Origin of the sequence: Streptomyces muensis (genome assembly GCF_021474425.1) — a bacterium.
GTDB lineage: Bacteria > Actinomycetota > Actinomycetes > Streptomycetales > Streptomycetaceae > Streptomyces > Streptomyces muensis.
This window is the reverse complement of record NZ_JAKEIP010000128.1, coordinates 1-40,641: the sequence shown is the minus strand read 5'-3', so window position 1 is coordinate 40,641 and position 40,641 is coordinate 1. Positions and strand designations below refer to the sequence as shown.

Genomic DNA, 40,641 nt, shown 5'->3' with positions numbered 1-40,641 from the left:
GAGCAGGGGCAGGGGCAGGCGCCCCGGCCGGGGCGCCGAACGCGGGCGGTGCGGTGGCCTGGGCGGGCGGTGCGAAGCCAGGGGCCGCACCGGCCTGGGGCTGCTGCGGCTGCGGCGCTGCGGCGGGCGTCTCCTCCTCGGCGACCTCGCCGCCGAAGTTCCTCAGCAGCGCCTCGAGGCCGCCGTCGAAGCCCTGGCCGACCGCGGCGAACCGCCAGACGTCCTTGAGGTAGAAGTCGCCCAGCATGACGGCACGTTCGGTGGAGAACTCCGAGCCGCTGAAGGCGTAGCGGGCCACCTCCTCGCCGCCCGCGACGATGCGGATGTACCCGGGGCCGACCTGCGACATCTGTCCGGCGCCGTCGATCGTCGCCGTGAAGGACAGCTTCTGGATCTGCGGAGGGATCTTGTCGAGCGTGACCCGGAAGGACTCCGTGTCACCGGCCTGGGTGCCGAGGAGCTGGATGGACTCCTCGGGGGACTTCGGCTGGTTGAAGAAGACGAAGTAACGGTCGTCCGAGAGCCGTTCGTCGGCGTCGAGACCGAAGCAGCTGATGTCGAAGCTCAGCCCCGGAGCGGCGATCTGTACCCCTACGTACAGATCCGTGCCCGCGGTGAGGTCACTGATCTTGGCCTTGTGGCCGCGTTGGAATTCCCTGGCCATGCGTAACGACCGTCCCCCATCCCGAATGTGAGTGCGTCGCGCCAGGCTAACTGCAAACTCGGACATCGAGCGAAGCCGGTACAGACCCGATACACACCCGGACAGAGGTGGGGCGCGTCATTCGCTGCGCGCGCCGGGCACATGGGGCAGCCGCTCGGCTGCGACCACGCCTTCGAGGTAGCCCTTCGCCCGCTCGGTGCGTGGATAAGCCTCCAGCAGCCGCCAGAAGCGGGGGCCGTGACCGGGCACGAGGAGATGCGCGAGTTCGTGCAGGAGGACGTAGTCGACGACGTACTCGGGCATGCCCTGCAACCGGTGTGAGAGACGGATGCTGCCCTCGGCCGGGGTGCACGAGCCCCAGCGTGTGTTCTGGTTGGTGACCCAGCGGACCGAGCTGGGCCGGGCGCGGCCGTCGAAGTACTGTTCCGACAGCCGCTCGGCGCGCTCGGCCAGTTCGGCGTCACCGAGGACCCGCTTGCTCTCCTGGGCGGCCAGCTTGTCGAGCATGACGTTCACCCAGCGCTGCTCCTCCGCCTCGGACATCCGGGCAGGGATGAGCACGACGGTGCGGTCGCCCTCGCGGTACGCCGAGACCGTCCGGCGGCGCCGGGCGCTCCTGCGGACCTCGATCGCGCTCGCTCCCGAGCCGCTCGACGGCGGGCTCGTCGTACGGCGCTGCGGCGTTCCGGCGCGGTGCAGTGGGTCGGCGGACACGCCCCGACGTTACCCGCTGCACATGGGGGAAGTCCCGACTCCGGGACGGTTCGATGCCGATCCCCCACCATGCGTTTGATTTGTACGACGAATATCCACCGCCTGTGGACAACTTTCGGCGCCGGGCGCCGCGTCGGGGCATGCTGGCAGTCACCGGCGGAGCTGCGACCGAGCTCCACCGGCACACGGGGACGTTCCACGAGGGCTACGGGGGCCTGTTCATGCAAGCGACGGTTTCGGCGATTTCGACGGTTTCTGAGGCTGCGGAAGACGCGGCGGTACCGGTGGCTCCACTGCTGAAGCCCGCGCTCCGGCGCGGTTGGCGGGATCTCAACACCGTGCAGTTCGGGATGACTCCGGCACACGCGCTGACGGTGGGTCCGATGGACACGGCGACGGGCAGCTTCCTCGATCTGCTCAACGGCACCCGCGGGCTGGAGCTGTTGCGCGAAGAGGGCCGCCGCATGGATCTGCCGGACGGTCATGTCGAGGGGCTGGTGCGGCGGCTGGCGGGGGCCGGGCTCCTCGACGACGCGAAGGGCGGCGGCCCGGCGGCCGACGCACTGCGACGCAAGGCAGAGGTCCTGGACCGGCTGCGCCCCGATCTGGCCTCCCTGTCCCTGACCACGTCCGAGCCGGGCGAGGCGATCGGCCGGCTCGCCGCCCGCCGCTCACTGCGGGTGCAGGTGAGGGGAGCCGGCCGGGTGGGTTCGATGGTGGCCTCACTGTTGTCGGGCGCCGGGGTCGGCGAGGTCGACGTACGGGACGTCGGCCGGGTCGAGCCGGGGGACGTGGCGCCGGGCGGACTGCCCGCGGAGGCGGTCGGCGAACGCAGGGACCAGGCGGCGCGGCGGGCCGCCCGCCGCTGCGCACCGGACCGTCCACCGCGCCGTGGCTCCCCGTCACCTCGCGAGGCGGACGACACGGGCCACTCGCTGGTGATCATCGCGCCGAGGGACGACGTCGCGGTGCACGCCCCCTCTCCGTCCACCGCCGAACCCCTGATCTCTTCCGGTACGCCCCATCTGTACGCCGGTGTCGTGGAGGCGACCGGCGTGGTCGGCCCGTTCGTCCTGCCCGGCGAGACCGGCTGCGCCGGCTGTCTCCACGAGGGGCGGACCGACCGGGACCCGGTCTGGCCCCGCCTGGTCGCGCAGTGGCGCTCGGGCCTGGGCAGGGCACGCCAGGTGCGGCCCTGCGATCTCACGCTGGCCACCACGGTCGCCGGACTGGCCGCCGCCCACGCCCTCGCGTTCCTGGACGGCCGGGTTCCGTCGAGCACGGGTGCACGCTGGGAGGTGTCCCTGCCCGGTCTCAGCTGGCACGCCCGACCGGTGTGGGCACACCCCGCGTGTCCTTGCGGCGCCACGGAGAAAGGTGAGCGAGAACACCCCTCCGAGGACGCGGGGTCACACGAGACAATGGCGGAGCAAGGGCCGTCGAAGGAGTTGCCCCGTAAGGCAGACGCGAAGCGGCCGGCTGGGACCTGGAGGGCGCATGTCTGATCTTCCCCGCAAGGCGGTCACCCGTACCGCCAAGCTCGCCGCGCTTCCGCTCGGCTTCGCCGGACGGGCGACCTGGGGACTCGGCAAGCGGATCGTCGGCGAGTCCGCGGAGATCGTCGGCCGCGAGCTGCAGCAACGCACCGCGGAGCAGCTGTTCAAGGTGCTCGGCGAGCTCAAGGGCGGCGCGATGAAGTTCGGCCAGGCCCTGTCCGTCTTCGAGTCGGCCCTGCCCGAGGAGATCGCCGGTCCTTACCGCGCGGCGCTCACCAAGTTGCAGGAGGCGGCGCCCCCGATGCCGACGCGCACCGTGCACGCGGTGCTGGCGGAGCGGCTCGGCGAGGACTGGCACGACCTGTTCCTGGAGTTCGAGGACAAGCCCGCCGCGGCGGCCTCGATCGGCCAGGTGCACCGGGGGGTGTGGCACGACGGCCGTGAGGTGGCGGTCAAGGTCCAGTACCCGGGAGCCGGCGAGGCACTGCTGTCCGACCTGAACCAATTGAGTCGTTTCGCCCGGCTGCTGGGCCCGTTGGTTCCCGGCATGGACGTCAAGCCGCTGATCACGGAGCTCAAGGACCGGGTCTCCGAGGAACTGGACTACGCCCTGGAGGCGCAGGCCCAGCAGGCGCACGCGGAGGAGTTCGCCGACGACCCGGACGTGGTCGTGCCGGCCGTGGTCCAGCAGTGCGACCAGGTCCTGGTCACGGAGTGGATCGACGGCATCCCGCTGTCGGAGGTGATCTCGGACGGCACCGAGGAGCAGCGCAACCGCGCCGGTCAGCTCCTGGCCCGCTTCCTCTTCTCCGGCCCCGCCCGCACCGGTCTTCTGCACGCCGACCCGCACCCGGGCAACTTCCGTCTTCTGCCGGGCGGCCCCGAAGGTGCCGACGACTGGCGGCTGGGCGTCCTGGACTTCGGCACGGTCGACCGCCTTCCGGGCGGCCTGCCGACGCCGATCGGTGAGTCGCTGCGTATGACCCTGGACGGCGAGGCCGACGCCGTCTACGAGCTTCTCTGTGCCGAGGGCTTCGTCAAGGAGTCCATCGACCTGGAACCCGACGCCGTCCTCGACTACCTGCTGCCGATCATCGAACCGGCCCTGGTCGATGAGTTCACCTTCACCCGCGGCTGGATGCGCAGCCAGGCCGCCCGTGTGGCCGACCCCCGTTCCCCTGCCTATCAGCTGGGCAAACAGCTCAATCTGCCTCCGGCGTACCTCCTGATCCATCGGGTGACGTTGAGCACGATCGGGGTGCTGTGCCAGCTGGGCGCGACGGTGCGGCTGCGCGAGGAACTGGAGGAGTGGCTGCCGGGGTTCGTTCCGCAGGAGATCACGGACGAGGAGGAGTCGGCGGCCGAGGCCTGAGCCGGCGGCCAAGGCGTGAGCGGGTCTACCACCAGGCCGAGTCGAGTCGCCCCTCGATCGCTCTGAGGTTCTCCCGGGAGCAGGTGTCGCAGATGTAGTGGCGGGTGCCGTTCTCCACGGAGCAGGTCCAGGTGGGCTGCGGGGCGTTGGCCCGGGCGCCGCAGCGGGCGCATACGAGCTGCTGGGACTCCGTTGCGGAGCCGCCGTTGTCACTGCCTCCGGAAGGACTCGTCACTCGGCGACGATACCGCCGTCCCCCGCTGATCAGCTGGCACAACGCACCGCGGGGGCCGGTCCGTTCGCACGGACCGGCCCCCGCGGGGAGCTACCGCCTCCCGGGTCGGGAGGCCACCACCTGGTGGTGTGGTCGGTTACTGCATGACCGCCATGGCGAGCGCGCGGCGGGCGCGCAGCGAGGCACGCTCGGCCCTGCGCTGCATGCGGCGAGCGGTCGCCAGGCGCATGGCCCGGCGTTCCTGCTCGGCCTCGTGCTGGCGCTCGTGCATATGCGCACGTGCCAGGGCTTCTTGGATGAGTTGCATCTCTCGGTTCCTGTTCTGACGCGAGTCGTTCGCGCCCTTCGTGGTGAAGTCTTCAGGCGCGGAGCCTGCGAGTTCGTGGGTGGACGGCTTCATCGGGGCCTGCTTCTGGGGGTCGTGCGTGAGGGGGCGGTCGATCGTTCCTGCGGTGTTCATGCCGTGACCGGGTTCTTGCGCGGGCGACCACGCGGCCGCTTCCGGGCGACGACGACACCCTGGACGAACAGCTCGCCACCCCAGACGCCCCAGGGCTCACGCCGCTCCTTGGCGCCGGCGAGGCAGGCCTCCATCAGCGGGCAGGTGCGGCAGAGGGACTTGGCGTACTCGACGTCCGCCGGCGACTCGGCGAAGAAGACCTCCGGGTCGTAGGAACGGCAGGGGACGGGTACGCCGAGGTTCTCGATGGCGTCGTCGAGCGCGGTGAGCGCAGTGAGCGGGGTCAAGGTGGAGTCCTCCGTGAGGCCGGGCTTGGGGATCACGTCTGAAGGCGGTACGGACGGGGCGTGCGCTTCGAGTTGCACGGTTCGTCTTCCTCGTCTGGTCGTTCCGGCCCTGTTGGGCCGGGTGGCGGCTGGTACCGGGTCTTTCTTGGCCCGAGGCCCCTTCGCTCCGTCATCCCCGTTGGAGGACAAACAGAAGGGCCGCGGATCCCGGATGGGGTTCCGCGGCCCTGAAGGCGCCGGCCTGATCGGCGATCAGGCTGGATCACTCCAGGGTTCTGGCCCACGGAAGGCCCACATCTGGTGGTGCTGCGTCGTCTGCTTCCGGAATCCGGCACCGGTCGCCGTGAAGGCATAGGCCTGCGCCTTTGCCTCTACTGCCGCTTCCAGTGCCTTGGTCGGTCGCTCATTGCTCACGCGGACAGGGAGACCCGCGAGAGACAGGGCGGAGGCCGGGCGCTCGGCACGAATGCCGGACACACCGGTGCCCCGGTTGGAGACGCCGAGCATGCACAGGGAGGCGACGACCGAGCGATCGGTCATTTTCACGATGCTGATGGAGCTGGTGTTGATGCTGATCACTGGACTCGCCTCCTCTCGGCGTCTAAGGGGACTGGGGTGAGCCAGTCCGACGGGTATGCAAGTAGAACACGGAATTGGGGCCTCCGAGAAGGCCTCCGTTCCCGTGGCTAAGAACCTATGGGGATTGCTGGGGCATGCGCAAACTATTTTTTCGACGAGTTGGTGTCATTCCCCGTCGGCGCCGTCCCCAACCTCCTGACCTGCGCAGATGGCCAGCACATCGGCCCCGTAGCGGTCGAGCTTGCGCTTGAGGACGCCGGGGATGCGCGACAGCTCAACCGGACTGACCGGCTCCGCCTCGGCGATGGCCATCAGGGTCCTGTCCGTGAAGACGCAGAAGTCCGGCTGTCCGCTGAGCCGCGCCTGAATCCCACGCCACTCACGGAGTCGTTCGTAGAGGCCCTCGTCCATGTCGGAGGGACAGCCCTCGCAGCGCATCAGCTTCATCTCGCCGGCGTCGGTGAGGGTGCGCCCGCAGACGCGGCAGCGCGCCGGGGTGCGCTGGGTGCGTCTCGGAGCGGCGTCCGGTCTGCTCGTGAAGCCGCGCACGACGCCTCCGGAGCCGACTGCGGCGGTGCGTCCGGCGGTGGCGGCCGAGCCGGGGCGCAGTCCGTCCAGGAAGCGGCTGGGGCGGCGGTTCGGACGGCCGCCGGGCGCGCGGGTGAGCGCCCAGGAGACATGGAGGTACCGCCTGGCGCGCGTGACGCCGACATAGAGGAGGCGGCGTTCCTCCTCGATCTGCTCATCGGTCTTTGCGTAGGTGATCGGCATCATGCCCTCGGCGACCCCGACCAGGAAGACGACGTCCCACTCCAGGCCCTTGGCCGAGTGCAGGGAGGCGAGGGTGACGCCCTGGACGGTCGGGGCGTGCTGGGCGTTCGCCCGCTCGTCGAGTTCGGCGACGAGGTCGGCGAGGGTGGCGTCGGGTCTGGCGGTGGCGAAGTCCTGGGCGAGGTTCACCAGGGCGGCCAGTGACTCCCAGCGCTCTCTGACGGCGCCGGAGCCGGCCGGGGGCTGGGTCGTCCAGCCCTCCCCCGACAGCACGGCGCGCACCTGCGAGGGGAGGTCGGGGGCGTCGTCGAGAAGTGAGTCGTTGCCGCCGAACCGGGCCGCGCCGCGCAGGGCGATACCGGCCTTGCGCACCTCGGGGCGGTCGAAGAACCGCTCGGCGCCGCGCAGCTGGTAGGGCACGCCCGCGTCGGCCAGGGCCTGCTCATAGGTCTCGGACTGGGCGTTCGTACGGAACAGGATGGCGATCTCGGCGGCCGGGACGCCGGAGTCCATCAGTTCGCGGATACGGCGGGCGGCGCCTTCGGCCTCGGCGGGTTCGTCGGTGTACTCGGTGTAGACGGGTTCGGGCCCCGCCTCACGCTGTGAGACCAGTTCCAGGCGGTGGTCGGCGGCGCGGCCCCGGGCCTGGGCGAGCAGGCCGTTGGCGAGGTGAACGACCTGGGGTGTGGAGCGGTAGTCGCGGACCAGCTTGACGACGGTGGCACCGGGGTGGCGGGTGCGGAAATCGAGCAGATGGTCGGGAGTTGCTCCTGTGAAGGAGTAGATCGTCTGGCTGGCGTCGCCGACCACGCACAGGTTGTCGCGGTCGCCGAGCCACAGCTCCAGCAGGCGCTGCTGGAGCGGGCTGACGTCCTGGTACTCGTCGACCACGAAGTGCTGGTACTGGGAGCGGACCTGGTCGGCGATGTCGTGCCGGTCCTGGAGGATGGCGACCGTGAGCAGCAGGACGTCCTCGAAGTCGATGACGGAGCGGTCCCGCTTGAGGTCCTCGTAGACGTTGTAGATCTGGGCGATCTCGGCGGGGTCGCGGGGGGCGTCGCGGCCCGCCTTGGCGATGGCGGGTGGATAGTCGGCGGGGACGGTCTGGGTGACCTTGGACCACTCGATCTCGGCGGTGACGTCCCGCAGCTCGCCCCGGTCGAGGCGGATGCGGCAGGCGGCGGCCGCGTCCGCGACGAGCTGGATCTTGCGGTCGACCAGCCGGGGCATGGAGCCGCCGACCGCTTTCGGCCAGAAGTACTGGAGCTGCCGCAGGGCCGCCGAGTGGAAGGTGCGGGCCTGGACCCCGGCGGCACCGAGCTGCCGTAGCCGCCCGCGCATCTCTCCGGCGGCACGGTTGGTGAAGGTGACGGCGAGCACGCTGGAGGGCTGGAGGATGCCGGCGCGCACGCCGTAGGCGATGCGGTGCGTGATCGCCCGGGTCTTGCCCGTGCCGGCGCCCGCGAGCACGCACACCGGACCCTGCAGGGCGGTGGCCACCTCGCGCTGCTCGGGGTCGAGCCCTTCGAGCACCGCGTCGGCAGAATCCGGCACCTGCGGGAAAAGGGAGGAGTGCGTTGCTGCTGTCACACCGCCATGCTGCCAGGTCGCCGGAGACGGCTGTGCCGGTTGTCCACAGGCAGGCATCGATAGTCGTACTAATGCGGCAGGCGTCACGCGCCGGGCATACCCCGGGTGGGAATGGCGCCCCGGTCGCGTACGTTCCCCCTCTGAACGACCTGTTTCCCCGAGCCATCAGAGGAGCGCGCGAGACATGCAGGGCACTGTGACGATGTACAGCACCACGTGGTGCGGCTACTGCCAGCGGCTGAAGAAGCAGCTGGACCGTGAGGGCATCGCGTACACCGAGATCAACATCGAGCAGGACCCCGAGTCCGCGGCGTTCGTCGAGAAGGCGAATGGCGGAAATCAGACGGTCCCGACCGTGCTCTTCGCGGACGGTTCGACGCTGACGAACCCGTCGCTGGCTCAGGTGAAGCAGAAGATCAGCGTGTGAGACACGCAAAGAGGAAGGGTGGCCGTCCCGAGCCGGGACGGCCACCCTTCCTCTTTGCTGTCTGTGCCCTCTACGCCGCCTAGACGCTGCGCGTCGGCAGCGGCTTGCCGTACCAGAGCTCGATCAGGCGGGCCGCGATCGAGATGCCGTACGGCGGCATGACCTCGCCGGAGTCGAAGGCCGCGCGCAGTTCCTCCCGGGAGAACCAGCGGGCCTCGTGGATCTCGTCCCCGTCGACCTGGACCTCGGTGGAGGTGGCGCGGGCCATGAAGCCCAGCATGAGGCTGGACGGGAAGGGCCACGGCTGGCTGGCGACGTACTCGACCTGCCCGACGGTGACACCGGCCTCCTCGAAGACCTCGCGGCGCACCGCCTGCTCGATGGACTCACCGGGCTCGACGAAACCGGCGAGCGTCGAGAAGCGGCCCTCGGGCCAGTGGACCTGGCGGCCCAGGAGGATGCGGTCGTCCTCGTCGGTGACGGCCATGATCACGGCGGGGTCGGTGCGCGGGTAGTGCTCGCCGCCGCAGGCGGGGCAACGGCGGATGTGGCCGGCCGCGGCGATCACCGTGCGCTCGCCGCAGCGGGAGCAGAAGCGGTGGGTGCGCTGCCAGTTCTCCAGGCCGACGGCGTGCACCATCAGACCGGCGTCGCGCGGCGACAGCAGCAGGCCCGCCTCGCGCAGCCCGGCCGCGCGCGCGGACTGGTCGATGCGGCCGGGCAGCGCGTCCTTCTGTAGCGCGAAGTAGCTGACGCCCTCCTCGTCGATGCCGAGGAAGTAGCGGTGCGCCTCGGTGAGAGGGGCCTCGAAGGAGGGGGTCATGACGAGTTCGGTGCGCCCGTCCGCCGTCTCGTCGATGAGGACCTGGCCACCGGAAACCACGAAGCAGCGGGTCGTGGGATGGCTCCATGCCGCCGCGAGCCAGGCCTCGTCGAGCCGGTGGTGGGCGGCGCGGTCGATGCCGCTCGGGGCGGTGAGCGAGATGGGTCGGTCGGCGGTGTGGTCGGTCGAGGTGGTCACGGGTGCTTCCAACTCCCCCAGTGGAACGGTGTGCTTCGGCGGGCGTATCGGCGGGACGTGGGACGGGCGGCGACCGGGTGCGGCTGGGCTCTGTGGTCCGGGGCGGCCTTCTCAGTGTGCCCCGCCCGCGATGCCCCTTGGGACGGCCCGGACCGCCCGGACGGATCAGGGCTCATGGCGCCAGTTCGCGGCCAGGTCGCCAAAGAGGTGGGCGGTGGTCTCGACGCCTTTGAGGAGCAGGGCGAGCTCGACCTTCTCGTTCGGGGCGTGCCAGCCGTCGGAGGGGACGGAGATGCCGAGGAAGAGCACGGGTGCGCCGAGGACGTCCTGGAGGTCGGCGGCGGGGCCCGAGCCGCCCACACGGGTGAAGCGGACGGGCTTGTCGAAGGCGCGCCCCATGGCCCGTACGACGGACTGGAGGGCCGGGTGGTCCAGCGGAGTCAGGCACGGGCGCGTGGCCGGCGCGAAGGTGATCTCCTGCCGGATTCCGGCGGGCACCTGCTCGGCGGCCCAGGCTCGGACGGCCTTCTCGATGTGGTGGGGGTCCTGGCCGGCGACCAGCCGGAAGGAGAGCTTGACCATCGCGGAGGACGGGATGATCGTCTTGCTGCCGGGGCCCTGGTAACCGCCGCCGATGCCGTTGACCTCGGCGGTGGGGCGGGCCCAGACGCGCTCCAGGGTGGTGTGTCCGGCCTCGCCGTGAGTGGCGTACGACTTGGCCGTACGCAGCCACTCCTCCTCGTCGAAGGGCAGTTCGGCGAAGAGCGCGCGCTCGCGGTCGGTCAGTTCGACGATGCCGTCGTAGAAGCCGGGGATCGTCACGCGCGCGTCCTCGTCGTGCAGGGCGGCGACGAGGCGGGCGGCGGCCGTGGCGGGGTTGGGGACGGCGCCGCCGAAGGCCCCGGAGTGGATGTCCTGGTCGGGGCCGTGGAGGCGGATCTCGCACTCGGCGAGGCCGCGCATGCCGGTGCACACGGAGGGGGTGTCCTCGTCCCACATGCTGGTGTCGGAGACGATCACGGTGTCGGCGGCGAGCCGGTCCGCGTGCTCCTCGACGAGCGCGCGGAAGTGGGGGGAACCGGACTCCTCCTCGCCCTCGATCAGCAGCTTCAGGTTGACGGCCGGGGTGGTGCGGCCGGTGGCGGCGAGGTGGGCGCGGACGCCGAGTGTGTGGAAGAACACCTGGCCCTTGTCGTCGGCCGCCCCGCGCGCGTAGAGACGCCCTTCGCGGACGACGGGCTCGAAGGGCTCGCTGTCCCAGCCGTCCTCGCGGGCGGCAGGCTGCACGTCGTGGTGGCCGTAGACGAGGACCATGGGCGCCTCGGGGTCGTCGGAGGGCCACTCGGCGAAGACGGCGGGCGCGCCCGGCGTGGGCCAGATCTCGGTGGTCGGGAAGCCGTTCTCCTTGAGCTTGGCGGCGAGCCAGTCGGCGCTGCGGCGTACATCGGGGGCGTGGTCGGGCTGGGCCGACACGGAGGGGATGCGCAACCACTCGGCGAGGTCGTCGAGGAAGGCGGCGCGATGCTGCTCGATGTACGTGCGGACGGCGCTGTCCGGGGTCTGGCTCATGGTCACGAGCCTATCGGCCCGCACCGACATCCTCGGTGGGCGGTTCCTCACACCCCGCCTCCGCGACCGGCTCCCCGGTCAGCAGCCGCTCCAGTGCGGCCCGGCCCGGCAGGTCGTCCGGGCGCACGACCTCGCCGCTGCGGACGTACAGGAACACGGCGTCGACCGACCCCAGGGGCACTCCCTGCTGCTCGGCCCAGGCGAGCCGGTACAGGGCGAGCTGGAGCGGGTCGGCGGTACGGCTCCGGTTGGTCTTCCAGTCGACGATCTCGTACGTCGTCGCCCCGTCGGCGTCGACGTCCTTGTACACGGCGTCGATACGGCCCCGTACGACGCGGCCGGCGATCACGAGCTGGAAGGGGGCCTCGACCCGGTACGGCGTGCGGTGCGCGTACTCCGTGCGCTCGAAGGCGTCCTTGAGGGCTTCCAGGTCGCGCTCGTCGGCGATCTCGGCCTCGCTTCCGGGCAGGTCCTCCGGTTCCAGCATGGGCAGCGTCAGCTCTTCGAAGCGGGCTTCTACCCAGGCGTGGAATCGGGTGCCTCGACGTGCGGCGGGTTGTGGGGGGCGCGGCATGGGGCGCGCGAGTTCCTGTGCGAACCCGTCCGGGTCGGCGGCCAGCCGCAGCAGCTGGGACGCGGTCAGCGCCGCGGGCAGGGGTACGTCCGTGACGCTCGCGCGGGCGCGCAGGAGTTCCCCGGTGAGTGCGTCGAGGTCGCGGTCCCAGGAGGCTATGGTGCGGGCTTCCTCCGGGGACGTCGCCTGGTGCGGGACAGTCGGGGCCGTCTGGACGGCTGTCGGACGGTCCGTGGTCCAGGAGTCCCAGTCGTCGGCGCCGTCCTCGGGGAGCTCGTCGGGGAACTCGTCAATGAACTCGCCGGTGAACTCGTCGTCGAACGCTTCGTCGTCCGGTGGCGCGGGCCAGTCCGGATCCTCGTAGGTGTCCGGGTCGTGCGTCGCGGCGGCATGGCCGTCCTCGCGGGAGCCGATGTTCTCCAGGTGGGCCAGGACCGTCTCGGCGGCCGCGCGGCGCCGGGTCAGGGCGGCGTCGTCGAGGGGCAGGGGCCACACCTGGTCGGCGGTCTCCCGGTGCAGGGCCGGGTTCTCCTCGTCCTCGGCCGGTTCGTCGGCCCACGCCTCGATCTCGCCGTGACCGGCAGCGCAGTGGTCGTACAGGGCCTGGAGGAAGTCGGAGGGGCCGCGGGGCTTCTTCTGGCTGGGGCCCCACCAGTGGCCGGAGCCGAGGAGGAGGGAGCGGGGGCGGGTGAAGGTGACGTAGCCGAGGCGGAGTTCCTCGGTGTGCTGGTGCTCCTTCATGGCTTCGTGGAAGGCCTTCAGGCCGCGGGAGTCCCAGGAGGGAACGTCGGGGAGCGTGTCGGCGTCGCCGCGCAGTTCGTGCGGCAGCACCTTGCCCTGCGCGGTCCACTTCTCGCGGCCCTGGGTGCTGGGAAAGGTGCCGGTGACCAGGCCGGGGACGGCGACGACGTCCCACTCCAGGCCCTTGGACTTGTGCGCGGTGAGCACCTTGACGGTGTTCTCGCCGCCGGGCAGGGCGTTGTCCAGGCCCTTCTCGTACTGGGCGGCGGTGCGCAGGAAGCCGAGGAAGGCGAGCAGGGTCGCCTCGTGGTCGCCGGCCGCGAACGAGGCGGCGATGTCGAGGAAGTTGGACAGGGTCTCGCGGCGGCGGGCGGCCAGCGCGTGCGGGGAGGCGGACAGTTCCACTTCCAGGCCGGTGACGGCGAGGACGCGGTGCAGGACGTCCATCAGCGGGTCGGACAGGGAGCGGCGCAGGTCGCGCAGTTCGGTGGCCAGGCGCGCGAACCGCACGCGCGCGTCCGGCGAGAACGGCAGTCTGTCGTCGTCACCGTCGCCGTCCAGCGGCGTCTCCAGGAAGGTGTCGAGGGCGTCCGCGAGGGAGATCACCTCGGCGGGGTCGACCCCCTCGACCGCCTCGGCGAGCCGACGGTCCGGGTCGTCGTCGCCGTCCACGCGCGCGTGGGACACCAGCATCCGTGCGCGGCGCCCCAGGAGGGCGAGGTCGCGCGGGCCGATCCGCCAGCGTGGGCCGGTGAGCAGGCGGACCAGGGAGGCGTTGGCGCCGGGGTCCTGGAGGACCTCGCAGACGGCGACCAGGTCGGCGACCTCGGGCAGGTGGAGCAGCCCGGACAGGCCGACCACCTCGACGGGGACGTCCCGGGCGACGAGCGCGCCCTGGATCTCGGCGAAGTCCGTCGCCGTACGGCACAGGACGGCGATCTCGCCGGGCTCCTTTCCGGTGCGGACGAGGTGCGCGACGGAGTCGGCGAGCCAGTCGATCTCCTCGGCGTGGGTGGGCAGCAGCGCGCAGCGGACCATGCCGTCCCGCTCGGCTCCCGGGGCGGGGCGGAGGGCCTCCACGCCCGCGTGCAGGGCGCGCAGGGGCTCCGCGAGACCGTTCGCGAGGTCGAGGAGTCGGCCGCCGCTGCGGCGGTTCTCACTGAGCGCCTGGCGGGTCGCGGAGCGGCCGTCGGCGTGGGCGAAGTGCTCGGGGAAGTCGTCCAGGTTGGCGACGGAGGCGCCGCGCCAGCCGTAGATCGCCTGGCAGGGGTCGCCGACGGCGGTCACCGGGTGGCCGGTGCCGTCACCGAACATGCCTGCCAGGAGGACGCGTTGGGCGACGGACGTGTCCTGGTACTCGTCCAGGAGGACCACGCGGAACTCGTCGCGCAGGACGCGTCCCACCTCGGGGATGCCTGCGAGCTGTGCCGACAGGGCGATCTGGTCGCCGAAGTCGAGCAGATCGCGCTCCCTCTTGGCGGCGCGGTAGCGAACGACGAGTTCGGCGAGTTCCCGGCGCGCGGCGGCCGCCTCGGGGACCTTGCGCAGATCGGCGTTGGTGAGCTTGGCGCCCTGGAGGCCGAGCAGCAGCTCGGCGTCGTACGCGCGCAGGGCCTCGGGCGTGACGAGGTGCTCGGCGAGTTCCGAGTCGAGGGCGAGGAGGTCGCTGACCAGGTCGGCGAAGGACCGGGTGAGGGCCGGGTACGGGCCCGGTGCCTCGCGCAGCACGCGCGCGGCGAGCTGGTAGCGGGTGGCGTCGGCGAGCAGTCGGGAGGTCGGTTCGAGGCCGATGCGCAGGCCGTGGTCGGTCAGCAGACGGCCCGCGAAGGCGTGGTACGTCGAGATCACCGGCTCGCCCGGCGGGTTGTCCGGGTCGATGACGTCGGGATCGGTGACACCGGCCCTGACGAGCGCCTTGCGGACGCGCTCGGCGAGTTCACCGGCGGCCTTGTTGGTGAAGGTCAGGCCCAGGACCTGTTCGGGGGCGACCTGGCCGGTGCCGACCAGCCACACCACGCGCGCCGCCATCACCGTCGTCTTGCCCGACCCGGCTCCGGCCACGATCACCTGCGGGGCGGGCGGCGCGATGATGCAGGCCGTCTGCTCCGGGGTGAACGGGATGCCGAGGAGCTCCTTGAGCTGATCGGGATCGGTGATACGGGCGGGCACATCGCAGAGGCTAGCCGCGGGCACTGACAGTGAGTGCCGGATCGGCCCTCGGGTACGGGAGATGCGCAGGTCAGCACGGGAGGTGGGATCGGTCACCCCGGTCACTGACGATGCGTCACTCGACCACGTGCCGCCCCTCGGGCCGCGCGCTGCAGGACGCCCGGAAAGCGCAGTGTGTGCAGTGCTGGCCGGTGGTGGGGGTGAACCGTTCGTCGAGGACCTTGCCCGCGGCCGTGGCGAGCAGGTCGCCGACCCATTCCCCCTCGCCGCCGTCCAAGGGCTCCTGCCCCTGCACCTTGGGCAGTGTCTCGCCGCCGTCCCGCTTGGCGGCGCCCTGGCGCAGCTGGACCAGTTCGGCGCCGCCCGGTTCGGGACGTACGCCGTCGAAGGCCTCGTCGACGGCGCCCTCGTGGACGGCGAGCTGATAGACGGCGAGCTGCGGGTGGCGGGCCACCTCGGCCGCGCTGGGCGCCTGCTTGCCGGTCTTGAAGTCGACGACGTAGGCGCGTCCTTCGCCGTCGGCCTCGACGCGGTCCATCTGGCCGCGGATGCGCACCTCGAAGTCGCCCGCTTCAAGAGTGACGTCGAAGTCGTGTTCGCTGGCCACCGGGGTGCGCCCCGCGCGGTCCATCACGTGCCACTTCAGGAAGCGTTCGAGCGCCACGCGCGCGTTGTCCTTCTCCTGTGCCGACTTCCACGGCGCGTCGAAGGCCAGCGCGTTCCACACGGAGTCGAGGCGCTCCATGAGGACGGCGAGGTCGGCCGGGGTGTGCCCGGAAGCGACCTCGTCGGCGAGGACGTGCACCACGTTGCCGAAGCCCTGGGCGACGGTCGCGGGCGCGTCGGCCTTCACCTCGCGGCCCAGGAACCATTGCAGGGAGCAGGTGTTGGCGAGCTGGTCGAGGGCGCTTCCGGAGAGCACCACGGGCTGGTCGCGGTCGCGCAGCGGCACCTTGGACTCGGTCGGCTCGAACATGCCCCACCAGCGGTAGGGGTGCGCGGCGGGCACCAGCGGGCGGCCGTCCTCGTCGGCGAGCGCGGCGAGCCGGGCCAGCCGGCGGGCGGCGGCCTCCCTGAGCGTGTGCGACGCGCGCGGGTCGACCGTCGTCGCCCGGAGCTCGGCGACGAGCGCGGCGACGGCCAGGGGGCGGCGCGGGCGGCCGGTGACGTCCCTCGGTTCGACGCCGAGCTCGGTCAGGAAGCGGGAAGGCTGGTCGCCGTCGTCCGCCGGGGCCTTCACCGCCGTGACGACGAGACGTTCACGCGCGCGCGTGGCGGCGACGTAGAACAGGCGACGCTCCTCGGCCAGCAGGGCTCCTGGGGTGAGCGGTTCGGCGAGTCCGTCGCGGCCGATGCGGTCGGCCTCCAGAAGGGAGCCGCGGCGGCGCAGATCCGGCCACAGGCCTTCCTGAACGCCCGCGACGACGACCAGACGCCACTCCAGGCCCTTGGAGCGGTGCGCGGTCATCAGGCGCACGGCGTCGGGGCGCACGGCACGCCGCGTGAGGGTGTCCGCGGCGATGTCCTCGGCCTCGATCTCCGCCAGGAAGTTCAGGGTGCCCCGGCCGCCGGTGCGCTCCTCCGCGCGGGTCGCCGTCGCGAACAGGGCGCATACGGCGTCGAGGTCACGGTCGGCGTTGCGTCCGGCGGCGCCGCCGCGTCGGGCGGCCCGCTCCAGGCGGCCGGGCCAGGGTGTGCCCTCCCACAGGTCCCACAGCGCCTCCTCGGCCGTACCGCCGCCCGCGAGGCGCTCACGGGCCTTGCGGAGCAGCGCGCCGAGGCGTTGGGCGCCACGCGCGTACGTGGGGTCGTGCACCGCCAGCCGCTCCGGCTCGGCCAGCGCTCGCGCGAGCAGCTCGTCCGAGGGCGGCGGCAAGGGGTTGCCGGCGGACCGCTCCTCGTCGCGCAGGGCCCGTCCGAGACGGCGCAGGTCGGCGGCGTCCATGCCGGCGAGGGGGGAGGCGAGCAGGGTGAGGGCGGTCTCGGTGTCGAGCCAGGACCGCTCCGGCTCCTCGGTCGAGGTCCCGGCCTCGGGACGTACCGCTGCCTCCGCCGTGGCCACGGCCCGCAACGCCGTCAGCAGCGGCGCCACCGCCGGCTCGTGCCGCAGGGGCAGGTCGTCGCCGTCGATGTCCAGCGGCACACCCGCGGCGGTGAGCGCCCGGCGCACCGTCGGGATCGTGCGCGACCCGGCGCGCACCAGGACGGCCATCTCGCCCCAGGGCACGCCGTCCTCCAGGTGCGCCCTGCGCAGGATGTCGGCGATGTTGTCCAGCTCGGTGCCGGCTGTCGGGTAGGTGAAGACCTCGACGCGGCCGCCGTCGCGGACCGGGGCGAGCTCGCGGTGGGCGCGCACCTTCTCCGCCGGGAGCCGGGTGAGCGGCATGCGCTGGGTCAGCAGCCGGGTCGCGGCCAGCGGTGCGGCGCCGGAGCGGCGGGAGGTGCGCAGGACCTCGACGGGTGCGGGGCGGCCGTCCGCGCGCGGGAAGGCGTGCGGGAACTCCAGGATGCCGTTCACGTCGGCGCCCCGGAACGCGTAGATCGACTGGTCGGGGTCGCCGAAGGCGACGAGGGTGCGCCCGCCCCCGGCGAGGGCGTGCAGCAGCCGTACCTGGGCCGGGTCGGTGTCCTGGTACTCGTCGACGAACACGGCGTCGTACCGCGCGGCGAGCCGCTGGGCGGCCTCGGGGCGGCGGGCGAGGAGCACCGCGCGGTGGACGAGTTCGGCGTAGTCGAGGACGCCCTGCATGTCGAGCACGTCGAGGTACTCGGCGAGGAAGGAGGCCGCGGCACGCCAGTCGGGGCGGCCGATGCGGCGGGCGAAGGCGTCGAGCGCGTCCGGGCCGAGGCCGAGTTCACGGCTGCGGGCGAGGACCGCGCGGACCTCGTCGGCGAAGCCCCGGGTGGTCAGACAGGCGCGCAGTTCGTCCGGCCAGCGCACATGGGCGAGTCCGAGTCGCTCCAGGTCCGGCTGTCCCGCGAGCAGCTCCCGTACGGTCACGTCCTGCTCGGGGCCGGACAGCAGCCGCATCGGCTCCACGAACAGGTCACTGTCCTGGTGGGCGCGGACCAGGGCGTAGCAGAACGAGTGGAACGTGGTCGCCCGGGGCGCGCGGGCCGCTCCCATGCGCAGTGCCATGCGGTCGCGCAGCTCCACGGCCGCCTTGCGGCTGAACGTCAGCACCAGGATGCGCTCGGGGTCCCCGCCACGGGCGACGCGGGCCGCCACCGACTCGACGAGCGTGGTGGTCTTGCCGGTGCCCGGGCCTGCGAGAACGAGCAGCGGGCCGGCCTTGTGGTCAACCACGGCGCGCTGTGCCGCGTCCAGACGAGGGGGAGCCGTTCGTACGACGGGAGTACGCACCAGCCGGTAAGCGCCACGGGTCCCCTGTCGCACCTGGGAGTGCGACAGGCGCCTGGTGGAGGAAGAGGAGCTCACGTGGTTCGCCGGTCCTGGTGGGTGTGCTGGTGGGACGCCCCTCGCGCGTGGAGGGCGGTGGCCGCGGGGTGAGGGGGACACGCGCAGCCGACGCTACGCCGAGCGGTGGTGCGGAAGCAGGGCTTCCGATTCATCCCTCGGTTCACTCGCGACACGTACGTCCCTCACCTCACGAACGTACGTCATGCCACGGACGTGCCCCCTTTCGCTCATACGGATCACGGGTCACACAGCGGGTCCTCCGATGGCGGAAGCTGTCAGGTGTGACCCTGTGCGCGTTCGCCGCCGTCCCAGCGCGCCCGCCTCATGTCGAGGCGCGGCAGGTGGCCCTCGGCGGCCCTGCTCGCCTCCTTCAGCGGCGTGCCCTCCGCGCGGTAGTGCTCCAGCACCCTCAGCTCGTGCCCGGGCAGCATGACCCCGTCCGCGCGGACCACCCGCCACCACGGAACGGCGCCCCCGTAGAGGGACATCACGCGGCCGACCTGGCGGGGCCCGCCCTCCTCCAGCCACTCCGCGACATCCCCGTACGTCATGACGCGGCCCGGCGGAATCAGCTCGGCGACCTCCAGGACCCGCTCGGCGTACTCCGGCAGCGCGTCCGCGTGGTCCGGGCGGCCGTCGTTCGGGAGACTCTCCTCACTCATCCGGCCCATCCTGCCCCACCCCACCGACAATGTGACGCGCTGGCCACTGTGCGTGTGCCTCGCCCTGCGGCGACGCTTCGGGCAGACTGTGCGCCCCCGCATTTGCACCCTGATGCCCCCGTGTGTCGGTGGAGCATGCCACCATCGTGCGGGCGGTGACTGGTGATACGAGATCAAGAAGAGACGATGAAGCAGCAGGGTGTGCACCCGGAGGACGCGGAGAGCACCTCTGACGCTTCGTCGCGCCCGGGCACCGCGAACGCCGGCAAGAAGGACACCGGCGACGGCGGCGACAAGGGCAGCGGCAGCGACCCCGGCGAGAAGGACGAGGCCGCGTACGACCTGGACGAGGCGCACGCCGACGAGGTCGAGGGCGACGAACCGCTGCTCCCCGCGCGCGTGCACCGTCCCTCCGACCTGATGCGGCTCCTCGTGGGCGTGCTCGGCATCGTGCTGCTGCTCGCTGTCGCCGCGTTCGCGCACGGCACCACCTCGGGCCTCGAACAGGACATCAACAAGGGCACCGGGCAGGCGCCCGACGTGTTCAGCAAGATGGCCGGGCTCGTCTCCAGCATCGCGATCCTCCTGGTGCCCGTCGCCTTCGCGATCGAGCGGCTCATCAAGCGGGACGGGCTGCGGATCGCCGACGGTGTCCTCGCGGCCGTCCTCGCGCACGGGGTGACGCTCGCCACGGACCTGTGGGTCGCGCGGGCCGCCCCTGAGTCCATCCGGGACGCCCTCACCCAGCCCTCACCCGGCGACGTCGGCTCCCTCACCGACCCGGTGCACGGGTATCTCGCGCCGGTGATCGCGTACATGACGGCCGTGGGCATGTCCCGCAGACCGCGCTGGCGTGCGGTGCTCTGGGCGGTCTTGGTCCTCTACGCCTTCTCCATGCTGGTCACCGGCTACACCACGCCGTTCTCGATCCTCCTGACGCTGCTGATCGGCTGGACCGTCGCCTACGGCACGCTGTACGCGGTCGGCTCGCCCAATGTCCGGCCCACCGGACGGACCCTCATGGCGGGCCTCAGGCACGTCGGCTTCCGCCCGGTGAGCGCGGCCCGCGAGGAGATCTCCGACACCCAGGAGACCGGCGACCGCGGCCGGCGCTACTTCGTCACCCTGGAGGACGGTCCGCCGCTGGACGTGACCGTGGTCGACCGGGAGCAGCAGGCGCAGGGCTTCTTCTATCGCGCGTGGCGCAATCTGACGCTGCGCGGCTTCGCCACCCGAAGCAGCCTCCAGTCGCTGCGCCAGGCGCTGGAGCAGGAGGCGCTGCTCGCCTACGCGGCCATCGCGGCCGGCGCGAACGCGCCGAAGCTGATCGCCACCTCCGAGCTCGGCCCGGACGCCGTGATGCTGGTCTACGAGCACACCGGCGGGCACACCCTGGACTCGCTGTCGGACGAGGAGATCACCGACGATCTGCTGCGCGACACCTGGCTCCAGGTCAAGGCGTTGCAGTCCCGGCGCATCGCGCACCGCAGGCTGGTGGGTGACGCGATTCTGGTGGATCGTTCCGGCAAAGTGATCATCACAGATCTGCGAATCGGTGAGATCGCGGCGAACAGCCTGCTGCTGCGCATGGACATCTCCCAGCTGCTGGTGACCCTCGGCCTGCGCGTGGGCGCCGAGCGCGCGGTGGCCTCGGCGGTGAGCGTGCTCGGCCCGGACGCGGTGGCCGACTGCCTGCCGATGCTCCAGCCCATCGCTCTGAGCCGCTCCACGCGCGCGACGCTGCGCAGACTGGCCCGGGAGAGGGCCCAGCGCGAGCGTGACGCCGTACTGGAGGCGTCCAAGCACGCGAGGCACGCCCGCAGCGAGGAAGCCCCGAGCGAGGCCACGCCGGCCCTCGACAAGCCGGACAAGAAGACCGTACGGGCGCAGGCGCGGGCCGAGAAGCGGGCCATCGACGAGGCTCTGGACGAGGCGCGCGAGGAGGATCTGCTCACCCAGATCCGCCACGAGGTGCTGCTGATCAGGCCGCAGGCACCGGTCGAACCGGCCCGCCTGGAACGGGTGCGGCCGCGCACACTGATCAGTTTCATCGCCGGTGCCATCGGCGCGTACTTCCTGCTGACACAGCTCACGCACATCGAGTTCGGCCCGCTCATCTCCAACGCTCAGTGGGGCTGGGTGGCCGCCGCCGTGCTGTTCTCGGCGGCCAGCTACTTCGCGGCGGCGATGGCGCTGCTGGGCTTCGTGCCCGAGCGTGTGCCGTTCCGGAGGACGGTCGCGGCCCAGGTCGCCGGGTCGTTCGTGAAGATCGTCGCGCCTGCGGCGGTCGGCGGCGTCGCTCTGAACACCCGCTTCCTCCAGCGCGCGGGAGTGCGGCCGGGGCTCGCGGTGGCGAGCGTCGGCGCGTCGCAGCTGTTCGGGCTCGGCTGCCACATCCTGATGCTGCTGTCCTTCGGCTATCTGACCGGCACCGAGAAGACGCCGTCGCTGTCGCCGTCCCGGACGGTCATCGCGGGTCTGCTAACGGTGGCGGTGCTGGTCCTCGTGGTGACCTCGGTGCCGTTCCTGCGGAAGTTCGTCGTCACGCGCGTGAGGTCGCTGTTCGCGGGAGTCGTCCCGCGCATGCTCGACGTGCTGCAGCGGCCGCAGAAGCTGGTCACCGGCATCGGCGGCATGCTGCTGCTGACCGCCTGCTTCGTGATGTGCCTGGACGCCTCGATCCGCGCGTTCGGCAGCGAGGGCACCTCGCTCAGCATCGCCAGCGTGGCCGTCGTCTTCCTGGCGGGCAACGCCCTCGGCTCCGCAGCACCGACCCCGGGCGGCGTGGGCGCCGTTGAGGCGACCCTGACGGTCGGTCTGATCGCCGTGGGCCTGCCCAGCGAGGTCGCCGCGCCCGCCGTGCTGCTGTTCCGGCTGCTGACACTGTGGCTGCCCGTGCTGCCGGGCTGGCTGGCCTTCAACCACCTGACCCGCAAGGGCGCGCTGTAGCGCGAGGCGGCGCGCACAGGGCAGCGGAGGGTTGCTACGTACGACCCCGGCCCGGCGAGCCCGGCGTCGTACGTTGGGAAGGGCACGGAACAGGTCGGGGCGCCGCCGTACCTCGTACGGCTCGCGCCCCGAGCGCCCCACCACGTACGACCGCAGGATGGGACCATGCCGAACCCGCCCAGGATGCGTGCCGCTGCCCTGACCGCCGCAGCCCTGCTGCTGTCCTCCTTGCTGGCGGGATGCAGCGAGGACGAGTCCGGGGACGAGGATCTGACGGCCCAGGAGCTGAGCTGGAAGGACTGTCCGGCACCCTCCCAGGCGCAGGGCGGCGCGGGCAGCCCGTCGCCTCTGCCGGACGGCGGGTCATGGCAGTGTGCCACGATGAAAGCGCCTCGCGACTGGGACGACCCCGAGGGCGACACGATCGGCATCGAGCTGATCCGGGTGCGCACCAGCGGCGACGAGAACCGGCGGATCGGCTCGCTGATCTTCAACTTCGGCGGTCCGGGGGCCTCGGGCGTCACCACGCTGCCCTCCTTCGGCGACACGTACGAGAAGCTGCGCACCCGCTACGACCTGGTGAGCTTCGACCCGCGCGGGGTCGGCCGGAGCCAGCCCGTGCTGTGTGAGAACGACCAGCAGCTCGACGCCTACTTCCAGCAGGACACCACGCCGGACGACCCCGCCGAGCGGACCGAACTGCTGGACAACACCACGGAGTTCAACGAGGCGTGCGAGGAGAACTCCGAAGGGATGCTGCCGCATGTGCGCACCACCGACGCGGCCCGCGACATGGACCTGATGCGGCAGGTCCTCGGCGACGACAAGCTGCACTACTTCGGCATCTCCTACGGCACCGAACTCGGCGGCGTCTACGCCCACCTGTTCCCGAAGAACGTGGGCCGCGCGGTCTTCGACGCGGTGGTCGACCCGACGCAGAACTCCGAGCAGGGCACATTCGGGCAGGTCAAGGGCTTTCAGCTCGCGCTCGACAACTTCGCCGAGGACTGCGTCTCCAAAACCGAGGACTGCCCGATCGGCGACACCGCCCAGGACGTCAAGGACCGCATCGGCAAGCTGCTGAAGGACCTGGACAGCAAGCCGATCCAGGGCGTCTTCCCGCGCGATCTGACGCAGAGCGCGGCGACCAACGGCATCGCGCAGGCGCTGTACTCCAAGGATCTCTGGCAGTACCTCACCGAGGGTCTGGAGCAGGCGTACGACGGCGACGGCAGGATTCTGATGCTGCTGTCCGACTCACTGAACGGGCGCAGCGAGAACGGCGAGTACAGCAACATCACCGCCGCCAACATCTCGATCAACTGCGCCGACGACAAGCCGCGGTACACCCCGGAATACGTCGAGCGGAAACTGCCCGAGTTCCGGGCCGCCTCGCCCCTGTTCGGCGATGCCTTCGCCTGGTCCCTGCTCAGCTGCACCGACTGGGCCGTGCCGGGTGCCGCCGAGCATCCCGACGTCAGCGCGCCCGGCGCGGCGCCGATCGTCGTGGTGGGGAACACGGGCGACCCGGCCACTCCGTACGAGGGCGCGCGGCGGATGGTGCAGGCGCTGGGCGAGGGGGTGGGCGTGGAGCTGACGTACAAGGGTCAGGGGCACGGCGCCTACAACAGCAAGAACAAGTGCGTGCAGGACGCGGTGAACGGATATCTGCTGGACGGGAAGGTACCGACGGCCGGGACGGTCTGCTCCTGAGACCGGCGCAGCGCCAACGAAAGAGCAGGTCAGAGAGTTATCCACAGGTCCCGACGGTCTTTTCGTGATCCGCCTACTATGGCCGGACCGCCATCCGCGGCACGGTGCGGACGGCTTGCGAGGGGGGAAGTGAGATGGCGCGTTTCGTACGGTGGACGGCCCTGACGGCGGCGGCCGCCCTGTTGGCGACGGGGTGCAGCGGCGGCTCGTCGGACGGCGCGGATGCCGAGGGGGAGACGAGCGGCACGGGTTCGTCGGCCTCCTCCGCCGGCTCGACGAGCACACTGCCGTCGTCACTGACCTCGCAGAAACTCGACTGGGGCCGCTGCGAGGCCACCGATGACTCCCCCGCGCCCGGCGACGAGTGGCAGTGCGCGACGCTCAAGTCGCCACTGGACTGGGCCGAACCGGAGGGCAGGACGATCGACCTCGCGTTGATCCGCGCCAAGGCCACCGGCGACGACCGCATCGGCTCCCTGCTGTTCAACTTCGGCGGCCCCGGCAGCCCAGGGACGTCCGTCCTGCCGTGGTACGTCAACAGTGGGTCCGAACTGGGCAAGCGGTACGACCTGGTGAGCTGGGACCCGCGCGGGGTGGGCGCCAGTGACGGCGTCCGCTGCCGCGACGACAAGGAGATGCAGGCCTCCGAGTCGGTGGACATCACACCGGACACCCCGGCCGAGGAGACGGCGTACTTCCGGGACGCCGCCGCCTTCGGCAAGGGCTGCCAGAAGTCCGAGGGGGCCCTGATGGCCCATGTGTCGACCACCGACACCGCCCGCGACATGAATCTGATGCGGCAGGTCCTCGGCGACGACAAGCTGCACTACTTCGGCATCTCCTACGGCACCGAACTCGGCGGCGTCTACGCCCACCTGTTCCCCAAGGACGTCGAGCGGATGATCCTCGACGCGGTCGCCGACCCGAGCGCCGACTCCGCAGGACACGCCGAGAACCAGGCCAGGGGCTTCCAGCGCGCGCTGAACAACTACCTCCGCTCCACCGGCCAAGACGCTGAGCAGGGCACGAAGAAGATCGTGAACCTGCTGAAGCGGATCGACGCGAGCCCACTGCCGACGTCGTCCGAGCGAAAGCTCACGGAGACGCTCGCGCTCACCGCCCTCATCCAGCCGCTGTACAGCGAGTCCCGGTGGCCGACCCTGACCAGCGCCCTGGAGGCGGCCGAGCAGGGCGACGGCTCGGAACTCCTGGCGCTCGCCGACGACTACAACGAGCGCGACGCGTCGGGCCGCTACGGCACGGGGTACCACTCACAACGGGTCATATCGTGCCTGGACGACAAGCAGCGGCCGACGGCCGAGGAGACGAGGAAGCTGCTGCCGAGGTTCGAGAAGGTCTCGCCCGTGTTCGGCCCGATGCTGGGCTGGGACGTCGGGGGCTGGTGTCACGACTGGCCGGTGGCCGGGCAGTACGACACCCCGGAGGTGAGCGCGCCGGGCGCGCCGCCGATCCTGCTGGTCGGCACCACCGGCGACCCGGCGACGCCCTACGAGGGCACCCGGAGGATGGCGGACGAACTGGGCAAGGGCGTCGGTGTGGTGCTCACCTGGAAGGGCGAGGGCCATGGCGCGTACGGGAAGGGGAGCGACTGCGTCGACTCCGCGGTGAACGCGTATCTGCTGGAGGGGAACGTGCCCGAGGACGGCAAGGTCTGCTCATGACGACGGCGGGGGCTTCGAGCACTCGTGGTGCTCGAAGCCCCCGCCGTGGAAGCCAGGGCCAGGGCCCCTTCGGGTCAGTACACCGGCTTGTGGGGCTCGATCTGGTTGACCCAGCCGATCACGCCGCCGCCGACGTGCACGGCGTCGGCGAAGCCCGCCGACTTCAGGACCGCGAGGACTTCCGCACTGCGGACACCCGTCTTGCAGTGCAAGACGATCTTCTTGTCCTGCGGAAGGCCTTCCAGGGCGGTGCCCATGAGGAACTCGTTCTTCGGGATCAGCCGGGCGCCGGGGATCGAGACGATCTCGTACTCGTTGATCTCGCGGACGTCGATGATCTCGATGTTCTCGCCGTCGTCGATCCACTCCTTGAGCTGCTTGGGAGTGATCGTGGAGCCGGCGGCCGCCTCCTGGGCCTCCTCGGAGACGACGCCGCAGAAGGCCTCGTAGTCGATGAGCTCGGTGACGGTCGGGTTCTCGCCGCAGACCGCGCAGTTCGGGTCCTTGCGGACCTTGACCTGGCGGTACTGCATCTCCAGCGCGTCGTAGATCATCAGGCGGCCGACCAGCGGCTCACCGGTGCCGGTGAGGACCTTGATGGCCTCGGTGACCTGGATGGAGCCGATGGACGCGCACAGCACGCCCAGGACGCCGCCCTCGGCGCAGGAGGGCACCATGCCCGGCGGCGGGGGCTCCGGGTAGAGGCAGCGGTAGCAGGGGCCGTGCTCGGACCAGAAGACGGAGGCCTGACCGTCGAAGCGGTAGATAGAGCCCCACACGTACGGCTTGTTCAGCAGCACACAGGCGTCGTTGACCAGGTAGCGGGTCGCGAAGTTGTCCGTGCCGTCGACGATCAGGTCGTACTGGCTGAAGATGTCCATCACGTTGTCGGCCTCGAGCCGCTCCTCGTGAAGGATCACGTTCACGTACGGGTTGATGCCGAGGACGGAGTCGCGTGCGGACTCGGCCTTGGAGCGGCCGATGTCGGCCTGGCTGTGGATGATCTGGCGCTGGAGGTTCGACTCGTCGACCTCGTCGAACTCCACGATGCCGAGCGTGCCGACGCCCGCCGCGGCCAGGTACATCAGCGCCGGCGAGCCCAGGCCGCCGGCGCCCACACACAGCACCTTGGCGTTCTTCAGCCGCTTCTGCCCGTCCATCCCCACATCGGGGATGATCAGGTGGCGGGAGTACCTGCGAACCTCGTCTATGGTGAGCTCGGGGGCCGGCTCGACCAGGGGTGGCAGCGACACGGGGACTCCGTTGGTCGGTCGATCACTACAGTTGTTCTCTCGGTAACAGTGCCATGGCCTTTTTCATTCCGAGACACCTGTTCCGATCCGCGAGACGATTTCGTCCCAGTAGCCGGGCATGGCCTCCCACGGGTCGGCGCGGCCACCGCGGTCCGTGCGGTCGGTGAACCAGACGGTCGCGGCGCCCTGCCAGCGGGCGATGCGCAGTGCCTCGTCGAGGTGGCCGAGGGGCACTCCGTGGACGAAGTGGCAGAAGCGGTCGGGCGGGTAGTCGGCCGTCCACTCGGCCACCTGCGACCAGCGGTAGTCACTCCACGAGCCGCGGAAGGTGACGAGTTGGTCGGCGCACTCGGCGTAGCCCGGGTGGGGGTGGGTGCCGTGCCCGAGGACGATGTGGGCCTTGTCACGCAGCGCGCGCAGCGTGGTGATCGTGCGGCGGATCTCGGGCAGAGCGGCGCGCTCGGTCGGACAGCGGTCCAGGAAGAAGCCGTCGACCCGGTACCAGTCCAGGTAGCGCTGGGCCTCGGAGATCACCTCACCGAAGGAGCGGGCGCCGCGTGCCGCGTCGAGGCGGGCGGCGCCCAGGTGGGCCGCGTCCAGGTGGCCGAGGACGCGGACGCCCGCGTTGTGGAGCATGCCGGCGGCTTGCAGACAGTGCGGGTCGGGGCGGGCTCCGGGGCCGTCGGCGACGTTGAGGACGACCCAGTGCACGGGGGTGCCGGGCCGGGTGAGTTCGCCCCACTCGGCCGGGGCGAGGAGGGGGTGTGCGTAGCCGGGGACGCCGAGGCCGGGGCGGAGGTCCGTGCTCGCCGTGATCGGCGTGGTGCCGGTCAGATACGGCATGCCGCCTCCATCCAGATGTCGCCCAGAGACTCCTCCAGGTTGATCCGGGGGCGCCAGCCGAGCCGGTCGCGTGCGGTGCGCACGTCGGCCTGCTGCCAGCTGCCGCAGCCGTCCGGATACGGGTACACCACTGGGGCGGGTTGGCCCGCGTGCGCGGAGTGGACCGCATGGGTCACGTGCATCGCGTGGTCCGAGTCGGCACGGGGGTGGCCGATGGAGGGCCGCAACGGGCCGGGCGGGCCGTCGAGTTCGTGGAGGGCACCGCCGTATCCGGCCACACGGGCGAGGACGGCGGCGGCGTCGCGGAGCCGGACGGCGCGGCCCGAGCCGATGTTGATGACGCCCTGCGCGGCGGACAGGGAGGCGGCGTGCACGGCGCGAGCGACGTCACGGACGTCGACGAAGTCGCGTTGGGCGCCGAGGCCGGTGAGCTTGAGCTCGCCGTCGCCCGACTGCATGGCGCGGCGCATGGCCTCGGCGAGCCGGCCCAGCGGGGAGCCGGCGGGGGTGCCGGGGCCCGCGGGTGAGAAGACCCGGAGGACCACGGCGTCCAGGCCGGAGCCCAGGACCAGTTCGGTGGCGGCGAGTTTGCTGACGCCGTACGGGCCGCCGGGGCGGGGGACGGCGTCCTCGGCCGTGGAGGAGCCGGGCTGGCTCGGGCCGTACTCGGCGCCGCAGCCGATCTGCACGAGGCGGGCGCCGCAGCCGCTGCGCCGCAGGGCCTCGCAGACGGTGGCGACGGCGACGGTGTTGTGGCGGGTGAGTTCGCGGGCGCCGCCTCTGGTGGCACCGGCGCAGTTGATGACGACGCCGGGGTGGACCGCGTCGAGGAAGCGGGTGAGGGCACCGGGGCTGCCGGACGCGAGGTCGAAGCGGACGTCGGCGTCGTCACCGCGGCCGAGGGCGGTGAGTTGGACGGCGGGGTCGGCGAGGAGACGGTCGGCCACGAAGCGTCCGAGGTAGCCGTTGGCTCCGATCAGCAGGACTCTCATCGGGCGGCTCCCGGGGCCGAGGGGTGGTCGGGTCGGGAGGTGATCATTTGGGGTTCTCCTTCAGGGGATCTCAGGCGGAGGGGCTTGAGTGTGGTGATGCCTCCGGTGGTGGGGCGGTGGACGCCGTGGTGCGCGCGGCGGTAGGTGCCGCTCGGTGGGGGTCACGACTGGTCCCGCGTCGCGTGCGCCGAGGCCCTGGTGAGGGTGCGGGTCGCGTGCAGCAGGAGGGTCAGGGCGGCCGTGCCGCAGGCGGCGGTGGGGATGGCGGCCGGGCCCCAGGTGCCGATGAGGGTCTCGACGGGGGTCGCCAGCCAGGCGCAGCCGGGGAGGCGGGCCGCGAAGAGCGCGGCCAGGGCCGTTGCCTCGGCTGAGGCGGCGGCGGTGAGGACGAGCGCGGGGGCGTGGGTGAAGCCGTGTGTGGTGAGGAGGCGGGCGAGGAAGAGGAGGCCGCCGAGGGCGAGGGTCTGCGGGTAGGCGGAGGGCTCGTCCAGGGCGGTGGTGGTCAGGGTCAGCAGGGCCGTCAGCGCGCCGAGATAGAGGGCGAAGGCGCCCAGGAGCAGGGGTTTCGCGGAGGTGGCGAACTCCTGAAGGGCCCGGCTGGACGAGAGCTTGCGGCGGGCTCGGACGGCGAGGAGGTGGGCGCACCAGGCCGCGGGGACGCAGGAGAGGGTGAGGGCCAGGACGGGGGCGGTGGCGAACGGCCAGGGGGCGTCGGCGGCCCCGTCGGGAGGGGCGTCGGGCCCGCCGGCGGCGGCTGCCTGGAGGAGCCCGTCGCCGAGCAGGGCGTAGGCCACGAGCCAGGTGATCCGGGTGGCACAGGGGTGTCCGCGGTCCCTGCCGGCGAGGGGGCCTCGGGACAGGGCCGCGCGCAGGGCGAGGGCCACGGCGAGGGCTCCTGCGACGGCCGCGATCAGACGGGACCGTCCTTGGGTGAGGTGCAGGGCGAACACGGCCGCCGTGCAGAGGGCTCCGGGCAGGAGGGTGAGGAGGATCCAGTCGGCCCGAGCGCGGGGAGTGTCGGGGGGCCGAGGGCTGTGCGGTGCGTCGGAGTCGCGGGGCACTCGGGCGTACATCTCCTCCGCGAGGGAGAAGACGTCCCGGTGCAGGAAGCGTGCAGCGGTGCGGTCGGTGATGCCGTGGGCCTCCAGGCCGGCGGCGATCTCCAGGGGGTCCACCGCTCGTTCGCAGAGGGCACGATGACGATGCATCAGCGCTTTCACCGGGTCCGCGCCGGTGCGGCGGGCGGGGGCGGGGCGAGGGCCGGTGGTGCGGCGGTCGGAGGTCGGTGCGTCGACAGTGGCGGGCCGCGAGTCGGCGACACCTTCCGGGACGCTCCCCGCTGCCGCCTCCAGGACGCCCGCCTCCGCCATTCCCGAGACGCCCGCCTCCTGCGTTCCCAGGACGTCACCCTCCGCCGCTTCCAGGACGTCCCCGGCCGCCGCTTTCGGGACAGCCCCCTCCGTCGAGAGCCACTCCTCCGATCGCTCGTCCCAGGCCCCCGGACTGATCGGGGCCCCGGGGCGGTCGAGTCCGCCCAGGCCGCTGCTCATCGCGCTCCCTCCGTCGCGGGCAGCGCGGTGGCACGTACGGGGGCTCCCGGCGGTCGGGCCGGGCCGCCGCGGGCCACCAGGCGTGAGGTGCGCTCGGTCCAGCGGCCGGGGACGTGTGCTTCGGCGGGGACGGCGAAGGGCAGGGGGTCTCCGGCCTCGTCGAGAACGAGGCGGCGGACCGGCGTGCGCGAGACGATCTCCAGGTAAATGCCGTGAAATGCTGCGACGTTCTGCTCGACGGTGAACAGTTCGAGCGCACGCGCGCGTGCGGCCGCGCCCAGCCGTTCACGGCGCTCGGGGTCGCGCAGCAGCGCGACACAGGCCTCGGCGAGCGCCCGTGGGTTGCGCGGCGGCACGACGAGACCGGTGCCGCCGATGACCTCCACCACCGCGCCGACGTCGGTGGACACGGTCGCCCGCCCGCTGAACATGGCCTCGACCAGGCCGATCGGGAAACCCTCGACGACGCTGGACAGGACGGCCACGGCGCCCGAGGCGTAAGCGTCGGCGAGCGTCGGGATCTCCGGACCGCCGATCTCCTCGAAGGAGACGGGGTTGTGGCCGACCGTGTGCGGGCCCTCGGCCTCGTCGGGGAAGAGCTGCGCGGCGAGCGCCCTGCAGTGCCCGAGGTAGGCCTCACCCTCGGCGCCCGAGGGGGCGCCGACGATCCGCAGGCGGGTCTTCGGTTCCTCCTTGCGCACCTCGGCGAAGGCGTGCAGCAGCGACACGATGTCCTTGGCCGGTTCGATGCGGCCGACCCAGACCAGCGAGTCCGGCTCCGCGCACTCCGGGGCCTCGCCGACCTCCGCGAATCGGGAGGCGTCCATGCCGGGGTAGACCGTGCGCAGCTTCGCGCGGTCGGCGCCGCAGCGCTCCTGCCAGCGACGGGCGTGGCCGTTGCCGGGGGTGATGAGGGCGGCCCGGGAGTAGGCCTCGGCTGCGAGCCTGCCGTGCAGGGCGGCGAGCAGGGAGCGGACGGCGGGCGAGGAATCGGGGGCGGCCAGGTAGTGGGTGCGCAGGCGGACGCCGTACTCGGTCAGCAGCAGGGGTACGCCGCTGAAGTGGTGGGCGAGCAGGCCGGGCAGGGCCGCGGCGCCACCCGATGTGGCGTGGCAGAGGTCGACCGAGCCCAGGCCGTCGTCCTCGTACCAGTCGAGCGAGAGGGGGCGCAGGGCGTGTTCCAGGTGCGCGGCGACGGCCAGCAGATCGGGTACGCGCGCCTCGCGCGCCGTGCGCAGGGCACCCCGCGCCCGGCAGGCGCGCTCGAGTGCGCGTACGGCGGCCTCGGAGCGGAGCGCTCCCACCAGCCCGCCCTCGTCGCGGGCGAGTTCGGCGAGCCCGTACAGCGCGTTGCCGAAACGGTCCGCCTCAGTGGCCGACGCGTGCTCGGCAGCTCCGGAAACCCCGGACAGGTCGGTCGCGCCCCCCGCGCAGAGCGTGCCCACCAACTCGCCGTAGCACTCGGCGAACCTGCGGCGCGCGCGGCGGCCGTACACCACCCCGTCGTCCTCGGCCGCCCACAGCGGTGCCGTACGCACCCGGCTGACCTGCGGCGGCAGCGGGACCCAGCCCTCGTCCTCTTGGCGCTCGCTGCGGCTGAGCGCGTAGACGTCGAACTCGTGCTGTCCGAGCCCGCGCACGAGCCGGTCGCACCAGAGCCTGGCGTCACCGCTCACATACGGATAGCCGCCCTCCGCAATCAGTCCGATGCGCACGAGCACACCCCGATCTCCCTAAGGGGAGCCGCCGTTCCCCCGGCGGCTCACAGCGGGACGAACGTATGCGGACAAGGCGGTGGCGCGACGGACGGTTGTCCATCGCGCCACCAAAAGGGGTGAACGGTCGTAACTTTCCCGTGCAGGTCGCGTTCCGTCGCGCTAGGAGATCAAACGCGCACGGATCGTCACACCTGGACGGCTCGGACGGTCACGAGTCCCATCAACTCCCGGGGAAGGCCCAGGGATTGGGTCGACAGTGGATCCCGCCGTGGTCGAGGAACTTGGTCTGCTGCTGCATGACCGGGGCGAGCTCGCCGTCCTTGTCGCAGGTCACATGGGGGTTGCCGAGCCGGTGGCCGACCTCGTGGTTGATCAGCATCTGCCGGTACTCATGGATCCGGTCGCCGTACGTCTCGGAACCCTGTGCCCATCTGTACGCGTTGATCATGACGCGCTCGGTGGCGGCGGAGTCGCACGAGACGTTGTCGACGGTGGTGTCCAGACCGGACTTGGCGCACCAGTCGGCCGTCGTACCGGGGCTGGCCAGCGTGATCACGAAGTCGGGCTTGCCGGAGTAGATGCGCTCGAAGGTGTAGGCGCCGTTGTGGGCCCAGCTCCGGTCGTCGTTGAGCGTCTTCTGCACGGCCTCGGCGAAGAGCACGCCGTCGAGTCCGAGCCCCTCCTCCACGTCCACGCGGTAGCTGAACTTCTGCCCCCTGCCGGGCGCCTTGTCGACACCCGGGATCGCCTCGAACTTCCCCGAGCCCTTGAGCTTGGCGCTCAGTGCGTACGTCCTGCCCATCTTCTGTGCGTACGTCAGCGGCGCCGCGCTCGGCGAGCCGGACGGTGTCGGCCGCCCGTCCCCGCGCGAGGCCGCGTCACGGTCGTCCCGCGCCTGGTCCGCGGCGGACTGCGACTGTACGTCGCCGTCGTCCCGCCCCTTGGCGACCTGACCGGCGACCACGACGGCCAGCACGGTGACGACGGCGGCGGCCGCGATGCCGGAGAAGGTCCGGCCCTTGCCGCCCCTTGCCGCCACGGGCTCGCCGGTCGGCGGAGCGTCGTCGTCCGCGTCCGTCTCGGCGTCGTCCGCGATGCCGTCGCCGGCGCCGGACCGGGTGTCCCAGTCCGTCACGGAGGCGTACGGGCCGGCCTCGTGCGCGGTCTCGGACGTACGGGGCGCGAAGACGTCGACGTCCCCGTCGAAGGCCTCCAGGTACTCCTGCCGGGGCCCTTCGGACGGCGATGCCCGCCGGGGCCGCGGCAGCGGAACGCCGGTCGCGGGCGGCGCGCCGGCGCCCCCGGGAGCGCCGTACGCGACCCCGGTACGCCCCCTCAACTCACCCCAGCCGCCCCCGGGTTCACGCTGCTCGGGATGCCCGCCACGGGCCCGGGGGGTGCCGTGCGCGGGCGTACCGTCGGGCAGCCTCGGGACACCCTGGGCGGGGGTGCCGTCGGGGAACCTCGGAAAACCATGCGCGGGCGTGCCGTCGGGCAACCGCGGGACGCCCTGCGCGGGCGTGCCGTCGGGGAACCTCGGAAAACCATGCGCGGGCGTGCCGTCGGGCAGCCGTGGAACCCCCCGCGCCGGCGTGCCCTCGGGAAAGCCCCGCCCGCCGTACACCGGCGCCCCGCCGCCGGGCATCCGCTGCCGAGGAGGCGGTGGTCCCGGCACCCGGCGACCACCGGGCCCGCCCGGCTGCGGCCAACCGCTCTGCCCCGCGCTCGTGCCCGGACCGACACCCGGACCTGGGCCCGAGCCCGGCGCGGACGGCCCGCTCCGGCCCGCGCCCGTCTCCGGCGGAACCCCACGGGAGTCCCGGGCGTCCTGCTGTCGTGCCGTCGTCTCCGCGGTGTCGCGCTTCGACTTGGCCGCGGGCCCGCGGCGGCTGTGGCGTCCCACGTCGCGCCTCAGCTCCCCGCGCTCTCGGTCACGGCCTCGTCCTGGCCCGTGGCGGCTCCATTGCCCCGGGTTTCGCCCCGAGCGGGCCCCGTGGCCGTAGGCTCTCGCGCCGCCTCCCCGGAGTCCGCAGCCTCCGCGGACTCCGCCAGGAGTTCACGGAACGCCCGGGCGACCACCTCCGGGTACTCCATCATCGCCACGTGCCCGGCCTCCGGCAGGCTCAGCAGGCGGGAGTCGCGGAAGCTGCGCGCGGCCTTGCGGCACATGCGGTAGCCCACGAGCTGGTCGCGGCCGCCGTAGATGAGCAGTGTCGGCGCCAGCACCCGCTCGGCCTGGCGCCACAGCGCGTGCTGGCCGCCCAGGGTGTAGGAGTTGACCAGCCCGCGCGCGGAACGTGTCATCGCGTCCCAGAAGTACGGCAGCTGCAGCCGCCGTTCCATCTCCTGGACGGCGTTGGTGAATCCTTCCGGCGACACGCGCCCGGGATCGCCGTAGCAAAGGTGCATCACGCCGCGGACCCGCTGCTCCGCCGTCCACTGCCGGGTGAGCCGGCTGAACAGCGCCGTCACCCCGGGCACCGCGAGCAGGGCCGTGGGGACGGCGCTGCGCTGGACGCGGATCTCGGGCAGGGCGGGCGACACGAGCGTGAGCGTACGGACCAGATCGGGACGTACGGCGGCGACGCGCGTGGTGACGGCGCCGCCGAGCGAGTTGCCGAAGAGGTGTACGGGGCCTCGGTCGGAGGCGTCGAGATAGCGGATCACCGCGCGTGCGTGCGCGGTGATGGAGTAGTCGCCGTCGTCCGGTGGCGGCGAGTCGCCGAAGCCCGGCAGGTCGACCGCCTCGCAGTCGACGTCGCCGTCGAGCAGCTGCATCAGCGCCGACCAGTTCTGCGAGGAGCCGCCGAGCCCATGGACGTACAGCGCGGGCGGCAGCCCCTCGCGCGCGGGCGGTCTCGACCGCACCGTCAGCGTGATCCCGGGCAGCCCGACCGAGCGCAGCCGCTCCCCTTCGGCGACCCTGACGGTCGCCACCTTGGGGAGCACATTGGCGGCCGGCGCTGACGGGAGCTCGGTCGAAGACATGCGGCAATGTTACGAGACGATCACGCAGTGGTTCATGTGTTCGCCGTCACAAGTCGACACGTACATGGCAGCTTCCTCGCCGGGAAACCGGGCACCCGCACCACACCCGCGGAAGTCCACGAAAGCCACCCCGAGCACGCCCGAATCGCCCACAGATCCCCCGTGGATCGCATAGCGTCCGGAACCGGTGTCTCCTAGGCTCGTACGCAGGGCACCCGGATGTGGACCCCTGCTTCACCCAGGGACGTCGTGCCCCACGGGGACGTTCTAGGAAGGGAGCCCGCCATGGCCGTCGATCCCACCGACCCCGAGACCTTCGCGGACGAGGACACCGACGAGGACGAGGAGTTCGATGTCGAGGCGCCCGCCGCCGATGCCGCCGAGCAGCAGGCCGACGTCCGGCCCGACCGCGACGACCGGCTGACCGGCGCGAACCAGGACCGGGCCAACGAGGCCGATCTGATCGAACAGGCGCGCGTGGTCTCCATCGACGAGGACGACTACCGGTGACGCGGAGCGGTGCCTGGGGGCGCTGAGTGCCGACGCAGGTACATCCGGGCACGGAAGAGAGTGCCGTGGAGAGTGCCGTTGAGCAGGAGAGAGGCCACTTCTTGCCCGTTCCGACCGGTTTTCAAACCTTCTGCGCGACTTTCGCCACCGTCCGGTCCGTGAAATTCTGCGCTCGCACCGCGCACACCAGGGTTACCGAAAAGTACGATGGCGACGCGGCGCACACCGCATGTGGACGACATTGGGAGGCGGCGTGACAGCCATCGAGCAGACAGAGGCGGCACGCCCGCGGGGCACTCGCCTGCCGCGCCGTGCCCGACGGAACCAGCTTCTGGGCGCTGCCCAGGAGGTTTTCGTCGCGCAGGGATACCACGCTGCCGCGATGGACGACATCGCCGAGCGCGCCGGCGTCAGCAAGCCGGTGCTCTACCAGCACTTCCCGGGCAAGCTCGACCTCTATCTCGCCCTGCTGGACCAGCACTGCGAGTCGCTGATCCAGGCGGTACGCAACGCGCTCGCGTCGACGACCGACAACAAGCAGCGCGTCCGGGCGACGATGGACGCGTACTTCGCGTACGTCGAGGACGACGGCGGTGCCTTCCGGCTGGTCTTCGAGTCGGACCTGACCAACGAGCCGGCCGTGCGCGAGCGCGTCGACAAGGTCACGAACGAGTGCGCCGAGGCGATCTGTGACGTCATCGCCGAGGACACCGGCCTCTCCCGCGCGGAGTCGATGCTGCTCGCCTCCGGCCTCGGCGGCCTCGCCCAGGTCGTGGCCCGCTCCTGGCTGCACAGCGACCGCAGCGTGCCGCGCGACCAGGCGGTGCAGCTGCTGACGTCGCTGGCCTGGCGCGGCATCGCGGGCTTCCCGCTGCACGGCACCGAGCACCACTGAGACCGCCGCTGAGACGACGGCACGCACGCGTGCCGGGCGTTTGTTCCCGTCCGCTGTTCGCTCCTGGCGTTCTTGGGCGGAGCGTGAACGTCCCCTCACCGGGCTAATGTGTGCTGGGTACGGCGCGGAAGGTCGCGCACTTCACTGACCGTCGGAGGGACATAGCCGTGGAGGTCAAGATCGGCGTGCAGCACGCGCCCCGCGAGATCGTTCTGGAGAGCGGTCAGAGTGCCGAGGACGTGGAGCGGGCGGTGTCCGAGGCGCTCGCCGGCAAGTCGCAGCTGCTGAGCCTCGTGGACGAGCACGGCCGCAAGGTCCTGGTCCCGGCCGACCGCCTCGCGTACGTGGAGCTCGGTGAGCCGGCTCCGCGCAAGGTGGGCTTCGGCGCGCTGTAACAGGGCGTCGGCGAAGAAGCGGTACGGGAGGGCCCGGTGACCACGGTCGCCGGGCCCTTCCGCGTGCTCCCGCGCTCTCCGGTGTTCCTCCACGGACGGAGCACAGGTCTCTCACAGAGGAGGATTGCATTCCGCAGGTCAGGGGTATGACGGGCTACGACCGTTTCGAGCAGGTCGGCCATGTGGGAGGGACCCCAGCATGCTCTTGGAAGCGCTCAGCTCCGCGATCCTCGGCCTGGCCCTGGCATGGGCTGCCGCCCACCGCCTGCCGCACCGCCTGCCCACCCGCTCGCTGGTCCTGCCGACCGGTGTCGCCGGCGCCCTCTTCGGCGCCTTCATCACCCACACCGCACTGGACTTCGGCAACCTCTTCGTCATCCTCATCGGCTCGGCGATCGTCTCCGCCGCCTCCCTCTCCCTGCTGGTCCGCCCGGCGGGAAGACTGAGCGGCCACTCGGCGACCGCGTAGACCCCGAGAGCGACCGGCCGTCGGAACCATGACGGTCGCTCTTCAACGCCGACCGGGATCTTCCAGCCCGTCCGGCGTTTGAGGACGAGGCCCGAAGGGCCGAAAGCGGGGGCCTGGGGGCGGCAGCCCCCAGAGCGGGGCCGCGCCCTAGGCGGCGAGCCCCAGCGCAGCCATCCTCTTCGTATGCGCCTCGGTGATCCGCGAGAACATCCTCCCGACCTCCGCGAGATCGAACCCGTCCGCGACCCCGCCCACCAGCATCGTGGACAGCGCGTCCCGGTCGGCGACCACCCGCTGGGACTGCGACAACGCCTCCCCCATCAACCGCCGCGCCCACAGCGCAAGCCGCCCGCCCACGCGCGGATCGGCGTCGATGGCGGCCCGCACCTTCTCCACCGCGAACGACGCGTGCCCGGTGTCGTCGAGCACGGCCAGCACAAGACCGCGCGTGTCCGAGTCGAGCCGCGCCGCGACCTCCCGGTAGAAGTCACTGGCGATCGAGTCACCGACGTACGCCTTGACCAGCCCCTCCAGCCAGTCCGAGGGCGCCGTCTGCCGATGGAACCCGTCGAGCGCGGCGACGAACGGCTCCATGGCCTGCGTGGGCTCCGCCCCGATCTCGGTGAGCCGGTCCCGCAGCTTCTCGTAGTGGTGGAACTCGGCGGACGCCATCTTCGCCAGCTCCGCCTTGTCCGCCAGCGTCGGCGCCAGCTTGGCGTCCTCCGCGAGGCGCTCGAACGCCGCCAGCTCCCCGTAGGCCAGCGCGCCGAGCAGATCCACGACAGCGGCCCGGTACTGGGGTTCGGCGGAGGCCCGCGCCCAGTCCTGGGCGGCGACCCCGGTGTGTTCGCCGGCGGTGTCGGAGGGGTCAGGGACGTCGGAGGTGTTGTCAGGCGTCGTCATGAAGCGCACAATAGCCCGCTCACCGTGTCACGGAAGTCCCTGGTCAATCACTGTGACGCCGACTACGTGACCAATTCGGCCATCGCATGTGCGCGTTTCCGGGGTATGGTGGTAATGCGCCCGCTGAGTACTCAGACGTATCTCGACGGGCCGCACGTTATGAGGATGCCCGGTCGGTGGCCCGATCGGCTCCGACCCGACAGCCCTCCAAGGCCGTACGGCACTCTGCGTACGAAGCCCGGAGGGGGACACCCTCAGCGGTACGAGCGCTAGAGCGTCGGCAGTGGTCCCGTGCCCTACGGCAAGCCCGTAAGGCAGCCGACGTCCCCGGCACGGTCCGTCAAGACCCCCGCGCTCGCCTCGCACCGCGCACACAGAAGAGGCAGCACCCTGACTACGACTTTCCGAGAGCTCGGAATCCTTCCCGAGACCGCCGAGGCCCTTGAGGCCGTCGGCATCGTCAACCCCTTCCCCATCCAGGAGATGACCCTCCCCGTCGCCCTCTCCGGCACGGACGTCATCGGCCAGGCCAAGACCGGTACCGGCAAGACCCTGGGCTTCGGTCTCCCGCTCCTGGAGCGCGTCACCGTCCCCGCCGACGTGGAGGCCGGGCGCGCCGAGCCCGAGGCCCTCACCGACGCCCCGCAGGCGCTCGTCGTCGTCCCCACGCGCGAGCTGTGCACGCAGGTCACCAACGACCTGCTGACCGCGGGCAAGGTACGCAACGTACGCGTTCTCGCCATCTACGGCGGCCGGGCCTACGAGCCGCAGGTCGAGGCCCTCAAGAAGGGCGTCGACGTCGTCGTCGGCACCCCGGGCCGACTGCTGGACCTCGCGGGCCAGAAGAAGCTCAACCTCAAGCACATCAAGGCGCTCGTCCTCGACGAGGCCGACGAGATGCTCGACCTGGGCTTCCTGCCCGACGTCGAGAAGATCATCGACATGCTGCCGGCCCGCCGTCAGACCATGCTGTTCTCGGCGACCATGCCGGGCGCGGTCATCGGCCTCGCGCGCCGCTACATGTCGCAGCCGACGCACATCCGCGCCACCGCGCCGGACGACGAGGGCGTGACGGTCGCGAACATCGCGCAGCACGTCTACCGCGCGCACAACATGGACAAGCCGGAGATGGTCGCGCGCATACTGCAGGCCGACGGCCGGGGCCTCGCCATGGTCTTCTGCCGTACGAAGCGCACCGCGGCCGACCTCGCCGACCAGCTCCAGCAGCGTGGCTTCGCCTCCGGCGCGGTCCACGGAGACCTCGGCCAGGGCGCCCGCGAGCAGGCGCTGCGCGCCTTCCGCAACGGCAAGGTGGACGTCCTCGTCTGCACCGACGTCGCCGCGCGCGGCATCGACGTCGAAGGCGTGACGCACGTCATCAACTACCAGTCCCCTGAGGACGAGAAGACGTATCTGCACCGCATCGGCCGCACCGGCCGCGCGGGCAACAAGGGCATCGCGATCACGCTGGTCGACTGGGACGACATCCCGCGCTGGCAGCTGATCAACAAGGCGCTGGAGCTCAGCTTCAACGACCCGCCGGAGACGTACTCCACGTCCCCGCACCTCTTCGAGGAACTGAACATCCCCGCGGGCACCAAGGGCGTCCTGCCCCGCTCGGAGCGTACGCGCGCCGGGCTGGCCGCGGAGGAGCTGGAGGACCTCGGCGAGACCGGTGGGCGCGGTGGCCGCGGGCGCGGTGGCCGGGGCGGCCGGGACGAGTCCCGTTCGTCCTCGTCGGACCGCGAGCGCCCGGCCCGTACGCCGCGTCGCCGCCGCCGTACCCGAGGCGGGGCCGCACTGGACGGGACGTCGGCGCCGGCCGCCGGTCCCGCTACGGCGGACGAGACCGTCGAGGCCACCGCGGCCGAGGCCGTGACCGCGCCGCGCACCCCGCGCCGCCGTCGCCGCACCCGCGGCGGAGCCGCCGAGCCGACCGCCGCCGTGCCGGCCACGTCCTCGGCGCCCGAGCCGGCGGAGGCCGCACAGACGGCCGTCGCCACGGCGGAGGGCCCGTCCCTGGAGGTCGCCGACGAGGCCCCGGCGAAGCCGCGCCGCCGCCGCACCCGCAAGTCAGCGGAGCCGCAGGCGACTTCGGCCGAGACGGCGACGACGACGGACCCCGAGGCCGTCGGCGCGTCGGAGACCTCGAAGGTCACGGAGGCCGTCCAGCCGTCCGAGGCCGCTACGGCTTCCCCGGTCGCGCAGTCCGAAGAGGCTCCCGCCACCAAGCCGCGCCGCCGCACCCGCAAGGCGACGGCCGCTGCGGAGACCGCCGTCGACACGGCCGAGGGCACCACCGAGGCCGCCCCGGAGACCCCGGAAGCGACGGAGACCAAGCCCCGCCGCCGCACCCGTAAGACGACGACCGCCGCCGCGGAGACCGCCGTCGACACGGCCGAAGGCACCACCGAGGCCGCCCCGGAGGCGACGGAGACCAAGCCGCGCCGCCGGACCCGTAAGGCGACGGCTGCCGCCGAGGCCGCCGTCGACACGGTCGAGGCCGCCGAGGCCAAGCCCAGGACGCGCCGCACCCGCAAGACCGCGGCGCCCGCCGAAGCCGCAGCCCCGGCCGCCGCCGACATCCCGGCCCAGACGGCCCAGGAGCCGGAGGCCGCCGAGGCCAAGCCCAAGGCGCGGCGCACCCGCAAGGCGACCGCCGCCGAGGCCGCCCTCGACACGGCCGAAGCCGTGGAGGCCAAGCCGAAGACGCGCCGTACGCGCAAGGCCGCCGCTCCCGCCGAAGCCGCCGTCGAGACGACGGCCGAGGCCACGGAGGCGAAGCCGCGCCGGACCCGCAAGGCCGTGGCGACCGTCGCCGAGCCGGAAGCCGCCGAGGCCAAGCCGCGCCGGACCCGCAAGGCCGCGGCCACCGCGGAAGCCGCCGTGGACACGGCCGAGGCAGCCGAGGCCAAGCCCAAGGCCCGCCGTACGCGCAAGGCGGCCGCCGCTGCATCGGCCGCCGACATCCCGGCCCAGGCCACGCAGGAGCCGACGGCCACGGAGGCCCCCGCGCCTCGCCGTCGTAC

The 40,641-nt window shown here is 72.0% G+C and carries 31 protein-coding genes; 11 read left to right on the top strand and 20 right to left on the bottom strand.

Going from position 1 to position 40,641, the window contains the following annotated elements; genetic code table 11:
* The coding region (locus L0P92_RS26555) for a TerD family protein (protein ID WP_234765527.1) at positions 1–664 on the bottom strand (664 nt) is incomplete at its 3' end.
* A gap of 117 nt (positions 665–781) precedes the next feature.
* Positions 782–1,378, bottom strand: a complete 597-nt coding sequence (locus L0P92_RS26550) for a M48 metallopeptidase family protein (RefSeq protein WP_234765525.1) — start codon at positions 1,376–1,378, stop codon at positions 782–784.
* Between the two features lie 284 nt (positions 1,379–1,662).
* Here L0P92_RS26550 and L0P92_RS26545 point away from each other — a divergent pair, with 284 nt between their 5' ends.
* Both L0P92_RS26545 and L0P92_RS26540 read left to right on the top strand, forming a co-directional pair.
* Complete coding sequence (locus L0P92_RS26545) at positions 1,663–2,883, top strand: TOMM precursor leader peptide-binding protein (RefSeq protein WP_234765524.1); 1,221 nt, start codon at positions 1,663–1,665, stop codon at positions 2,881–2,883.
* A complete protein-coding gene (locus L0P92_RS26540; protein ID WP_234765520.1) occupies positions 2,876–4,246 on the top strand; it encodes an ABC1 kinase family protein in 1,371 nt (456 codons plus the stop codon). Before L0P92_RS26545 ends, L0P92_RS26540 begins: the two co-directional genes overlap by 8 nt.
* Before the next feature lie 25 nt (positions 4,247–4,271).
* On the opposite strand, the gene L0P92_RS26535 is transcribed toward L0P92_RS26540, so the two are convergent.
* The 5 genes from L0P92_RS26535 to L0P92_RS26515 form a co-directional block, all read right to left on the bottom strand.
* The gene (locus L0P92_RS26535; RefSeq protein ID WP_234765519.1) at positions 4,272–4,481 is read right to left on the bottom strand and encodes a hypothetical protein; all 210 of its coding nucleotides are present in this window, start codon (positions 4,479–4,481) and stop codon (positions 4,272–4,274) included.
* Positions 4,482–4,617: 136 nt separating this feature from the next.
* Positions 4,618–4,941: a putative WhiB-interacting protein gene (locus L0P92_RS26530; RefSeq protein WP_234765510.1), complete on the bottom strand. Its 324-nt coding sequence runs from the start codon at positions 4,939–4,941 to the stop codon at positions 4,618–4,620.
* Positions 4,938–5,306, bottom strand: a complete 369-nt coding sequence (locus tag L0P92_RS26525; protein ID WP_031479359.1) for a WhiB family transcriptional regulator — start codon at positions 5,304–5,306, stop codon at positions 4,938–4,940. The genes L0P92_RS26530 and L0P92_RS26525 overlap by 4 nt, the downstream gene beginning before the upstream one ends.
* A 174-nt stretch (positions 5,307–5,480) precedes the next feature.
* The gene (locus tag L0P92_RS26520; RefSeq protein WP_234765509.1) at positions 5,481–5,807 is read right to left on the bottom strand and encodes a hypothetical protein; all 327 of its coding nucleotides are present in this window, start codon (positions 5,805–5,807) and stop codon (positions 5,481–5,483) included.
* Positions 5,808–5,972: 165 nt separating this feature from the next.
* Positions 5,973–8,225: an ATP-dependent DNA helicase UvrD2 gene (locus tag L0P92_RS26515; protein WP_237696084.1), complete on the bottom strand. Its 2,253-nt coding sequence runs from the start codon at positions 8,223–8,225 to the stop codon at positions 5,973–5,975.
* A gap of 127 nt (positions 8,226–8,352) precedes the next feature.
* Between L0P92_RS26515 and L0P92_RS26510 the strand changes: the two genes are divergently transcribed.
* Positions 8,353–8,595 carry a mycoredoxin gene (locus tag L0P92_RS26510; protein WP_234765507.1) on the top strand — a complete coding sequence of 81 codons (243 nt, stop codon included), beginning with the start codon at positions 8,353–8,355 and terminating at the stop codon, positions 8,593–8,595.
* A 79-nt stretch (positions 8,596–8,674) separates the two neighbouring features.
* On the opposite strand, the gene nudC is transcribed toward L0P92_RS26510, so the two are convergent.
* From nudC to L0P92_RS26485, 5 genes are all read right to left on the bottom strand, one after another.
* Complete coding sequence (gene nudC, locus L0P92_RS26505; protein WP_234765506.1) at positions 8,675–9,616, bottom strand: NAD(+) diphosphatase; 942 nt, start codon at positions 9,614–9,616, stop codon at positions 8,675–8,677.
* A 165-nt stretch (positions 9,617–9,781) separates the two neighbouring features.
* Positions 9,782–11,185 (bottom strand): dipeptidase, encoded by a 1,404-nt coding sequence (locus L0P92_RS26500; RefSeq protein WP_234765505.1) that lies wholly within the window; start codon positions 11,183–11,185, stop codon positions 9,782–9,784.
* 10 nt (positions 11,186–11,195) lie between these two features.
* Complete coding sequence (locus L0P92_RS26495) at positions 11,196–14,669, bottom strand: ATP-dependent helicase (RefSeq protein ID WP_234765504.1); 3,474 nt, start codon at positions 14,667–14,669, stop codon at positions 11,196–11,198.
* Between the two features lie 115 nt (positions 14,670–14,784).
* The gene (locus L0P92_RS26490) at positions 14,785–18,108 is read right to left on the bottom strand and encodes an ATP-dependent helicase (RefSeq protein ID WP_234765503.1); all 3,324 of its coding nucleotides are present in this window, start codon (positions 18,106–18,108) and stop codon (positions 14,785–14,787) included.
* A gap of 257 nt (positions 18,109–18,365) precedes the next feature.
* Positions 18,366–18,752 (bottom strand): MGMT family protein, encoded by a 387-nt coding sequence (locus L0P92_RS26485; protein WP_234765502.1) that lies wholly within the window; start codon positions 18,750–18,752, stop codon positions 18,366–18,368.
* Positions 18,753–18,938: 186 nt separating this feature from the next.
* Between L0P92_RS26485 and L0P92_RS26480 the strand changes: the two genes are divergently transcribed.
* From L0P92_RS26480 to L0P92_RS26470, 3 genes are all read left to right on the top strand, one after another.
* Positions 18,939–21,701: a lysylphosphatidylglycerol synthase transmembrane domain-containing protein gene (locus L0P92_RS26480; RefSeq protein ID WP_234765501.1), complete on the top strand. Its 2,763-nt coding sequence runs from the start codon at positions 18,939–18,941 to the stop codon at positions 21,699–21,701.
* Positions 21,702–21,866: 165 nt separating this feature from the next.
* On the top strand, positions 21,867–23,414 hold the full coding sequence (locus tag L0P92_RS26475; protein ID WP_234765500.1) for an alpha/beta hydrolase: 1,548 nt from the start codon (positions 21,867–21,869) through the stop codon (positions 23,412–23,414).
* A gap of 134 nt (positions 23,415–23,548) precedes the next feature.
* Positions 23,549–25,096 carry an alpha/beta hydrolase gene (locus L0P92_RS26470; protein ID WP_234765499.1) on the top strand — a complete coding sequence of 516 codons (1,548 nt, stop codon included), beginning with the start codon at positions 23,549–23,551 and terminating at the stop codon, positions 25,094–25,096.
* Positions 25,097–25,170: 74 nt separating this feature from the next.
* Here the strand turns inward: L0P92_RS26470 and moeZ are convergent, their stop codons facing one another.
* The 7 genes from moeZ to L0P92_RS26435 all read right to left on the bottom strand — a co-directional run bounded on the left by moeZ (position 25,171) and on the right by L0P92_RS26435 (position 34,440).
* A complete protein-coding gene (moeZ, locus tag L0P92_RS26465) occupies positions 25,171–26,349 on the bottom strand; it encodes an adenylyltransferase/sulfurtransferase MoeZ (RefSeq protein WP_234765498.1) in 1,179 nt (392 codons plus the stop codon).
* A 63-nt stretch (positions 26,350–26,412) separates the two neighbouring features.
* Positions 26,413–27,192, bottom strand: a complete 780-nt coding sequence (locus L0P92_RS26460) for a spherulation-specific family 4 protein (protein ID WP_234765497.1) — start codon at positions 27,190–27,192, stop codon at positions 26,413–26,415.
* On the bottom strand, positions 27,180–28,184 hold the full coding sequence (locus tag L0P92_RS26455) for an NAD-dependent epimerase/dehydratase family protein (RefSeq protein WP_234765496.1): 1,005 nt from the start codon (positions 28,182–28,184) through the stop codon (positions 27,180–27,182). The genes L0P92_RS26460 and L0P92_RS26455 overlap by 13 nt, the downstream gene beginning before the upstream one ends.
* A gap of 161 nt (positions 28,185–28,345) precedes the next feature.
* Positions 28,346–29,734 (bottom strand): hypothetical protein, encoded by a 1,389-nt coding sequence (locus tag L0P92_RS26450; RefSeq protein WP_234765495.1) that lies wholly within the window; start codon positions 29,732–29,734, stop codon positions 28,346–28,348.
* On the bottom strand, positions 29,731–31,449 hold the full coding sequence (locus tag L0P92_RS26445) for a DUF3492 domain-containing protein (protein WP_234765534.1): 1,719 nt from the start codon (positions 31,447–31,449) through the stop codon (positions 29,731–29,733). The genes L0P92_RS26450 and L0P92_RS26445 overlap by 4 nt, the downstream gene beginning before the upstream one ends.
* A gap of 223 nt (positions 31,450–31,672) precedes the next feature.
* On the bottom strand, positions 31,673–33,355 hold the full coding sequence (locus tag L0P92_RS26440) for a DUF3152 domain-containing protein (RefSeq protein ID WP_234765494.1): 1,683 nt from the start codon (positions 33,353–33,355) through the stop codon (positions 31,673–31,675).
* 8 nt (positions 33,356–33,363) lie between these two features.
* The gene (locus L0P92_RS26435) at positions 33,364–34,440 is read right to left on the bottom strand and encodes an alpha/beta fold hydrolase (protein WP_234765493.1); all 1,077 of its coding nucleotides are present in this window, start codon (positions 34,438–34,440) and stop codon (positions 33,364–33,366) included.
* Between the two features lie 285 nt (positions 34,441–34,725).
* On the opposite strand from L0P92_RS26435, the gene L0P92_RS26430 reads away from it, so the two are divergent.
* The 4 genes from L0P92_RS26430 to L0P92_RS26415 all read left to right on the top strand — a co-directional run bounded on the left by L0P92_RS26430 (position 34,726) and on the right by L0P92_RS26415 (position 36,709).
* The gene (locus L0P92_RS26430) at positions 34,726–34,950 is read left to right on the top strand and encodes an Rv3202a family protein (RefSeq protein WP_234765492.1); all 225 of its coding nucleotides are present in this window, start codon (positions 34,726–34,728) and stop codon (positions 34,948–34,950) included.
* A gap of 253 nt (positions 34,951–35,203) precedes the next feature.
* Positions 35,204–35,845, top strand: coding sequence for a TetR/AcrR family transcriptional regulator (locus L0P92_RS26425; protein WP_234765491.1), 642 nt, complete (start codon positions 35,204–35,206; stop codon positions 35,843–35,845).
* A 167-nt stretch (positions 35,846–36,012) separates the two neighbouring features.
* On the top strand, positions 36,013–36,240 hold the full coding sequence (locus L0P92_RS26420; RefSeq protein WP_062668721.1) for a DUF3107 domain-containing protein: 228 nt from the start codon (positions 36,013–36,015) through the stop codon (positions 36,238–36,240).
* 199 nt (positions 36,241–36,439) lie between these two features.
* Positions 36,440–36,709: a hypothetical protein gene (locus L0P92_RS26415; RefSeq protein WP_234765490.1), complete on the top strand. Its 270-nt coding sequence runs from the start codon at positions 36,440–36,442 to the stop codon at positions 36,707–36,709.
* A 147-nt stretch (positions 36,710–36,856) separates the two neighbouring features.
* On the opposite strand, the gene L0P92_RS26410 is transcribed toward L0P92_RS26415, so the two are convergent.
* Positions 36,857–37,612, bottom strand: a complete 756-nt coding sequence (locus tag L0P92_RS26410) for a ferritin-like fold-containing protein (RefSeq protein ID WP_234765489.1) — start codon at positions 37,610–37,612, stop codon at positions 36,857–36,859.
* A 483-nt stretch (positions 37,613–38,095) separates the two neighbouring features.
* Here L0P92_RS26410 and L0P92_RS26405 point away from each other — a divergent pair.
* A partial coding sequence (locus L0P92_RS26405; protein WP_234765533.1) for a DEAD/DEAH box helicase occupies positions 38,096–40,641 on the top strand: 2,546 nt, incomplete at its 3' end.

Bases quoted from the DNA above. Each gene is read 5' to 3' on its own strand.
- L0P92_RS26530 (WP_234765510.1), bottom strand. From the start codon at position 4,941: ATGAACACCGCAGGAACGATCGACCGCCCCCTCACGCACGACCCCCAG.
- L0P92_RS26450 (WP_234765495.1), bottom strand. From the start codon at position 29,734: ATGAGCAGCGGCCTGGGCGGACTCGACCGCCCCGGGGCCCCGATCAGT.
- L0P92_RS26415 (WP_234765490.1), top strand. From the start codon at position 36,440: ATGCTCTTGGAAGCGCTCAGCTCCGCGATCCTCGGCCTGGCCCTGGCA.
- L0P92_RS26470 (WP_234765499.1), top strand. From the start codon at position 23,549: ATGGCGCGTTTCGTACGGTGGACGGCCCTGACGGCGGCGGCCGCCCTG.
- L0P92_RS26475 (WP_234765500.1), top strand. From the start codon at position 21,867: ATGCCGAACCCGCCCAGGATGCGTGCCGCTGCCCTGACCGCCGCAGCC.
- L0P92_RS26435 (WP_234765493.1), bottom strand. From the start codon at position 34,440: ATGTCTTCGACCGAGCTCCCGTCAGCGCCGGCCGCCAATGTGCTCCCC.
- L0P92_RS26540 (WP_234765520.1), top strand. From the start codon at position 2,876: ATGTCTGATCTTCCCCGCAAGGCGGTCACCCGTACCGCCAAGCTCGCC.
- L0P92_RS26515 (WP_237696084.1), bottom strand. From the start codon at position 8,225: ATGCCTGCCTGTGGACAACCGGCACAGCCGTCTCCGGCGACCTGGCAG.
- L0P92_RS26480 (WP_234765501.1), top strand. From the start codon at position 18,939: ATGAAGCAGCAGGGTGTGCACCCGGAGGACGCGGAGAGCACCTCTGAC.
- L0P92_RS26510 (WP_234765507.1), top strand. From the start codon at position 8,353: ATGCAGGGCACTGTGACGATGTACAGCACCACGTGGTGCGGCTACTGC.
- L0P92_RS26410 (WP_234765489.1), bottom strand. From the start codon at position 37,612: ATGACGACGCCTGACAACACCTCCGACGTCCCTGACCCCTCCGACACC.
- L0P92_RS26500 (WP_234765505.1), bottom strand. From the start codon at position 11,185: ATGAGCCAGACCCCGGACAGCGCCGTCCGCACGTACATCGAGCAGCAT.
- L0P92_RS26455 (WP_234765496.1), bottom strand. From the start codon at position 28,184: ATGAGAGTCCTGCTGATCGGAGCCAACGGCTACCTCGGACGCTTCGTG.
- L0P92_RS26430 (WP_234765492.1), top strand. From the start codon at position 34,726: ATGGCCGTCGATCCCACCGACCCCGAGACCTTCGCGGACGAGGACACC.
- L0P92_RS26485 (WP_234765502.1), bottom strand. From the start codon at position 18,752: ATGAGTGAGGAGAGTCTCCCGAACGACGGCCGCCCGGACCACGCGGAC.
- L0P92_RS26460 (WP_234765497.1), bottom strand. From the start codon at position 27,192: ATGCCGTATCTGACCGGCACCACGCCGATCACGGCGAGCACGGACCTC.